Raw genomic sequence first — 56,528 nt, forward strand, 5'->3', positions numbered from 1 at the left:
GGAGCTCGACCTGTCCCCGGCCGGGCTGTTCGACGTGGTCGGGCTGACCGGCTGGCTGGACCTCGACGCGCGGATCGCCCGCGCTGCCCACTGACGCTGATTGGAGATCCGATGACGTACCTCCCGACCGTGCCGCGAACGACCGCCGGTCCGTTGTTCGCCGACACCGGCCTCAAACTCGGGGTCTTCGGCCTGAACGTCACCTCGGCCGGAGCCGTCACCGCCTCGCCCGAACGGCACGAGATCGACTGGGACCAGAACGTCCGGCTGGTCCAGATGGCCGAGGAAGCAGGTTTCGAGGCTGCCATTCCCTTCTCCCGCTGGCGCGGGTTCGAAGGTCGCACCGATCCGTGGGGGCGCAGCTTCGACCCCTACACCTGGGCTGCCGCCCTGGCGGCACTGACCAGCAGGATCACCCTGTTCGCCACCTCGCATTGCCTGACCGTGTCCCCGGTCATGGCCGCGAAGCAGATCGCCACGATCGACGCCATCTCCAGCGGCCGGGTCGGGCTCAACGTCGTCGCCGGCTGGTTCGCCAAGGAACTGCGGATGTTCGGGGTCGAGACGCTCGACCACGAGGCCCGGTACGGATACTCCGAGGAGTGGCTCCAGGTCGTCCTGCGCCTGTGGGAGGGCGGCGAGGACTTCGATTTCCAGGGGCAGTGGCTGACCGTCGAGAACGGCATCAGCCGGCCCGGGCCCGTTCAGCGGCCGCATCCACCGATCATGAACGCCGCCTTCTCCGCGCGCGGGCACCAGCTCGCCGCCCGGTACGCCGACCTGTCGTTCGTCTCCGCGCTCGACGCAGCCGCCGCCGGCGCGAAGGTCCGGGAGATCCGGGAGGTGGCCGCCGGGTTCGGCCGCGAACAGTCGGTCTGGATCGCCGCGAGCGTGGTCTGTGCCGAGACCGACCGCGAGGCCAGGGCTCTCGTCGAACGCTGGTCGGAGATCGACCTCGACGACGTCGCGGTGCGCAACGCGATCGAGTGGACCATGGGCGGGGCGCGGATGCCGCAGGAGCAGCACCGGCAGCTCACCAAGGCCGTCGCGTCGACCATGGCCGGCTACCCGCTGGTCGGCACCCCGGCGAGGATCGCCGAACAGCTGGCCGAATTGCACGCGGCCGGGATCGACGGGGTGGCACTGACCTGGATGAACTACGAGGCGGGGATCCCCCGGTTCATCGACGAGGTCCTGCCGATCCTGGAACGCGAGGGTGTCCGCCGGTCGGTAGCGGCGGCGAGCGCCCGATGAGCGGACGCTTCCTGGGCAAGGCCGCGGTGGTCACCGGAGCGTCCGGCGATCTCGGGCGGCTGCTCTGCGAGGCCCTTCTCGACGAGGGCTGCTCGGTCGTCGGGATCGACGTCGACGCCGCGGGGGGCGAGCTGATGCAGGCACAGGCCCGCGAAGCGGGTCGCGATCTCACCTTCCGGCAGGTCGACGTCGCGGAAGCGGATGCCGTTGCGGCCTTCGGGCGCGACAGCGGTCCCGTCGACATCGTGGTGAACGCGGCGGGAGTGATCTCCTACGCCCGTATCGGGGAAACCACCGCCGAGGAGTGGGACCGGGTCATGGGGGTGAACGTGCGCGGGGCGTTCCTCGTCACGAAGGCCCTCGAGCCGGTCCTCCGCGACGGCGGCTCGGTGATCAACATCGCGTCGTCGGCGGCGCTGCGGGCCGGAGCCGGCTGGTCGGCCTACAGCGTGTCCAAGGCAGGCCTGGTCGCGTTCACCAAGGTCGCTGCCGCCGAGCTCGCCCCCCGGGCACGTGTCAACGTGGTGTGCCCCGGCGCCCTGGACACCCGGATGCCGCACCGGCTGCTCGACGGGCACCCGGCCAAGGACGCGGTACTGGAGCAGATGGCCCAGGCCTCGATGCTGGGCCGGCTCGGCGAGGCGCGGGAAGTCGTGCCGCTCTGCCTGTTCCTGGCCGGCGCCGAGGCCGGTCTCGTCACCGGTGCGACGATCGCCGTCGACGGCGGCATGACGGCCTGGTGACCTGTGGCCCTCACCGCCCTCATCTCGATCGCAGTTCTCGCGCTCATCATCGTCGTCGCGACGGTCAGCCCGGTGAACCTGGGCGCCCTCGCCTTCGTCGCGGCCTTCGTCGTCGGCGGGATCCTGGATGGGGAATCCACGCGGGACGTGCTCGGTGAATTTCCCGCGGACATGTTCGTCGTGCTGGTCGGGATCACCTACCTGTTCGGGATCGCCAGGAGCAACGGGACCGTGGACCGGGTGATCGAGCGGACCTTCCGCGCGGTGCGCGGACGGGCTGCTGCTCTCCCGTGGGTCTTCTTCGGGCTGTCCACCGTGCTCTGCGGCATCGGCGGGAACCCCGGCGCCGTCGCCGTGATCCTCCTGCCCGTCGGCATGGCCATCGCGTCGGCGCACGGTGTGCGGCCGCTGGTCGTGGCGATCACCATCGGTATGGGGGCGACGGCGGGCACGTTCTCCCCGTTGGGTGTTCTCGGTATCACCATTCGAGGTATCCAGGCCGGCAACGGGCTGGCCTTCGACCCGATCCTCCTGTTCGTCGCGACCCTGGTCGCGGGGGTCGTGGCGGCCGGCGCGGCGACGGTGCTCATCGGATCGGGCCGGCCGGTGGCCGTTGCGACCGACCCGGTCGCGGTCCGGCCCGGCGGGGGAGCGGCAACCGGACCGGCCTCGGACCCGGGACCGCGCGCCGGTCTCGGCGTCGAGTGCACCGTCACACTCGCCGCCTTCGTCGTGCTGGTGGCCGGCGCGCTCCTGTTCGCCATCGACATCGGCTTCCTCTCGCTGAGCATCGCGGTCCTGCTCGCACTCGCCTACCCGGCGTCGGGGCGAGCGGCCGTCCGGGACATCAGCTGGGGCGTCGTGCTGCTGCTGACCGGCGTCGTCACCTACGTCGGCGTCCTCGAGCGCAACGGCACGATCGCCTGGGCCGGCGACGCCGTGGCCTCGATCGAGCCCGCCCTGCTCGCCGCCCTGCTGGTCTGCCTGATCGGCGCGGTCGTCTCGGCATTCGCATCGACGATGGGCATGGTGGTGGCGCTGGTGCCGATGACGGCGCCGCTCGTGCTGACCGGACAGGTGAGCCCGGTCGGCCTGGTCGTCGCGCTCGGCATCTCCTCGTCCCTGGTGGACGTCTCCCCGTTCTCCACCTGCGGCGCACTCGCGATGGCGAACGCGTCCGAACACGAACGTCGTGGTGTCTACCGGGGCCTTCTCGCGTTCTCCGCGTCGGTCGCCGTCATCGGTCCGCTCGCGAGCTGGGCGGTGCTGGTGGCGACGGGGTGGTTCTGAGCCGGTCCCGGCGCGAGATCCTCCGCCCGGGCCCGCGCTTCCGACCGCCGTCCCGACCGCGCGCGACGAACCTCAGCGGACGTGGCGGCCCGCGGTTCGAGCAGCCTCGACGAAGGCGTCGACCGCCGGTGAGACGCCGTCAGGGTGGTGTGCCACGCCGAGCGCGAGGTGCGGTCCCGGCCCCCGGATCGGGCGGTAGATCACTCCCGGCCGGTTGAGCCGCTGCATCTCACCGGCGATGAAGCCGAGCCCGACGCCGGAGCCCACCAGGGCGATGATCGACTGCGCCGGGTAGGCCTGCATGGCGATCCGCGGGCTGAAGCCGGCGTCCTGGCACAGCGAGATGATCGTGTCGTAGAGCTGGGGAGCGATCTCGCGCGGGAAGATCACGAACTGCTCGTCGGCGAGATCCGCCAGTGCCGGCGGCTCGCCGTGGGCGAGGCGGTGCCCGTCGGGCAGGGCGAGCTGGAAGGCCGCCCTGGCCACCTCCTCCGTGCGCAGGCCGGCGTCGTCCAGGGGTGGGTGGACGAGGCCGACGTCGATGTCGCCCGCCCGCAGGGCCTTCTCCTGCTCCGCGGTCGTGAGTTCGCGGACGATCACGCCCACGCGGGGGAGCGCCTCGCGGAACAGTCGGGCTGCTTCCGGGAAGAGGACGAAGAGGGCCGGCGAGGTGACGCCGACCGTGAGCTGCCCGATCTCGCCCCGGTCGGTGCGCTGGGCCAGGGAGACGGCGATGTCCATCTGCCTGAGGGTCCTGCGCACTTCGCGCAGGAACACCTCGCCGGCCGGCGTCAGGATGACCGTGCGCTTCGTCCGGTGGGCCAGCTGCACGCCGAGCTCGCGTTCGAGGTTGCGGACCTGCTGGCTCATTGCGGGCTGACTGACGTGGCAGCGCTCGGCCGCCCGATGGAAGTGCAGCTCCTCGGCGAGGGCGACGAAGCATTCCAGGCGGAAGCGGTCCACCCGGCGATCCTGCCACGCTCCTCTCCCACTGAGAAGGGATGCTTATCGTTTGATCCTCATTAAGAATTGGACTGGATCAGCCGGTCTCCTTAGCGTTCGGCTCGCCAGCCAACGAAGGAGTGTGCAACCGGATGCTGTCGCCGACGCCGGAGGATCCCGGTGCCATCCGCATCACTGCCGTGGAGACCGTCGTGGTCAACGCGGAGTTGCGGAACTGGATTCTCGTCAAGGTCCGCACCGACCAGGACGGTCTCGTCGGATGGGGTGAAGCGAGCCTCAACTGGAAGACCCGGGCAGTGGTCGGTGCCGTGGAAGACCTCGCGTCGATGATCGTCGGCCGGGACCCGCGGGACATCGAGCAGATCCTGCGGGTCATGACCAAGCACAGCTACTACCGGCTCGGGATCGTCGGAGTGACTGCGATCAGCGGCATCGAGCACGCCCTCTGGGACATCCTGGGCAAGTCGTTGGGACAGCCGGTCTGGCGCCTGCTCGGCGGGCAGGTCCGCGACAAGGTGCGGGTCTACACCCATCTCGGGCTCGGTGACATGCGCTCGGTCTACGACACGGTGGACGAGGGGCAGGTCCGGGAGCGAGCCGCCCAGGTCGTCGAGCAGGGTTACGACGCACTCAAGGTCGTGCTGATCCCCTATGGCGGGCACCTGTCGAGCCCAGCCGATCGCCGGCACGTGGACCGGATGATGTCCGTGCTGCGCTCGACGGTCGGGCCCGACGTCGACATCATGATCGACTTCCATGCCCGGCCTGCGTCGCCGGCCGCGGCGCTGCAGTACATCGACATCCTCGCCGAGTACGACCCGATGTTCTGCGAAGAGCCGGTGGCTCCCGGCGACACCGAGGCGCTGCGCATGGTGGCCGCTCGGTCGCGCGTGCCGATCGCGACCGGGGAGCGCCTGGTCGGCCTGCGCGAGTTCCTGCCGGTGCTCGCCGCGAAGGCCATCGCCGTCGCGCAGCCCGACCTGAACCACACCGGCGGGCTACTCGAAGGGAAGCGGATCGCGGCCGTCGCCGACGCCGAGCTCGTCGGCGTGGCCCCGCACAACCCCAACGGGCCGATCGCCGGAGCTGCCGCGCTGCACTTCGCCGTGAGCACCCCGAACTTCGTGATCCAGGAAGAGATGAGCGGCGCCGTGAGCTGGTACGACGAAGTGGTCGAAGCCCCGATGAAGCGCGTGGGCAGCCACTGGCAGGTGCCGACGGCCCCCGGGCTGGGCGTCGAGGTCGACGAGGTGGCGGCCGCCCGCCATCCGTACCGGCCCGAGGTGCCGCACAGCAGCTCCGCGGTGCTCGCCGACGGAACGGTGGTGGACTGGTGAGCTTGCGAACCTTCGCCCACCCCGGAGGCGGGGTCTACAACGCGACTCCGGACCGGGTCGTGTTCGGCCCCGGCAGTATCGCGATGCTGCCCGACGAGGTGGATCGGCTGGGGATGACACGACCTCTGGTCGTCACGACGCCCGGCCGCGCCGAGATGGGCAAGCGGATCGTGGCCGCACTCGGCGACCGGTGTGCAGGCATCCTGCCCGAGGCAGTCAGCCAGGTGCCGATCGAGCTGGCCCGGCGCGGCCGCGAACGGGCCGCCGAGATGGGCGCCGACTGCCTCATCTCGGTGGGCGGCGGCGCGGCAACCGGACTGTGCAAGGGCATCGCCTTCGAGAGCGGGCTGCCGATCATCGCCGTACCCACGACCTACTCCGGCTCGGAGATGACCGCTTACTGCGGGATGACGATCGACGGCGTCAAACACATGCACGAGAGCCCGGCCATGCTCGCGTCCGTCGTGATCTACGACGCCGAGCTGTCGCGGCAGCTCCCGGTCGCCGTCACGGCCGCCAGCGCGATGAACGCCCTCGCGCACTGCATCGATGCCGCCTACCTGCCGAGCGTCAGCCCGTTGCTGCTACCCGCGGCGATCGAGGGTGCACGGGTCGTCGCCGGTGCGCTCCCGTCCGTGCTGGCCGCCCCGGACGACCTCGCGGCCCGCAACGACCTGTTGTACGGCGCCTACCTCGGCGGTGCCGCGCTGACCGGCGGGTTCGCGCTCCAGCACGCGGTCGCCCACATGCTCGGCGGCAGCTTCGGCGTGGAGCACGGCCTCGCGCACGCCGCCGTCCTGCCCTACGTCACGGCCCACCTGGTCGAACGCGCTCCCGTCGCGCTCGGCCGCGTCGCGCAGGCCATGGGTACCGACGACCTTCCGGGGCTCATCTGGGACGTCGCCGTCGCGGCGAAGCTCCCGGTCCGCCTGTCCGACGTCGGGATCCGCCAGGAGGACCTGGAAGTCGCGATTCGGATTGCGAGCGCGGCGGAGTCCTACGACGTCAACACCTCGCTCGATCCGAGCCTGAGCAACCCGGCCCCGGTCACCGAGGCAGTCGTCCGATCGGTCCTGTCCGCCGCAGCCGCAGGCGATCGTCCGGGTCCGAGCCGATGAGGATCCACCTGGTCGGCGAGGCCGCCGAGCACGAGGCCGACCTGTCGGCGCGCCTGGACACGAATGCCGAGGTCGTCGGGTTGCCCGCGGACGCCGCGCACACCGACCGCTACGACGACAGGATCGACGCGGGCGACGTCGTAGTCTCGCTCCGGTTCGCGCGGCCGGGTTCGGTGGCCCCACGGTTCCGGCTCCTGCACGTGCCCGGAGCCGGTCTCGACGGAGTCGACCTGGACGCGCTCGACCCCGCCACAGCTGTCGCCAACGTGTTCGAGCACGAGATCCCGATCGCAGAGTTCGTCCTCGCCCGCCTGCTCGAGTGGGAGATCAGAGCCGGGGAGATGCAGGCGGGGTTCAGCGCCGACTCCTGGCCGGAGACCTACCGGGGACGCGTCCCACACGGCGAGGTTCATGGCCGCACCCTCGGGATCATCGGATACGGCCGCATCGGGCGCGCGATCGCCACCCGCGCGGCGGCGTTCGGGATGCGGGTGCGCGCCGTGGACGACCGGGCCGACGCCGGTGCGGGTGGCGACGTCGCGGAGCTGCTCCCGGCGGCTCGGCTCGACGAGGTTCTCGAGGCAGCCGACTACCTGGTCGTCGCCTGCCCGCTGACCCCGCACACCACAGGATTGATCGACCGCGCAGCGCTGCACCGGATGCGGCCGCACGCGGTGCTCGTGAACGTGTCCCGCGGTCCCGTCGTCGAGGAGTCCGCGCTCTTCGAGGCTTTGCGGGACAACGTCATCGGCGGCTCCGTCATGGATGTCTGGTACTCCTACCCCCGCTCCGGCGAGGACCGACCCGCTCCCGCTGCACGCCCCTTCTGGGAGCTGCCCAACGCGTGGTGCACGCCTCATGCCAGCGCGTGGACCCGCGAACTGGCGGAGCGGCGTTACCGCGCCATCGCGCTGAACATCGACCGGCTCATGGCCGGTCAGCCGTTGACCAACCTCGTTCGCGCCGGCCGATGACGCCGCCGCGCCAGCATCAGGAGCGCCAATGAACGCCGCCCCGTCGAAAGAGTCCACCTGGGAGGAATCCCGACGTCGCCTGATCCAGGGAACGGTCGTCGGCAGCCTGATCGAGTGGTATGACATCGCGATCTACGGACAGGCCGCCGCGCTCGTCTTCGGCACGCTCTTCTTCCCTGACTTCTCACCGACCGTCGGCCTGATCGCCGCGTTCGCCACGTTCGGCGTCGGGTATTTCGCCCGGCCGATCGGGGCGCTGATCTTCGGCCACATCGGGGACCGGTACGGCCGCCGGACCGCCCTCGTCGGGACTCTCATGCTCATGGGGATCGCGACGGTCGCCATCGGCCTGCTCCCCACGTTCGCGAGCGTCGGACTGGTCGCGCCCATCCTGCTGGTCGTGTGCCGGCTCCTGCAGGGCCTCGGAGTCGGCGCCGAGTACGTCGGCGCCGTCACGATGGTCTCCGAGTTCGCCCCCGTCCACCGTCGCGGCTACTACTCGGCGCTCCCGGCGTGCGGCGTGTTCCTCGGAATCGGACTGGCCGCCGCCGTCAGCGGCGCCGTCGCGACGCTGCCGGCCGATCAGCTGATGAGCTGGGGGTGGCGGGTGCCGTTCCTGCTCAGCCTTGTCGTTGTCGGGATCGGGCTGCTGATCCGGCTGCGTGTGCCCGAGTCGCCCGTGTTCGCCGAGATGCGGGATGCGCGCAAGCGCACCCGGGTGCCGGCACTGACCATGATCAAGGCCATGCCGACGCGGCTCCTGCTGGTCATGGTCGCCAACGGGCCGCTGGCCTTCAACATCTACGTCGTGCAGACCTACGCCCTGAGCTATCTGGCAGGCAACGGGGTCTCCACATCGACTGCGTTGTTCGCGCTGCTCGTGGGCTGCGCCGTCGGAGCTGCCGCCATCCCGCTGGTCGGCAAGCTCTCCGACAGGGCCGGGCGCAAACCGGTGTACATCGCGGTCTCCTTGTTCTGTGCTCTCATCTCCTTCCCGTTCTTCTGGTTGCTCGACACCGGCAACACCGTGCTGATCCTGGTGGCGTTCGCCCTCGCGCTCGGTGGCGGCTGCCTGGCGATGTTCGGGTCGCAGGCGGCCTACTTCGCCGAGCTGTTCCCTGCGGCGTACCGGTTCAGCGGCTTCGGCCTCGGGCGGGAGATCCCCGGCGCTGTGCTCGCCGGACCCGCGCCGGTCATCGCGGTCGCGCTCGTCGCCGCCGCCGGTGGCGAGCCGTGGCTGCTCGCCGTGGCGCTCGTTGTCGTCGCCGTCGCGAGCGCGGTGGCGGTCTTCTTCCTTCCGGAGACGCGCGGCGCCGAACTGGCCCCGATCGTGCCGATCGAGCCACATGCGGGAACAGGGGCGATGCGGACCTCCACGGCCGAGCGCGCCGAGCGGCAGTGACACACAGGTGTGTCGGAGCCCGTGGAGCGGTACGCAGTGTTCTTCCCGTCGGCCCCACGATCGTCGGCAACACCGTCGTCGGCAGGGTGCGACTCAGGTCCTGCAGTTGGACCCACCGTCGTGCGGCACGATCCGGACAGAGCCCCGTTTCCTCACCTCACCGGCGAGGCGGATCGTCGTCGTGGGTCGCGCGTTCGTCTCGCCGATCGTCGCGATCAGCTCGAGGGCGGCTCGCCTGCCCATCTCGGCCAGTGGCGGTGCGAAGGTGGTGATGCCGGGTCGCCAGATCGCGTACCACTCGGGATCACCGAGCCCGGCCAATGAAAGATCGTCGGGGATCCGCAGGCCACACGCCCCCGCCCAGCGCAGGACGCCCATCACCAAGCGGCTGCTCAGGGCGACCACAGCGGTGGGGAGGTCGTGCCCGACCCGCTCCATCGCCTCGGCGCCACCGTCAGCGCTGAACTCGGTGACGACCACCCGGTATCGAGGTGCCGCCGATGCGTTCTCGACCAGGCCGGCAGCGTCCGCAGCCCGTCGGAACCCGGTCGCGCGCTCGTCGCTGGTGGAGAGCCGCGGGGCACCGACGAGCGCGACGAGGTCGGTGTGCCCGGCGTCGATCAGGTGCCGGGTCAGCTCTGCCACCCCGGCGACGTCGTCGCTGACGACGGCGGTGGCCGTCGCCGTGCGGGTGTGCCGGTTGAGCTGGACGACCGGGAGCCCGGGGGGAGGGGCGCCGTCGGGGTCGACCGGGACGTGCACCACGCCGTCGACCTGCCGGTCGAGCATGGTCTCCCACGCGTGCCGCTCGCCGTCGATGCTGTTGCCGGTGCTGGCGACGAGCAGCTGGTAGCCCGCAGCGTCCAGTTCGGACTGCAGGACGGCGGCGCTGGCGGTGTAGAACTCGTTGTGGATGTCCGGGAGCATCAGCCCGACGACGTGGCTGCGTCGCTCGCGCAGGGCGCGGGCGGCGGCGTTGCGGCGGTAGCCGAGCGAAGCCGCGGCCTCGAGCACCCGCAGCCTCGTCTCGACGTCGACGTAGCCGTTCCCGCTGATGGCGCGGGAGGCCGTGCCCACGCCGACCCCGGCCAGGCGGGCGACGTCCGCGAGGGTGCTCACGGGGTCGAACCTACTGGCCGGGATCGTGCTCATCGCGTCACGGGAGCGCGAGTCCGATCATCGAACCGATGCCGACCGTCGCGAGCAGGATCAGCGGGATCGTCGCCAGGTCGGCGACGACGCCGGTGCGGATCATGCGGATCATCGGGACGTAGCCGGAGCCGTAGACGATCGCGTTCGGCGGCGTCGAGACCGGCAGCATCGCGCCCGCATTTCCCCCGAAGATCGCGGCCATCGCCGGGATCAGCGGATCCACCCCGATGGCGATCGCGATCGGGATGATGATCGGTACGGCGATCCCCACCGAGGCCGTGTTGCTGGTGGTCTCCGAGATCACCATGCCGAGGACGATCGCGACCAGGCAGAGCAGGACCGTCGACTGCACGCCGGTGAGGTCCGCGACCGCGGCCCCGATGGTGTCGGCCAGGCCGGTCCCGCTCATCATCCGGCCGATGGTCAGACCGACGCCGACCAGCACCACGGTGCCCCAGTCGATCTTCGCTGCGTCCGGCCAGGTGAGCGTCCGACCCCCCTCGCGTGCAGGGAGGAAGAACAGCAGGCCTGCCGTGGCGACCACGACGGCGCCCTCGTTGAGGCGGTCGACGGCGGTTGCCGGCAGCGTGTCCGGGGTGACCAGGCCGAGAGTCTCCAGCAGCGAGGGCACCACCCAGAGGGTCACGGTGACCACGAAGATCCGCAGCACGTTGCGCTCGCCACCGGTCATCGGCCCGAGCGCGCGGTGGGCGTCGCGGAAGTGCTCCTGCCCGTCGGGGATGCGCCGGGCCTCGGGCTTGTTCAGCAGCACGAGCGCGGTGAACATGGCCGCACCGAGCGCGAGGACGTAAGGCGCGGACATCGCGAGCCAGTCGAACAGCGGGATCTGGTAGCCGGTCATCTCCTCGACGGCGCCGCGTCCGATGACGTTCGCGATACCGGTGATCGGGGTCAGCACCGAGCCGACGCCCGCGCCGTAGGCGATCGCCAGCATGAGCAGGCAGGAGAACCGGGTGCGGTGGCCGGTGATCGTGGGGTCCTGCTCCTGGATGAGGTCGCCGACGGTGCGGACGACGCCGACACCGATCGGCAGCAGCATCGCCGCGGTCGCCGACGCCGACACCAGGGTCGCCAGCAGCATCGCGACGACGCCGAAGGCCAGGGCGGTGCGGTAGGTGCTGTTCCCGACCCCGGGCAGCGACAGCACCCGCAGCGCGAACCGGCGGTCGAGGCCGTGCACCGTCATCGCCCGGGCCAGCAGGAACGCGCCGATCACCAGGAACACCGTCGGCGAGCCGAACGCCCCGAACACCTCGGACGGCGTGCCGACGCCGAGCAGGACCAGCAGCGCGATGCCCATCAGCGCCGTTGCCGCGATCGGGATCGTCTCGCAGATCCACAGCACGATCACGAACGCCAGCACCGCGAGCATCCCCCGCTGCGCGACCGGCATGCCGCCGGGCCAGAACAGGGCCAGGGCCATCAGCGGGAGGACGGCGAAGGCGCCGACCCGTGAGCGGACGCGGTCGAACCGGTTCTGCGGCCCCTCGACGACGACGGCGGATTCGGCCGGGGCGCTCATGTGGCCAGCTCCGACATCGCGGTGTCGACGAGCGGGATCGCCGGGGCGGCGGACCAGCCGCGCACCGCGGCGTCGGCGATCCGGCCCGCCTCGCCGACGTAGTCGTCGGCGGCGACCAGCGGGTCGGGCAGCAGGTCCCGCTTGCCCTTCTCGCCGGCCACCTCGGGCAGCACCTCGGTCAGCGTGCGGCCGGTCGTCCGCGCCCGTGCGGCAGCCTCGTAGACGAGGTCGTGCGCGTGCTCGCGTCCCATCGCCGCGGCGAGGGAGATCATCTGCGCCTCGGCCATGACCAGCCCGCCGTCCTGTTCGAGGTTGGCGCGCATCCGCGCGGCGTCGACGCGCATGCCCTCCACGATGACGAGCGTCTCGGACAACGCGGTCCCGGCCAGCACCGCGAGCTGCGGGACGACCTGCCACTCGATCTGCCACTCGCCGGCGGCCCGCTCGTGGCCTGCCTCCTGCAGCCGGGCGAGCGACGACGCCAGCGCTCCTGCGGTGCCGGCGAGTCCGATGACGACCTCCGAGGAGATCGGATTGACCTTCTGCGGCATCGTGGAGGACGCGCCGCGATGGTTCTCGAACGGCTCGAAGACCTCGCCGATCTCGGTGCGGGACAGGTCGACGACGTTGCGGGCCAGCTTCGCGCAGGTGGCGGTGACCGTCGTGCAGAGCCAGCCGAACTCCGCGACGCCGTCGCGGTCGACGTGCCACGGGACGTCGGTGTGGTGCAGTCCGAGCAGTTCGGCCATCGTCGCGCGCACCTGCGAGGAGCGCGGGCCCAGCGCGGCCGCGGTACCGCCGGCGCCGAACAGCGACACCAGCGTGATCCTCGGCGCGGCCTGTGCGAGGCGCTCGCGCTGCCGGGTGAACTGCGCGAGCAGGGTGGCCAGCGTGGCACCGAGGGTGGTGGGAACGGCCTGCTGGGCGTGGGTGCGGGCGGCCATCACCGTCGCCGCGTGCTCCGCGACCCGCGCGGCGAGGGCATCACCGACCCGGCCCAGTGCGCGGTCGAGGGCGGTCAACGAGCGGGTCATCTGCAGCGCGAGCCCGGTGTCCATGATGTCCTGGGTGGTCGCGCCGTAGTGGACGCGGCCGTCGGGACCGGGTGGGAGCACGGCGCAGACCTCGCGGACCAGGCCGAGGATCGGGTAGCCGACGTTGCGGGCGGTCTTCCAGAGGGTCTCGTCGTCGACGTTGCGCAGCCGGGCGGCGTCGACGATCGCGTCGGCATCCTCCCGGGTGATCACGCGGTGCTCGGCCTGGGCGAGGGCGAGTGCCCGCTCTGCGGCGAGCCAGCTCTCGATCGAGCTCTGCTCGGAGAAGATGCCCAGCTGCTCCTCGTCCCCCGCGAGGTGCATGAGCAGGGAGAAGGGGGACCGACCAGCGGTCGGGGTCATCGTCGAACCTCCATGGCGCGGCATCGCAGCATGCGCCGTCGGTGTGTGGAATGGATTCCAGTATGGAATCCATTCCACACCCGGTCAACCTCGTCCCGCCGTCGCGGTCAGGTGCTACCCCGCGAGCGCGGTGATCATCGCGTCGGCCATGGGCGCGCTCGAGGCCGGGTTCTGGCCGGTGAACAGGTTCCCGTCCTGCACGGTGTAGGGCTGGTACGGCGCTCCACCGGAATGCTTGGCGCCCCTCTCGCGCAGCCGAGTGGCCAGCAGCCACGGGGCGCCCTCGGCGGTGCCGAAGATCTGCTCCTCCTCGTCGGTGAACGCGGCCATCGACCGCCCGGAGAACAGCCACTCGCCCTCGGAGTCCACGGCGGACAGCAGCCCCGCCGGCCCGTGGCAGACGGCGCCGATCGGCTTTCCGGCTGCGTCCGCCGCGGTGAGCAGGCGGCCCAGGGTGGCGTCCTGGTACAGGTCGACGACGGGGCCGTGCCCACCGGGCAGGACCACCGCGACGTAGTCGGCGATGTCGACCTCGCTGAGCGAGAGCAGCGGCCCGAACTCGCGCAGCGCCTCCTCCGCGCGCTCCACCCAGCGAGCGGCCTCCGGTCCCGCGAGCGACGGATCGGCGCTGTGCGCGTCGAGGGGCTGGAGCACCCCGCCCGGGGAAGCGAAGTCGACCGTGTATCCGGCCTTCACGAACTGCTCGTGCGGTGCAGCGAGCTCCTCGGCCCAATACCCGGTCGGATACGCCGAGCCGTCGGTGCGCTCCCAGACGGCTGCGGCGGACATGACGATCAGAACCTTGCCGTTGCTCATGTCGATCCTCTCGCTCCTTCTTCGCCGGTGATCGGCGCGACTCCGAGAGTGGCGTGCGAGGACCCGCCGCGGGGGCTCATCCCGCGCCCTGTGCAACCTGGTCCTGCGCGACCTAGGACGCACAGGACCAGTCATGGACGGGCGAGATCGGGGAGGATGTGCCCCGTGGCAGCGACGAACCGCGCGACGAACCGCGCGACGAACCGCGCGACGAACCGCGAACTCGCCGACTTCCTGCGGCGTGCCCGCAGCCAGGGCGACCCGACGCGGGCGGGCCTGCCGCCCGACGGGCGGGTTCGCCGGGTGCCGGGGCTGCGCCGCGAGGAGGTCGCGTTGCTGGCCGGGGTGTCCTCCGACTACTACGCCCGCCTCGAGCAGGGCAGGCGCATCACGCCTTCCCCAGCCGTGGTCGAGGCGATCGGTCGCGCCCTCGGCCTCGACGCCGCCGGACGTGCGCACCTGGAGGACCTCATCGGGCTGCCCACGGCGGCGGCCCGTCCGCGGGCCCGCGCTGTGCAGCGCGTGCGTCCCGGGCTCTACCAGCTCCTCGACTCCCTCGACGGCGAGCCGGCGTTGATCCTCGGTCGCCGCACCGACGTCCTGGCCGCCAACCCGATGGCCAAGGCGCTGTTCACCGACTTCGACCAGCTGCCGGCCACCCAGCGGAACTACGCCCGCTGGATGTTCCTCGACGAGCACGCCCGATCGCTGTTCGTGGACTGGTCCGACCAGGCCCGGGCCGCGGTCGAGAGCCTGCGCTTCGAGGTCGGCCGCGACCCCGACGACCGGGCCACCGTCGAGCTCGTCGGCGAGCTGCGCGGGCACAGCCGCGAGTTCGACCAGTGGTGGGAGCAGCACCGGGTGCACCAGCGCACCCACGGCGCGAAGCGCCTGCGTCACCCCCTCGTGGGGGACCTGACCGTCGAGTTCGAGACCCTCACCCCGCCCGGCGACCCCGACACGACCCTGTTCGTCTACACCACCGAACCCGCGTCCCCCTCACGGCGGGCCATGGACATCCTCGCCAGCTGGGCCGCATCCGGCCCGGGCGCCGACGCACAGCACCAGGGTCACCGGTAGAACACGACGGACCGCACGCGGTGGCAGGCGGGTGTCACACCGGTCCGGACGTCCGCCGGGGCTGGAGGGACCGTGTCCAGGCGTGCTGGGAAGCCCATAGGCGGAAGCCCTCCGCCGTCGGCTCCAACGGACGACGGGTCGAGACGAGCAACCCGATGTTGCGGTGGTGCCGGGGCACGATCGGTACCTCGACGGAGCCGGCGAGGGATCCGCCGTGGCGGGCGGGCAGGACCGCGACGCCGACGCCCGCCGTGGCGAGACCGCGCACGGTCTCGACCTCCTCGGTCTCGAACCCGTAGCGCGGCCGGACCCTGGCCGCGCCGAACAGCTCGTCGACCTTGCGACGCAGGGCGATACCCACGGAGAGACCGACGAAGGTCTCGTCCCGGCAGTCGTACAGGCGGACCGACTCCCGGCGTGCCAGCCGGTGGTCGGCAGGGACGACGAGGACGAACGGTTCCTTGAACAGCTCGGTCGCGACGATGTCGACGTCGCTGGTCCGCACCGAGCTCATGGCGACGTCGATCGTCCCGTCGTGCAGCTTCTCGATCAGTTCCTCGTGCGCTGCCTGCACCAACGCCAGCCGGACGCGGGGGCGGGTGGCGCGGTAGGCCCGCAGGAGCTCCGGTGCCCGGCTCGCTCCCAGCGTCCGGAGGAACCCGAACACGATCTGCCCCCGACCCGGGTCGGCGGCCTCGTGTGCTCGTGCCACACCCATGGCCAACGTGGTGTGCGCCGAACCCACCGCCTCGGCCAGCGCGACGCCGGCCCGGGTGAGCTCGATCCGCCTGCCGACCCGCTGGGTGAGTGCCACACCGACGGTCCGGCTCAACGCCGTGAGCCAGCGCGTTGCCGTGGGCTGGGGCACGCCGACCGCCTCGGCCGCTGCGCTGAGGTGACCACGCTCTGTCATCGCGTGCAGCAACACCAGCCTCGGCATCAGATCCGACGCGGCGCTCGATGACGGCGAGAGCATCGCGCCATCGTAGTTCGCCGTCGGCGACCCACTCCGCGACTCGGCGGGCAGCGCACGCCGTTGCACGACGAGCGGCAGCGCGACCTCCAGAACTGGATGGGTGATCTCCGATCCTGAATACGAGCAGGCGATGCCGTACGGATCGACGACTCGTCCTGGTCGTGGATGGCCATTCTCCTGCACTGACGGTGACAACGGCATTCCGTCGATGCACAGTTGCGGCCGATCGGGCTGGACGAAGCGAAGAGTGAGGACCTCGAAGCGATGAGCGGCACGTTTTCCGAAGCCGAGGTGCTGGGTGGGATCGAGAAGGGGTTGCTGATCGGGGGCCGATTTCGCGCCGCCGCCGGCGGACGGACCTTCGCGGTCGAGAACCCGGCGACCGGCGAGTCGCTCTGCGAGGTCGCCGACGGCTCGGCGGAGGACGCCCGTGATGCCCTCGCTGCCGCATCGGCGGCGCAGAGCTCCTGGGCGGCAACGGCTCCACGTGAGCGCAGCGAGATCCTGCGACGCGCCTACGACCTCCTCGTCGAGCGCACCGAGGAGATCGCGGCGCTGATCACGCTCGAGATGGGCAAGTCGCTGGCCGAGTCGCGCGCCGAGGTCGCATACGGCGCCGAGTTCTTCCGCTGGTACTCCGAGGAGGCCGTGCGCATCCAGGGTGACTTCGCGGTCGAGCCCGGTGGTTCGGGACGGATCGTGCTGATGCGCCAGCCCGTCGGCCCGAGCCTGCTCATCACACCGTGGAACGTCCCGTTGGCCATGCCGACGCGCAAGATCGGCCCGGCGATCGCGGCCGGCTGCACGATGATCCTGAAGCCTGCCGAGCAGACCCCGCTCACGGCGTTGCTGCTCGCCTCGGTGCTGGGCGAGGCGGGTCTTCCCGACGGGGTGCTCAACGTCGTCACCACCTCCGACCCCGGGGCGGTCGCCGAGCCGCTGATGCACGACGACCGGCTCCGGAAGCTGTCGTTCACCGGATCCACCGATGTCGGCCGGAAACTGATCGCGAGTTCGGCGGACAAGGTGTTGAAGACGTCGATGGAACTGGGCGGGAATGCGCCGTTCATCGTGTGCGCTGATGCCGACATCGACGCCGCGGTGGACGGCGCGATGATCGCGAAGATGCGCAACATCGGTGAGGCGTGCATCGCCGCCAACCGCTTCTACGTGCACGCGGACGTCGCCGAGGAGTTCACGAGCCGGTTGACGGCACGAATGAGCAAGATGGTGGTCGGCCGTGGCATCGACGAGGGGGTCGAGGTCGGCCCGCTGATCGACGCCGACCAGCGGGACAAGGTCGCCACGCTCGTCGACGACGCCGTGGGCCGTGGCGCTCGCGTCCACACCGGAGGCGCTGTGCCGTCCGGGCCGGGCTACTTCTACCCGCCGACCGTGCTGAGCGAGGTCCCGTCCTCCGCGCGCATGGTCGAGGAGGAGATCTTCGGGCCGGTCGCGGCGATCTCGCCGTTCACCGACGAGCAGGAGGTCCTCCGCTCGGCCAATGCCACCCGGGCCGGGCTCGTGAGCTACGTCTTCACCCGTGACACGGGCCGCGCGATCCGGTTCGCCGAGGGGCTCGAGACCGGGATGGTCGGGCTGAACCGCGGGTTCGTCTCGAACCCGGCTGCGCCCTTCGGGGGCATGAAGCAGTCCGGCTTGGGCCGGGAGGGCGGCAGGGCCGGCATCGAGGAGTACCTCGAGCTCAAGTACGTCGCCGTGGACGTCGATCGATGAGTGCCGAACCCGTCGTCGCGCGGTTTCGCGGGTCGCGACAGGAGGTCGACTTCGGCGGTGCCGTGATGGTCCCCGACAGCGCACTGTGGGGAGCCCAGACCCAGCGCGCGGTCGAGACGTTCACCATCAGCGACCTGCGCCTTCCACGCAGCTACACCGCTGCGCTCGGGTCGCTCAAGCGGGCCGCCGCGCGCGCGAACACCGATCTCGGTCTGCTCGCTCCGCCGCTCGCCGAGGCGATCGTGGCCTCGGCGGGCGAAGTGGCCGACGGCCTGCTCGACGACCACTTCCCGGTCGACGTGTTCCAGACCGGCAGCGGCACCAACACGAACATGAACGCCAACGAGGTGATCGCCAACCGGGCCAACCAGCTGCTCGGCATGCCGTTGGGGACCAAGCGCCCGGTCCACCCGAACGACCACGTGAACCTCGGGCAGTCCTCCAACGACGTCACGCCCACCGTTGTCCACCTGACCGCGCAGGCGGCGATCACGCACCGGTTGGTGCCCGCCTTCTCGCACCTCGCGGCATCGCTGCGTGCGCTCGCCGAGGCCACCGACGACGTCGTCAAGCCCGGGCGCACCCACCTGCAGGACGCGGTCCCGATCCGGCTGGGGCAGGAGTTCCTCGGGCATGCCGGCCAGATCGAACGCACCCTCGACCGGTTCCGTTCCGCGCAGAGCGGCCTGGCCGAGGTCGCGCTCGGCGGCACGGCGGTCGGAACGGGCCTCAACACCCATCCCGGGTTCGCCGGCCGGGTCGTCGCGGCCCTGGCCGCCGAGTTCGACGTGGAGCTGCGGGAAACCGAGAACCATTTCCAGGCCCAGAACACCCTCGATGCGGTCGTGTTCGCCTCGGGCGCCCTGCGGACGGCTGCGGTCGGCCTCCTCAAGATCGCTGACGACGTGCGCTGGATGAGCAGCGGACCGCGCGCCGGGTTGGGCGAGATCGAGGTGCCCGGCCTCTCGATGGGCTCGTCGATCATGCCCGGGAAGACCAACCCGGTCGTCGCGGAGGCCGTGTGCCAGGTCGCGGCCAAGGTGACGGGAAACGACGCGACAATCGCGCTGGCGGGCGGCCGCGGCAGCTTCGAGCTCACGGTGATGACCCCGATCGTCGCCTACAGCCTGCTGGAGTCGATCGAGCTCCTGGCCGGCGCGGCCACCGTCTTCGCCGACCGGTGCATCAGCGGGATCCGTGCCACGTCGGCCGGACCGGCAGCGGTCGAGCGGGGTCTGATGATGGTGACCGCGCTGTCTCCCCGCATCGGATACGACGAGGCGGCCGCCATCGCCGCCGAGGCCCGCACCAGCGGACGCACGATCCGCGAGGTCGCCCGCGAGCGCACGGACCTGCGGGAGGACGAGCTCTCCGAGCTGCTCGACCCGCGCCGGATGACCGGATCGCGCTGACCCGTGGTGGATGACGCTCGCGACGAGCCGTCGCGAAGCCCGGAACCCGAGCACACCCGAGTTCACACAGGAGTGGTCATGGAACTGTCGTTCAGGAACAGGGTCGTCGTCGTGACCGGCGCGGCCGGCGGATTCGGCTCCGCGATCGCGCGGACGTTCGCCGCCGCGGGGGCGCACGTGGTCGTCTCCGACATCGATTCGGCGGGGGCGGAGAAGCTCGCCGCCGATCTGCCCTCGGCGATCGCGGTCACCACCGACGTCACCGATGCGGACGCCATGCGCAGCCTGGTCGAGACCGCCGAGTCGGCCTTCGGAGGCATCGACGTGATGGTGAACAACGCCGGTGTGCCGCATCGCACGGCAGCGCTCGTCGATCTGGACGTGGAGACGGTGGACCAGCAGCTCGCGGTGAACGTGCGCAGCGTGTTCCTCGGCTGCAAGTACGCCGTCCCCGCGCTCCGCCGCCGAGGTGGGGGAGTGGTCGTGAACGTCGCCTCCATCGCGGCGAAGCGCCCTCGACCCGGCCTGACGATCTACAACGCGACAAAGGGTGCGGTCATCACCCTGACCCGCGGCCTGGCCGCCGAGGTGGGGCCCGACGTGCGCGTGAACGCCGTCAACCCGGTCATCTCCGAAACGGGGTTCGTCAAGAGCTTCACCGGCGCCGACGACCTCCCCGACGACCTCCGCGAGAGCTGGGTCGCCGGAATCCCGATGGCGCGCACCGCCACCGCCCAGGACGTCGCCCACAGCATCCTCTACCTCGCGTCCGACCAGGCCGGCTTCCTCACCGGGGTCTGCCTGGACGTCGACGGTGGCCGCAGCATCCAGTGAGTTCGTCCGAGATCAGGGAGCCAGGAATGTCGACGACGCGTTCCGCAGCACAGGTCACCACGAAACCATCGGCCGCGAAGGTCGCCGTGGCGGGCTTCATCGGCACGACGATCGAGTGGTACGACTATCTCGTTTTCGGCGCGGCCACCGTTCTGGTGTTCAACCCGCTGTTCTTCCCGACCCTCGACCCGCTCGCGGGCACCCTCGCCGGGTTCGCGACGCTCGCGGTCGCGTTCCTCGCACGTCCCGTCGGCGGGCTCGTGTTCGGGCACTTCGGTGACCGGATCGGGCGCAAGAAGATGCTCGTGCTCTCCGTGGTCATGATGGGGGCCGGCACGTTCGCCGTCGGGCTGCTGCCCACCTACGAGACGATCGGGATCTGGGCTCCGATCCTGCTGGTGGCGCTGCGGTTCGTCCAGGGCTTCGCCGTCGGCGGCGAGTGGGGCGGCGCCGTCGTCATGTCGCTGGAGCACGCGCCACCGAACCGCCGGGCCTTCTACGCCAGCTTCCCCCAGGCCGGGGTGCCCGCGGGAACCTTCCTGTCCAGCAGCGCCTTCTTCCTGGTGACCCTCATGCCCGAGGAGCAACTGCTGAGCTGGGGATGGCGGATCCCCTTCCTGTGTTCGGCGATCCTGATCGTCGTCGGGCTCTACATCCGCATGCGCGTGACGGAATCACCGGAGTTCCTCGCTCTCCGGAGCGGCGGCGATGTCGCGAAGCTGCCGGCGGCCGACGTCTTCGCGTCGCACAAGAGGGCGTTGGTCGTCGGGTCGCTGTGCCTGCTCGCCCCGAACGCGGTCTTCTACCTGGCCAGTACGTTCTTCCTCAGCTACGGCCCGGTCCACCTCGGGCTGAGCCGGGGCCTCGTCCTCACCGCGCTGCTGGTGGCCTCCGCCGTCCAGGTGGTGACCCTGCCGCTGTTCGCGATCATCGCCGACCGGACGGGCACGAAGAACTTCCTGATGGCCGGGAGTGCCGTCGTCGCGGTCGGCGCGTTCCCCGTCTTCCTCCTCTTCGACACCGGCACCGTCGCCGGCGTCGTCGCGGCCTACCTGCTGGCCCTCCCCGTTCTGCATGCCCTGGTCTACGGCGCGGTCGCGGGCTTCATCGCCGAGTTGTTCCCGCCGAAGGCGCGCTACACCGGCTCGTCGGTGGCCTACCACCTCGGGGGCGCGGTCACCGCGGCTCCCGTGCCGATCGTCGCAACCCTGCTGCTGACCGAGTTCGGCACCTCCGCAGCGATCGCCGTCTACCTGATCCTGGCGAGCCTGGTCTGCGGCCTCGTCATCTCGTTGGCCCCCGCGCCCCGGGGGCCGGTCGAGTCCGCACGTCCGCGGTCGGAGGTGGCTGCTCGCCACTCGCCATCAGGCGTGCGTGGCAGCGCCGGGGCTCGCGACCGGCATCCCGAGGTTCGCGCCGGCCAGCAGTAGCCGCCTGTCGTAGGTCACGAACGCGGTGATGCGGGATCCGAGGACTACGTGAGCCGTCGCGAGGTGGATGGCATCCAGCGACCGCAACTCGGTCCCGTCGTATGCCGCCGCGGCAGTGCGGACGGTGCGGTCGATCTCGTGTCGGGCGAGCCGTTCGAGGAGCGGGGGGACCTGGGGGAGCAGTGCCGGGTCGATCCGTCGCAGCGCTCTCGGCAATTCGACCTCGGTCAACGTCGACGTCACGAAGAGTGTGTCCATGCGGTCGTCGAGCCAGTCGGCCAACGCGTCGCTCTCCGGCTCGGGGCGGAGCAGCTTCACCAGCGCGGCCGTGTCGAGGTAGATCATCAGAACCGCTCGTCGTCACGCATCTCCCGCAGCACGGCACCCGCCTCGGAATCGGTGCGCACCGCACCGACCGGACGCGGCACCGGGCCCCGACGGGTGGGTGGGTGCAGTGTGCCGGCGGCGATGAGGTCGGCGAGCGGGTGCGCCTGTGCGGGCACGAGCCGCGCGATGACAACGCCGCGCTCTGTCACGTCGAGCTCCTCGCCGCGCTTCACTCGCGCGAGGACTCCCGCAGTGTCCTGGTTGAGCTCGCGAACGGGTACCTCGCCCATTCCACGCAGGGTACTACGCTGATGTACTACGCGCCGAGCCGTGCTCGGAGACCCAGATGATGATGATTGCGCAGCGATGAGTTCCTGACCGCGCCCGAGTCCCACCGTTCAGCTGGGGGCGGACCGAGGGCCGGACCGACTCCACATCATCGATACGGATCGGACGAGAGGGGGGCACCGGTGAGCGGCATCAGGGTGTTGGTGGCGGGGGCGAGCATCGCGGGGCCCGCGCTGGCCCACTGGCTGCACCGGCGGGGGGCCGAGGTGACCGTGGTGGAGCGGGCCCCCGAGCTGCGTCCCGGCGGGCAGGCGGTGGACGCGCGCGGGGTGGCGAAGGAGGTCATCCGGCGCATGGGGCTGGACGCGGCGGTACGCGCGGCCTGCACCGACACCGCGGGCGCGTACACCGTGGACGCGGACGGGACCGTGCTGGAGACCTTCCGGGCGGACGACCACGGCGGCGACGGGTACATCGCGGAGATCGAGATCCTGCGCGGGGACCTGTCCCGGGTGCTGTACGACGACACCCGCGACGGTGTCGAGTACGTCTTCGGCGACCGGATCGCCGCGCTCACCCAGGACGCGGACGGGGTCGACGTGACCTTCGCGGGCGGCGACCGGCGACGCTTCGACCTGGTGGTCGGCGCGGACGGGCTGCACTCGGCGCTGCGGGAGATGGTGTTCGGGCCGCGGGAGCAGTTCATCCGCCACCTCGGGATGGTGCTGGCCTTCTACAGCGTCCCCAACGAGTTCGGGCTGGACCGCTGGCTGATCGACTACCAGGGGGCCGGGCGCTCGGCCGGCCTGCGGCCCCTCCACGACGCCGCCCGGGCGATGGCCATGTTGTCCTTCACCGCAGCCGACTTCGACGTCGACCACCGCGACGTCGAAGCCCAGAAGCGCCTGCTGCGCGAGCAGATGACCGGCCTCGGCTGGCTGACCCCGCAGATCCTCGCGCACCTGGACGACACCCCGGACTTCTACCTCGACCAGGTCGCCCAGGTGGCGATGGACCGCTGGTCGAGCGGACGGGTGGGGCTGCTCGGGGACGCGGCGTTCAGCCCGTCGCCGATGTCGGGGGGTGGCACCGGGCTGGCCCTGGTTGGCGCCTACCTGCTGGCCGGAGAGCTGGCTGCCGCCGGGTGGGACCCGGAGGCCGGGTTCGCGGGATACGAGGCGCGGATGCGCTCGTTCGTCGAGGCCAACCAGGAGATCGGCCGGATGCACGTGCAGAGCCGCGAGGCCCCCGCGCCGGACACCCAGCCGAGCCCGGAGCCCGACATGGAGGCGCTCATGGAGCTGGTCGAGCGTGCGATCAACGGCGTCGAGCTGCCCGACTACGCCGGGGTGCCGGACTCCGGTGCTCCGGCCGGTTCGGCCTGGACCGGCGTCGACCGGGCACGGGCGTAGCGCCGGCCGCCGTCGGGTGGGACCGATCGACGGGTGCTGACGGCGGCTACAGCGGCAGCACCTCCCGGCAGTGCTCGACCACCTGCTCGACCAGCCCGCTCGCCCGGACCCCACGCGGCAGGGCGGCGACGAGGGAGTTGGTCCCGATGTCCTCGACGATGGGCAGGAACTGCAGTGGCCGGCCCTCGTGGCTGCTCGCCACCTCGGTCATCAGCAGGGCCCAGGCCAGCCCTCGCCCGACAAGTGCGCGCACCGCCAGCACGTCGGTGCTGCGGTAGGCGATGCGCGGGAAGACTCCGAAGCGGGCCAGCAAGGCCTCGTTGAGGAAGCTCGCCGGCTCGACGTTGAGCAGCGCGCCGGGGTGGTCGGCGAGATCGGCGAGACGCACGTCGGGTCGTGCGGCGAGGGGGTGATCGGCGGCGACGGCGACCTTGAACCGGCGCTCGCGCAGCAGGGTCGGCTCCACCTCGGGCTGCAGCTGCATCTCGTAGAGGAAGCAGACATCCACCTGGCCGCGCAGCAGACGCTCCTGCAGCACGGCGGCGGAGCCCTCCACGATCTCCAGCTGCGAGTCCGGGAACCGGTCGCGCAGCAGGCCGGCGACCTCCGGCAGGACCTGCGCCGACACCGAGGGGAAGCACCCCACCGTCAGCCTGCCGGTGTGCGGGTGCCCGGCGAGCTGCCGCACGTCGTGCAGCACTCCGCGGGCCCGGGTTGCCGCCTCCCGGCCTGCCGCGGTCAGGTGGACGCCCTTCGCGGTTCGCCGCACGGCCAGCTGCACCCCGAGCGCGCCTTCGAGCTCCCGCAGGGCCTGGCTGATCGCGGCCTGTGAGACGTGGCAGCGGACCGCGGCCCGGGAGATCGACTCGTCCTGCGCGATCGCGACCAGGTACTCGAGCTGGCGCAGGGTCACATCCTTCACAAGCGGAGCTTATGTTCTGGGACAGCAGAATCAGCTATGCCTGGTTCCGCTGGTGGGCGAGATTGTGTGCCGTAGGTGCGGCTGCCGCACGTCCAGCACGACACGAAGGAGTGTCATGTCCAGCCCTCACGTGGTGACCCTCGGGACCGCGGGTGGCCCGCGGTGGTGGGACCGCCCCGGCGTGGCGGCCGCCCGGAGCGGGATCGCTACCGCGGTCGTCGTCGGCGAGGCGGTGTACCTCGTCGACGCAGGCCAGGGCACCGGCCGTCAGCTGGCCCGCGCGGGGCTGCCGCTCGACCGGGTCCGCGCGCTGTTCCTGACCCACCTGCATTCCGACCACGTCGCAGACCTGGTCCCGTTGCTGCTGTTCGGCCTGTTCGAGCGCCGGGACGCGGCCGCTCCGCCGATCCGGGTGTACGGTCCCGGCCCGCGCGGCGGGCTGCCGCCGCTCTCCCCGCACGCGACCCGGCGGCCGGAGCCGGTGGCGCCGGCCAACCCGACCCCGGGGACCGTCGAGATGGTCGGCCTGCTGTGCGCGGCGCACGCGACCGATCTCAACGATCGGATCTTCGACTCGTTGACGCGGCGACCCGCCGACCAGGTGGCCGTCCACGACATCGCGCTGCCGCCGGGCACGGGATTCGCCCCGGACTCCCGGGTGGCGCCGGCGATGGAGCCGTTCGAGGTCCACCGCGACGACGACGTCGTCGTCACCGCGATCCTGGTCGAGCACCCGCCCACCGCCCCGGCCTTCGCGTTCCGATTCGACACCGCCGAGGGTTCGGTGACGATTTCTGGGGACACGGCACCCTGCGTCAACCTGGTCCGACTCGCGCGGGACACCGATCTGCTGCTGCACGAGGCGATCGACCTGACCGCGATGGGTCGCCGCTACTCCGACAACGCGATGCGGCGCGCGACCATGGCCCACCACGGCCGCGCTCACACCACCGCTCACCAGGCCGGCGAGCTCGCCACCCGGGCTGGTGCCGGGGCGCTGGCGCTGCACCACCTGGTGCCCGGCGACGCCCCGGCGTCCGCGTTCTCCGCGACGGCGGCCGAGACGTTCCGCGGCCCGGTGCTCGTGCCCGACGACCTGGACGTCATCGGGTTCGCGACCGGTCGCCGGACGGAGGTGGCGTGATGCCCGGCACCGACAGCGCGCCGGCCGCCCGGCAGGTCGAAGCGACCCCGAGGGAGATGCGCCGGATCCTCGCCGCCAGCTTCATCGGCACGGCGATCGAGTACTACGACTTCATCCTCTACGCGACGGCCGCGAGCATCGTCTTCGGCACCGTGTTCTTCACCGGCGTCGGCCCCGGGGTCGCGCAGGTCCTCGCGTTCGGCACGCTCGCCGCCGGTTACTTCGCCCGTCCACTCGGTGGCATCGTGTTCGGACACCTGGGCGACCGGCTCGGCCGCAAGTCCATGCTGGTCGTGACCCTGGTGCTGATGGGCCTGGTCAGCACGCTGGTCGGCCTGCTCCCGACCACCGAGCAGATCGGCGTCGCGGCACCGCTGCTGCTGGTGCTCCTGCGGATCCTGCAGGGCATCGCGGTGGGCGGGGAGTGGGGCGGCGCGATGCTGCTCGGCTTCGAACGCGCGAAGAAGGAGTCGCGGGGCTTCGCCGCCTCCTTCGCCTACATGGGCGCCCCCGCCGGCACCATCGTCGGCACCCTGGTGCTCAGCCTCGCCTCGACGCTGCCCCGCGAGGACTTCCTGTCCTGGGGCTGGCGGGTGCCGTTCGTCTTCAGCGCGGTGCTGGCCGGCGTGGGGCTGGTCATCCGGCTCAAGACCGCCGAGTCGGCGGTGTTCCAGGAGGCCGTGGAGGCGGTGGAGGAGAAGCGGGTGCCGGTCGGCGAGGTCCTCACCCGCTATCCACGGCGGCTGCTGCTGGCGATCGGTGCCGGGATCTCGGGGCAGGCCGCGCAGGGGCTGATGGGGGTGTGGGCGCTGGGCTACGCCGTCACCCAGCTCCAGCTCTCGCCCACCAGCGTGCTCAACGTCAAGGCCCTCACCGGGGTCTGCGTGATCGTCGTGGTCGTGATCGCGGCGCGCCTGTCGGACCGGATCGGCCGCAGGCCGGTGATGCTGGGCGGGAACGTCGCGGCCCTGCTCCTCGCCTTTCCGATCATGTTCCTGCTCGACTCCGGCAGCGTGTGGACCGTGTTCCTCGCCCTGGTCCTCGGCCTGGCCGTGATCCAGGGCTTCGTCGCCGGGCCCTACGGCGCCTTCGCGGCCGAGCTCTTCCCGACCCGGATCCGCTACACGGGCACCTCGATGGGCTACCAGATCGCCGCGGCGCTCGGAGCCGGTCTCATGCCGGTGATCGCGTCCTCTCTGGTCCTGGTGGGTGGGGGCTCGCTGTGGCTCGTCGCGCCGGCGTGGATGGGCATGACATCGATCGGTCTGGTCGCCCTCGTCGTGGCGCGCGAAGGCAAGGACGACGACCTGCGCGACATCGGCTGACAGGGTGCCGCTCCTGGCTGAACCGGGCGATCTTCACCTCGCCGTCCAGATGGGCACGATCGAAGCCACGAGGAGCAGGGTGAGAACGACGTTGAGCACCGTCCACTGCCGCTCGGTCCGCAGCACCCGGGCGAGCACGAGTCCGGCGAGGCACCACAGTGTGAGCGATGCCGCGGCAGCCACGCCGAACGCCACGCCGAGCACACCGGCCAGGAGGGTGGGCTGTGAGGCGAGGGAAGCGAAGGAAGCGGCCGCGGCGACCGTCATCGCCCAGCCCTTGGGGTTGTGCCAGAGCATCCACACACCGCTGAGGAAGCCGAGGGGGCGCGAGGCGGCCGAGCCGCTGCCCGGAGAGCCGGCGCGCGCGGTCCGGACCGCCAGCCACAGCAGGTAGACGGTGCCGCCCACCTGGAAGGCGAGCCGCAGCGCCGGAGCGGCCAGGACCAGCCCGCCGAGTCCGGCCGCCGCGGCGGCGGCCATCGTGGCGAGCCCCACCGCGATGCCGGCCATCAGCGGGATCGACCGGCGGAAGCCGAAATGCGCACCCGAGGCGGTGGCCAGGGTGGTGGCGCCGCCCGGGGTGATCGTGGCGACCACCGCGAACACGGCGAGCGCGGTGAGTCCGGCAGCGGTCATGGTCCAGTTGTAGATCACGACGCGGCATCAGGACAACGAATGTTGCTTCTCGTTGTCATTACGGATCATGATGGTGATGTGACAGCCAACCTGGACACGGCGCTGCTGCGCACGTTCGTCGCGGTGTGCGATCACGCCGGCATGACCGCGGCCGGTCACGCGCTGCACCTCACCCAGGGAGCGGTCAGCCAGCAGGTCGGTCGGCTCGAGTCGGCCCTCGGGACGACGCTGTTCGTCCGCAGCCGCCGTGGCGTGCGCCTGACTCCGGCAGGGGAGCGGTTGATCGGACGGGCCCGGGAGATGCTCGCGCTCCACGACGAGCTCTGGGCGGACATGACCGGCCGGGGCGTGGCGGGGCGGGTCACCCTCGGTGTTCCGGACGACCTGGTCGCGGTGCTGGCCCCGGTCGTGAAGGGCTTCGTCGAGGACCATCCCCGGGTGGAGCTGTCCCTGGTCTGTGCGTCCTCGTCGGACCTGTCCGCCGAGGTCGGCCGGGGTGTCGTGGACGTGGCGGTCGTCGAGGAGCTCCACGAGTCCGCGGTGGGCGAGGTCGTGGCGCTCGAACGGCTCGTCTGGGTCGGGGATCGCGACGGCAGGGCGCACCTCGCCCGCCCGCTTCCGGTCTCCGTCGTCTCGCAGTCCTGCGCGTTCCGGCCCGTCGTGCTCGACGCGCTGCGCCGCGACGGTCGCGACTGGCGCACGGTCTTCGAGAACGGCAGCCTCGCGGCCACGCTGGCCACCGTCCGGATGGGGTTGGCCGTCACCGCGCTGCTGGAGTCGACCGCGCCGGTCGACCTCGCCGTGCTCGGACGGTCGGCCGTCCTTCCCGAGCTCCCTCCGTTCGCCCTCACCCTGCGCGTCGGTGCCACCGCGTCGCCACCCGCAGTCGAGCTCGCGGACCGGCTGCGCGCCGGGCTGGCCCGGCGCGGGGAGTGAGAGGCGAGACGGCTTCTCATTGAGCAAAGTTGCACAGTGCGCAAGAATTGCTCTACCGTGGAGGCATGCCTGACGGACTTCGTGAGCGGAAGAAGACGGAGCTGCGCGACCGGCTGAGCCTGACGACGGTGCTCCTCGCGACGGAGCGGGGCCTGGCGAACGTCCGTGTGGAGGACATCGTCGAGCGCGTCGGGGTGTCGCGCCGCACGTTCAGCAACTACTTCGCGAGCAAGGAAGACGCCATCGCGGACCGTCACGTCCAGCGGGCGTGGGAGGCGGCGGAGGCCCTGCGGGCGCGACCGGCCGAGGAGCCGCTCTGGGAGGCGGTCACCGCGGCGATCGTCGTCCCGTACCTGTCGAGGTCCGGTGCGGGAGCGGCGAAGTCGAAGGAAGACCAGGACAGCCTGATCGCCATGCTGAGCGAGCCCGACATGCAGTCGGCCGTCGCCCGGGGGATGCGCGCCGCCACCGACGTGCTCGCCGACGCGATCGCGGAACGGCTCGGCACCGACCCGGCCGTCGACATCCACCCGCGCCTGGTCGCCAACGCCGCCCTCTCGACGCAGCTGCTCACCGTGGAGTTCTGGCTTCGCACCGATCCCCCCGGCGAGCTCCTCCCACTCCTGCGGGACGCGTTCGACCGGCTCGGGGCCGGGTTCGGCGAGTCCGCAGACCGTCATCCGAACCACCACAGCCCGGAAGAGGAGCAGCACTGATGCTCGATGTCGTCATCTCCGGCGGAGGCCCCGTCGGCCTCTTCCTCGCGTGTGAACTCAAGCTCGCGGGGGCGAATCCGGTCGTCCTGGAACGCCTGGCCGGCGTCAACCAGGCGGACAAGGCGCACGGGCTCACCGGTCAGGTCGTTCGGTTGCTGGACAACCGGGGCCTGTTCGAACGCTGCAGCGGGTCCGCGGTGCCGGCGGCCGCGCCGGGCTTCTTCTTCGGTGCGATGACGTTGCCGTTGCACGAGCTCGGCGCCGACAACCCGATGTACCTCCTGCCCATCAACCAGCGCGACTTCGAACGCGTCCTCAACGAGAGGGCGGCGGAGCTGGGCGTCGATGTGCGACGTGGGTACGAGGTGCGCTCGTTCACCCAGCTCGACGAGCACGTCGAGGTCCTGGCGTCCGATGAGGACGGCGGCGAGGCCACGTTCGGCGCGAGGTTCCTCGTCGGCTGCGACGGGGCGCACAGCGTGGTCCGGAAGCAGTCGGGCATCGGGTTCCCCGGGTACACCGACGAGCAGATCGTGGACCGGACGGCGCTCATCGCGCCGTCGGCCCAGTTCCGGCCCGCGCCCGGCGGGCGGGTGTACGTCCAGGGCCTCGGTGAGATCTCCGGGCACGCCCACCGCACGGAGCGCGGCGTCGTCACCGTCGCGCTGCTCGACCCGGAGCGCCCCCTCGTGCACACCGTCGAGTGGGAGGACGAGCCGGCGGGCGCCTTCCCCGGGCCCGGGGCGCCCATGACGTTGACCGAGATGGAAGCGAGCATCGAGCGCGTCCTCGGCGCGCCGGTCTCCCTCGCGTCGCCGCCGGACGGTGCGCCCACGCTCCTTCGTCGTCTGTGCGGCAGGAACACCCGTGTGGCCGACAGGTACCGCGACCGCCGAGTGTTCCTCGCCGGTGATGCCGCGCACGTTCACGCCGCCGCGGGCGGGCCGGGTCTGAACCTGGCGCTCCAGGACGCCGCGAACCTCGCCTGGAAACTGGCCGCCGACCTGCACGGCTGGGCTCCGGAGGATCTGCTCGACACCTACGAGACCGAACGGCACGCGCTCGGACGTCGGGTCTTCATGCAGACGCAGGCCCAGACCGCCCTCATGGCACCCGGCGGTGACGTGACCGCGCTGCGGCAACTGTTCGCGGAGTTCCTCGGCCGTCGCGACAACCTGCAGCTCGTCGCGGACCTCATCGCCGGTGCCGACGTGCGCTACGCCATGGGCGAGGAGGACCCCGCCGCACCGACGGGGTGGTTCGTGCCGTCGCTCGCGGTGGAGACCCAGGATGGGCGGCGGGTCCGGCTCGCCGAACTCCTCCGCGACGCCTCTCCCGTTCTCCTCGACCTCACCGAGGGCGGCGAGCTCACCACGGCCACCGAACCCTGGAGCGATCGTGTGACCGCCGTTGCCGGCCGAGCGGCGAACGCTCCTGCATCCGCGCTGCTCATCCGTCCCGACGGCTACGTCGCGTGGGCCGGTGCGGACCCGGACCGCCTGCGGGACGCGCTCACCCGCTGGTTCGGGCCGGCCCGCTTCCGAAAGGCATCACCGTGCCTCTTGCGCTGACCGGTGATTGGATCCATTATACAGCGAGAAATCCGGAAGATCGGGCCTCGGGATCCGGGTCGACGCGACGGTGTCGCGACGCGATGCGTTCCGCGCGACGTGGTAATGGCTCAGGGGTGTCATTCCTGGGTTGATTGAAAAGCGCATGTGCGACGGGTGCGCTCGAAACCACCTCGGCGAGGTCGGTCACGCCTGCCAGCACGCCGAATCTGCCTGATCGGAGCCTTTGTGAACCGTCGTTCCGGCCCTTCTGCTCGCCACCGCGCTCGCTGGCCTCTCGCCCTGCTCGGAGTTCTCGCACTGGCCCTCACAGCCTGTGGTGGTGGTGAGGCTCCTGCCGCCGCCGGGGGCGAGGCCGGCGCTGCCTCGCCCGCCCAGTTCGACGCCTTCGAACAGGTAGCTCCTGACGCGGCTGCGGCAGAACTGCTTCCCGACGCGATCACGCAGGCCGGCAAGCTGGTGGTGGTGATGAACGTGTCGAGCGCGCCCGGCAAGTTCTACGCCACCGACAACACCACGGTGATCGGCCTGAACGCCGACCTGGCCAGGGCCATCGGCCGTGTGCTGGACATTTCGGTCGAGATCCAGGACGTGCAGTTCGACGGCATCATTCCCGGCCTGAGCGCCGAGCGGTTCGACATGACGATCGCCAGCATGGCGGCCACCGCGCCGCGCCTCGAGGTGCTCGACATGATCCGCTACGGCGAGTGGGGCTCGTCGCTCGCCGTGGCCAAGGGCAACCCGCTCGGGCTGACCGCGGAGACGCTGTGCGGCCACCGGATCGCGGTGCAGCAGGCGTCGATCCAGGCCGACAAGCGACTGCCGGACCTGTCCGCCGCGCACTGCGAGGCGGCGGGCCTGCCGAAGATCGAGGCCGTCGTGCTGCCCAGCCAGAACGACGCCGTGCTCCAGCTGGCCAGCGGCCGCGTCGACGGCGTGTTCGCCGACACCCCCGTGCTCGCCTACGCCACGGTCCAGCAGCCCGACAAGCTCGAGCTGGGAGCGGAGCTGAACCGCAGTCCGGTGTCGATCGGCCTGCCGAAGGACAGCGAGCTGACTCCCGCGGTGCAGGCGGCGATGCAGGTGCTGATGGATTCCCCGACCTACGCCGAGATCTTCGCCAAGTGGGGCCTGGCCGACGCCGTGACGGCGGAGCCCACGCTCGAGGTCCCGACGCCCTGATGACCACCACGAGGCTGCCCGGCGCCGAGGCTGAGGCGGAGCTGCTCACGGTCGTGCCGCGGCGGAGCCCGGTGCAGATCGTCGGCACGCTGGTCGTGCTGGTGCTCGGCGCGATGCTGGTGAACACGCTGATCACCAACGAGCGGTTCGAGTGGGACATCGTCGCGCAGTACCTGACGGTCGAGGCCATCCTGCGCGGCGCGCTGCTCACCGTCGAGCTGACCGTGATCTCGATGGTGCTCGGCGTCGTGCTCGGCGTCGTCCTGGCGGTGATGCGGCTGTCCCGCAGCCGGCTGCTCGCCGGCATCTCGTTCGCCTTCGTGTGGTTCTTCCGGGGAACGCCGCTGCTGATCCAGCTCATCTTCTGGTTCAACCTCTCGGCCCTGTATCCGCAGCTGTCGCTGGGAATCCCGTTCGGCCCGGAGTTCGTGTCCGGGAGCTCCAACGCGTTCATCACGCCGTTCGTGGCCGCGGTGCTGGGACTGACGCTGAACGAGGCGGCCTACATGGCCGAGATCGTCCGCGGCGGGCTCCTGGGCGTCGACCGGGGGCAGACCGCGGCCGCGCAGGCGCTCGGCATGAGCCGGACGCTCACGCTGCGCCGGATCGTGCTGCCGCAGGCGATGCGGATCATCGTGCCGCCGACCGCGAACCAGACGGTCTCGATGCTGAAGAACACCTCGCTGGTGAGCGTGCTCGGCGCCGCGGAGCTGCTGCACAGCGCGCAGATCATCTACTCCCGCACCTACGAGACGATCCCGCTGCTGATCGTGGCCGCCCTCTGGTACCTGGCGATGACCACGGTGCTGAGCGTCGGGCAGTACTACGTCGAGCGGTACTACGGACGCGGCGACATCGGGGCCGGCCGGGCGAAGCGCCGGGGGAGCAAGCCGGCGGCCAGGACACCCACGATCGACCGATCGGAGCTGCCGTCATGACCGCGCCGCCCGGCACCACGCCCCCCGACACCGCGCTGGTGCGCGCCCGAGCACTGCGCAAGTCCTTCGGCCACGTGGAGGTCCTGCGCGGGGTCGATCTCGACGTCGAGGCGGGAGAGGTGTGCTGCATCGTCGGGCCGAGCGGATCGGGCAAGTCGACGCTGCTGCGCTGCATCAACCACCTGGAGAAGCTGGACTCGGGGCAGATCCACGTGGACGGTGAGCTGATCGGCTACCGCCGCGTGGGCCGGAAGCTGCACGAGCTCTCCGAACGTCACGTGGCCCGGCAGCGTTCCGGGATCGGCATGGTCTTCCAGCAGTTCAACCTCTTCCCGCACATGACGGCGCTGGAGAACGTGATCGAGGCGCCGGTGCGGGTGAAGAGGGAACCATCCGGCGAGGTCCGCACCCGGGCGCTGTCGCTGCTCGACCGCGTGGGGCTGGGGGAGAAGGCCGACGCCTACCCCGGGCAGCTGTCCGGCGGGCAGCAGCAGCGTGTGGCGATCGCCCGCGCGCTGGCCATGCGACCCCGGCTGATGCTGTTCGACGAGCCGACGTCGGCGCTGGACCCGGAGCTGGTCGGGGAGGTGCTCGAGACGATGCGGGCGCTCGCCGAGGAGGGGATGACGATGATCGTGGTGACGCACGAGATGGGGTTCGCCCGGGAGGTGGGGGACACCCTGGTCTTCGTCGACGACGGTGTGATCGTGGAGCGGGGCGCGCCCGCCGAGGTCCTCACCGATCCGAAGCACGAGCGGACCCGCTCGTTCCTGTCGAGGGTCTTGTGAACGCGGTGAACAGCCGGCTGGACGCCGAGGTCGGGGTCGTCGGGGTCGGCACCGTGGGCAGCATGCTGATGTGGCAGCTGGCCCGGCGCGGGGTGCGGGCGCTCGGGTTCGAGCGGCACGCCCCCGGCCACGACCGCGGTGCGGTGGGCGGGGAGACCCGGCTGTTCCGGATGGCCTACGCCGAGGGTGCCCGCTACACCGGTCTGCTGCGCAGCGCGCTCGCCGGATGGCGGGAGCTCGAGGCCGAGGCGGACGCGTCGCTGCTGGTGCAGTGCGGCGGGCTGGCCATCGGCGACCGTGACGGCGACTACGTCGGCGGGCTGCTGGCGAGCGCCCGCGAATCGGGCACCCCGGTCGAGGTGCTGGACCGGGATGCCGCGCGCGAGCGGTACCCCCAGCACCGGCTGCGGGGCGGGGAGGTCGCGGTTCTCGACACCCAGGCCGGGTTCCTCCGTTGCGAACCGGCGGTGATCGCGGCCACCACGCTCGCCGAGCAGGGCGGGGCGACGGTGCTGCGGTACACCGATGTGGACGGCGTCGCCGAGCGCGACGACCACGTCGAGATCCGGGCGGGTGCGGACGTGTGGCGGGTCCGCGACGTCGTGCTGTGCGCCGGTTCGTGGACCGGCCGGTTGCTCCCGGCGGAGTGGGAGCGGCTGCTCGAACCGCGCCGCGTGCGGTTGAACTGGTTCGCCGCCCGCCGGCCCGAGCAGTTCCTCCCCGACCGGTTCCCGATCTTCATCCGGTCGACCGGCGACATGCACCTCTACGGGGCGCCGTCGGTGGACGGTGTGAGTGTCAAGGTGGCCGGGATGGCGCTGTCGCAGCCCGTGGACCCCGACCGGTTCGACCGCCGGCACAGCCCGGACGAGATCGCCGGGGCCGCCGCCGTGGTGCGGGACCTGCTGCCCGGCCTGCACCCCGATCCGGTGAGGTCCGACGCCTTCACCGACCTGTTCACCACCGACGGCACCCCGCTCGTGGGGCGGATCGGCCGCACCGGCCGGCTGACGGTCGCCTCCGGCTTCTCCGGGCGCGGGTTCAAGTATTCTCCGGCTCTCGCGTCCGTCGTCGCGGACGCCGTGGTGCGCGGCACCGAGGGAGCGCTCGAGTTCATGTCACCGCAGCGACTGGCACGCGAGGGCGGTCCGGCGTCGACGTGAAGAGCTCGCGTCCCCCGACCGTGCAGGAGTTCGTACTGGCGGAGCTGCGCCGAGCCGTGATCGCCGGCGAGCTCGAGCCCGGGCAGCCGATCCGGCAGGAGGCGATCGCCGAGGGCCTCGGGGTGAGCCGCGTCCCGGTGCGCGAGGCGCTGAAAATCCTGGAGGGTGAGGGGCAGGTGGTCCACCAGCCGCATCGCGGGTACGTGCTCGCGGCGCTGTCGCTGCCCGAACTGCGGGAGGTCTACCGCATCCGCGAGATCCTGGAGGCCGAGGCCGCCCGCATCGCCGTCCACGAGCTCACGGCCGCGGACCTCGACGGCATCGTCGCCGCGCAGCACGACGTGGAGGCGGCCTCGGCGCGGGGCGACCTGCAGGCGATGACGCTCGCCAACCGGCGGTTCCACTTCGCCATCATCGAGGGGTGCGGGATGGCGCGGCTCGTCCGCATCATCGCGAACCTCTGGAACTCCACCGACGCCTACCGCTCCGTGTACTACAACGCGCAGCACAATCGCGAGCGCGTCGAGCGGGAGCACCGCGAGATCGTAGAGGCGGTCCTCGACCGGGATGCGGACCGCCTGATCCGGGCGATGGCCGAGCACCGGACCCACGCCGTCGAGGCGCTCAGCGCGATCATCGGACCGGCTCCGGAGGTGTGAGCAGGAGTGGTCAGGAGCGGTCAGCCGCTGAACCCGCTGCACCTGCGGACGCTCGTGGAGGTGGTCCGCACCGGATCGTTCGCCGAGGCGGCGCGCCGGCTGGGCTACACGCCCTCCGCCGTCTCCCAGCAGATGTCCGGGCTGGAGCGGGCGGTCGCGCTGGCGCTGTTCGAGCGGGAGGCGCACAGCGTGCGGGCCACGCCCGCGGCCGAGCTGATCGCGCAACGGTCGCAGGAGGTGCTCGCCTCGTTCGGCGCGCTGGACCACGAGATCGAGACCATCGCCGCGGGCGGGCAGGGCCGGTTGCGGCTAGGCAGTTTTCCCACCGCCAGCGCGCGGGTGCTGCCGCACGGGCTCGCGGCGTTCGTGGAACGTCATCCCGCCGTCGAGATCCAGCTCGACGAGGGGGAGCCGGACGAACTGCTCCCGCTGCTCCAGGGCGGCGAGCTGGATCTCGCACTCGTCTACCGCTACGACCTCGTGCCGCGCCGCTGGCCCGAGCGGCTCGTGGAGACCGAGATCCTGCACGAGAACCTGCTCCTGCTCCTGCCTGCCGGCCACCGGCTGGCGTCCCGGCAGGCGATCGGGCCTGCCGACCTGTGCGACGAGACGTGGATCGCGAGCCGGGAGGGCACGGCAGGCGCGACGTGCCTGATCCGCGCGTGCGCGCAGGCCGGATTCACCCCACGCGTCGCCTACCGGAGCAACGACTACGACGTCGTCCAGGGTCTCGTCGCCGCCGGACTGGGGCCGGCGATGGTGCCCGCGCTGGGGCACGATGCCTCGGTCCCCGGCCTCCACGCGCGGGCGGTCACGGGCATGGCGCTGCAGCGGCACGTGTCAGCCCTGCACCGGGTGACCGGCGTCAGCACGCCCGTGCAGGGCGTGCTGAGCGCCTTCCGGTACGCCGCCGGTCTCGTGGCGTCCGAACAGGTGCGGGCCGGGCCCGCCCCGGTCACGCCGTGAACGTCACGCCCTGGGCGAGCGGCAGCTCCCCGGAGTAGTTGACGGTGTTGGTGGCGCGCCGCATGTAGCTGCGCCAGGCGTCCGAGCCCGACTCGCGGCCACCCCCGGTCTCCTTCTCCCCGCCGAAGGCGCCGCCGATCTCGGCACCCGAGGTCCCGATGTTGACGTTGACGATCCCGCAGTCGGAGCCGTCGGCGGCGAGGAAGCGCTCGGCCTCCTGCTGGTCGCCGGTGAAGATGCTGGAGGACAGGCCCTGCGGCACCGCGTTGTGCAGGGCGATCGCCTCGTCGAGGTCGTCGTAGGCCATCACGTAGAGCACCGGGGCGAAGGTCTCCTCGCGCACGACGTCGCTCTGCCCGGGCATCCGCACGAGTGCCGGCTCGACGTAGAACGCGTCGGGCGCGGCGTCGGCGAGGCGCCGTCCACCACCGGCCAGCACGCTGCCGCCCTGCGCGGCGGCGTCGGCCAGCGCCCGCTCCATGACCTGGTGCGCGCGCTCGTTGATCAGCGGTCCGACGAGGGTGGACCCGTCCATCGGGTTGCCGATGGCCAGGGTCTGGTAGGCCTTGCCCACCCGCTCCGCGAGCTCGTCCGCCACGCTCGTGTGGGCGAGCACCCTGCGCATCGTGGTGCACCGCTGACCGGCCGTTCCGGCGGCGGAGAAGACGATGCCGCGGGTCGCAAGGTCCAGGTCCGCGGACGGGGCGACGATCGCGGCGTTGTTGCCGCCCAGCTCGAGCAGGCTCCGGCCGAAGCGGGCCGCGACCCGGGGCCCGACGGCACGGCCCATCCGGGTGGAACCGGTGGCGGACAGCAGCGCGACGCCGGGGTTGTCGACCAGTCGCTCGCCGACGTCGGCGCCGCCGAGCACGACCTGGCTCAGGTGGGCGGGGGCCCCGACGTCGGCGGCGGCGCGGTCCAGGATCGCGGCCGACGCCAGCGCCGTGAGCGGGGCGAGGTCGGAGGGCTTCCACACCACCGGGTCGCCGCACACGAGGGCGACGGCGGTGTTCCACGACCACACCGCGGCCGGGAAGTTGAACGCGGAGATCACGCCCACCACGCCGAGCGGGTGCCAGGTCTCCATCAGCCGGTGCCCCGGGCGCTCCGAAGGCATCGTGCGGCCGTAGAGCTGGCGGGAGAGGCCGACGGCGAAATCGCAGATGTCGATCATCTCCTGGACCTCACCGAGGGCCTCGGAGGTGATCTTGCCGACCTCCAGGGAGATCAGTGTCGCGACGTCGGCCTTGTGCGCGGTGAGCAGCTCGCCGAACCGCTTGACGAGGGCGCCCCGCGCCGGCGCGGGGGTGGTGCGCCAGACGCGGAACGCGTCCTGCGCGCGGTCGACGGCGTCGTCGACACCCGCCGCGTCGGTCCAGGTGACCGGATGCAGCGACCGGCCCGTGATCGGCGTCCGCGACGTGGCGCCGCCGCGCAGCGCGCCCGGTTCGACGCCGCACCGCGTCAGGGTGCGCAGCGCCATCTCCTGCAACATCTCGGTGGCCGGCAGTGCAGGTGAGGCGTTCATGCGGGTGCTCCTCGGAGTGCTGGGTGGTGTTCGGTGCCGGCCTCGTCCGGGGCGGGATGGCCGCGCAGTTCCATCGCCGTGCGGACCCTGGCCTGGGCCATGGCCAGCGCCGCAGCGTGCGTCGTGGTGCCGCGGCGGCGGCTGTCCTCCAGCACGGTCACGGTGTTGGCGCGCAGCTTCTCCGAGATCATGGCGAAGATCAGGCCCGGGTCCGGGGTGAACGGCGAGTTGCGGGCGGTCATGGAGTGGGCCGCGGCCACGACCCCGCCGGCGTTGGCGATGAAGTCGGGCACCACGGCGATCCCGCGGGCGAAGAGCAGCTCTCTGGCGGCGGGTGTGGTCGGCATGTTGGCGCCCTCGACGACGAGCCGGGCGGTGGTACCCCGGGCGACGTCCTCGTCGATGACGTCCTCCCGCGCCGCCGGCACCAGGACGTCGGCGTCGAGGTGGAGCAGTCCGTCGGCGGGCCGGACGCCGCCGTACTCGTGCACGCAGGCGTCACCGGCCTCGGCGTGCAGCTTCAGCAGGGCCGCGACGTCGAGGCCGTCGCGGTCGTACACGCAGCCCTGCGCCGTCGAGATCCCGACGACGACCGCGCCCAGCGCGTCGAACCTGCGTACCGCGGCGGTGCCGACCGCGCCGAAGCCCTGGACCACGACGCGGGCTCCCGCGAGGCCGGTGCCGATGTTCCCGGCCGCCGCGTCCGCCGCCTCGGCCACCCCGTAGCCCGTGACGCCCAGCTCGTCGTAGGGCAGGCCGCCCAGTGCCCGCGGGAGGCCGACCGCGGCGCCCCGGTCCCCGAGCTCGTCGGCCATGATCGCGGCGTCGCGCTCCGACAGGCCCATGTCGAGGCCGAAGACGTACTCGCGGGGGACCTCGTTCGCCAGTGCGCGGGCGAAGGCCCGCAGCACCGCCTCCTTGTCCTCGCCGTGGGGGTCGCCGAGGATCCCGGCCTTCGCGCCGCCGTGGAACAGGTCCACGGCCGCCCATTTCCAGGTCATGGTGCGGGCGAGGCGCGCCACCTCGATGACGGTGAGTGTGGGGCTCATCCGGGTGCCGCCCTTGCCCATGCCGCGGGCGGTGTTGTCCAGGACCAGCACACCCTTCATGCCGGTCCGCCGGTCCGACACGCAGACCACCTTCTCCGGACCCCAGCCGTCCATCAGCGAGAACACATCGCCATCCCGCACCCGGGCTCCTCCCGATCGGCAACAGTCGACGCCAGCATCATCGTCGACGGCGCGCGGGCCAAGGGGGTCAGCACGCGAGGTCCGAAGCCCCAGCAGCAGCGATCATGGCCCTCGCCGCGGTCGAGCCGTTGCCGGTGTCGGGGAAGGTGCAGCGGCGAGTCGCTCCGTCAGTGCACCAACCCGCCGTCGACGGCGAGGACCTGGCCGGAGACGTACGAGGCCAGCTCGCTGAGCAGGAACACGACAGGATCCGCGATCTCGGAGGGATCGGGCAGTCTGCCGAGCGCGATGCCGTCGACCACCCGCTCGACCGGGCGCCCCGCCCAGACCCGGCGCAGCCGCTCGGTCAGGACGGGCCCGGGGGCCAGTGCGTTGACCCGGATCCCACGTGGGCCGAGAGTGCGGGCGAGATAGCGGGTGTACATGTGGACGGCGGCCTTGGCGACGCCGTAGTGGCTGTAGCCGCCGTCGGGGGTCGGGGCACGGCCGTTCAGCGAACCCAACGTGACGATCGCGGGCGACGTCGCGCGGGCGAGGCCGGGCAGCGCGGCGTTCACCGTGTGCAGCGCGCTGAACAGGTTCCCGTCGAGCACCTCCTGCAGAGTGGCGGGCGAGAGGCCCGCTGCGGTGTTCTCCTCGGGTGCGCCGGTGCCGCCACCCGCGCAGCAGACGAGGCCGTCGAGCCGTGGATGGCGGTCGAGGATCCGGGCGAACGCCGCCGTCGTGGCCGCCTCGTCGGTCAGATCGCAGATCAACGTCCACGCCTCGCCCTGCGGCGCGTGGGCGGGCGCCGCGCGGTCCAGGACGACCGGGGTCCCGCCGTGGGCCGTCACCGCGGAACAGATCGCGCCGCCCAGCCCTCCCGCCCCGCCGGTGACCACGACGACGCGGCCCTCGAGCAGCCTCATCGGTCCGTCCCCACCGGGCCGTCGACGATCGCGGCGGCGAGCAGCTCCAGCGCCCGATCGGCTTCCTCGGCGGTGACGGTCATCGGCGGGGTGATCCGCAGGACGTTCCCGTAGAGCCCGCCGCGCCCGATCAGCAGCCCGAGCGATCGTGCCCGCTCCACCGCCGCGAGCGCTCTTGCCGCGGACGCGGTGGTGCCGCCGGGCTCGACCAGCTCGATGCCGATCATGAGACCGGAGCCGCGCACCTCGCCGATCGAGCGGCGGTCCGCGGCGAGCCGTGCCAGCCCGGCCTGCAGCCGACAGCCGATCTCGTCGGCGTTGCGCATCAGGTCGTGGTCGCGGATGTGGTCGAGCGTGGCGTTGGCGGCGGCGGTGGCGATCGGGTTGCCGCCCGCTGTGGAGATCGACTGCGCTGGCAGGCTGTGCACCAGCTCGGCCTCCGCGACGACGCCGCCGATGGCCAGCCCGTTCGCCAGCCCCTTCGCGAAGGTGATCGCCTCGGGGAGCACGCCGTGTGCGTGCATCCCGAAGAACGCCTTGCCCGTCCGGCCCCAACCGGACTGCACCTCGTCCGAGACCAGCGGGATGCCGTACTCGTCGAGGACCTGCTTGGTCCGGGCGAAGAAGCCGGGCGGCGGCTCGGCGAAGCCGCCTGCGCCCTGGATCGGCTCGGCGAGCAGGCAGGCGACGGGCCCGCTCGTGCTCGTCTCGATGATCGCGCGGGTCTCCTCGACGCAGGCGTCGACGAACGCGGCCTCGCCGAGGTCGCGGAAGGGGCTGCGGTAGCGGTAGCCGCTGTGCAGGTAGCTGACCTGCACCGGGCTGAACCCGGTGGCCGACCACGACCGGATGCCGGTGGTCGCGACCGTGCCGAAGGTCCGGCCGTGGTAGCCGCCGCGCAGGGCGAGCACCTGGTTGCTGCGTGCCTTCGCCGTGGTGAACAGCAGCGCGGCCTCCACCGCCTCGCTGCCCGAGTTCACGAAGAACACCCTGGGGTCGCGCATCCGGCTGGCCTCGGCGATCCGCTCCGCCAGCCGGATCTGCCCGGAAAGCAGGTAGAGCGTCGACGAGTGCAGGATGCGGCCCGCCTGTTCCCGGATCGCCTCGACGATCTCCGGGATGCCGTGCCCGACCATGGTGGCGAGCAGCCCGCCGAAGAAGTCCAGGTACTCGACCCCGTCGCTGCTCACGACCGTCCGGCCGGAGCCCGACACCAGCTCCAGCGGCTCGTCGTAGTAGAGCCCCATCCACTCGGGCATCACCGCGCGGTGGCGGTCCAGCAGGGCTCGGGGCGCAGCGGCGAGTTCGGTCATGCCGCGGACGGTAGGAGGGGACGAGCCACCGGCCCGCCGCGTGCTACGAAGATTTCGGATAGTCGAAAACCGAGTTCGGATTGCCGAACGGCCGGCCGGCGGGCGTGCACTGTTGCCCGGCCGGACAGCCCGGCGACCGCGACCCGAGCAGAAGGACCCGAGCAGAAGGAGCGCAGGCGATGGAGCCCACAGCGACGACGAGCACGGCAGCGGCCGCGGTCGACGCGGCGGTGCAGGCCATGGCGGATGAGCTGGCCGAGTCGGTCGCCGCGATGGTGCGCATCCCGAGCGTGTCGGGGCACGAGGACGACGTCGCCGGATGGTGCGCGGCGTGGATGGCCGAGCACGGCTGGGACGTCGACGAGCAACCCCTCTCCGGCACCGATCTCGCCGCGGGCGAGGAACGCGTCGGGATGCGCCGCAACGTGATCGGTTACCCGCTCGGCAGGCCGGCGCCGGGTGATCCCGTGCTCGCCCTGAACGGCCACATCGACGTCGTCCCGCCGGGCGACGACGAGGACTGGGAATTCCCGCCTTTCGCGGGGGCACGCAGGGACGGGGTCGTGCACGGCCGCGGCAGCACGGACATGAAGGGTGGCATCGGAGCCGGTCTGATCGCGGCGGAGGCGGTGCGCGCCACGGGGATCCGGCCCACGCACACCCCGGTCGTCCACCTGGTGCTCGGCGAGGAGACCACGGGGGTCGGCACCCGGCTCGCGCTGCGCGAGCTCGGCGCGCCCACCGCGGTGATCGTGCTGGAACCGACGGGCAACCAGATCGTCCCGGTGTCGACGGGCCTGCAGTTCTTCGAGGTGCAGGTACCGGGCCGGGCCGCGCACACCTCGGCGCCGTGGCGCGGGGTCGACGCGCTCGCCAGGATCCTCCCGCTGCGCGAAGCCCTGCTGCGGCTCGCCGACGGGCGCTCCGCCGGCTACCGCCACCCACTGTTCGCCCACGTGCCGACCGCGATCCCGTTCGCGATCGGCCGGCTGCACGCCGGTGAGTACCAGGCCTCCGTCCCGGCGAAGGCGACGATGGCGGGACGCATCGGGCTGCGGCCGGGCGAGGCCGTCGAGGACGTCCGCGCCGCGGTGCACGCGGCGCTCGCGGCCGCGGCAGCGAGCGACCCGGACGAGGTCGAGCTGCCGCACCGGCTGCGCTGGCTCGGCGACGCCTACCCCGGCTGGGAGACGCCCGCCGACGCGCCACTGGTGACCGCCCTGCACGACGCCGCCGTCGCCGTCGACGGGCACGCCGTCCACATCGGGTTCACGGCGGGCACGGACACCGGCCAGTACGCCGCGCTCGGCGCGGCAGCCGCGATCTTCGGGCCGGGTGACGCGACGCTGGCCCACACCAGTGCGGAGCACGTCGCCGAGGCCGACCTGGTGCGGGCCGCGCGGACGTTGGCCGCGGCGATGGTCGGGCTCTGATGGGGCGCCCCGAACCCGAGGACACCGACGTCCTGCTCACCCTCCAACGGGGCATGCGGGTGTTCGAGCATCTCGTCCAGGCCGGTCCGCAGACGGCGAAGCAGCTGGCCAGTGCGCTCGGCCTGCGGCTCGGGTCGTGCTACCACGTCCTGCGCACGCTCGTCGCCGACGGTTACGCCGAGCGCGACGCCGAAGGTCGCTACCGGATCGGCGCGCGGACGTTCGCGCTCGGGCGGCACCTGCAGCAGCGCAACGCCGTGGCCCCCGAGCTGTCGGTGATCCTCACCCGGCTGCACAACGCCAGCGGCGAGACGTCCTACATCTCGCAGTGGCGGGACGGCGCCGTGGTGCTCTCGCAGTTCCTCACCGGCAACCGTCCGATCCGCGTCGGCAACCTGGAGATCGGCTACTGCGGTGACATGCACGCCAGGGCCTCCTGCAAGGCCGTGCTCGCATCCCTGCCCGTCGAGCAGGTCGACACGATCTTCGCCGGGCTGACGCTGCGCCGGCTCACCCCGGGCACCGTCACCGACTACGACGAGCTGACCGTCGAGCTGGCCGCCATCCGGCGGCAGGGCTACGCGGTCGACAGGGAGGAGTTCGCCGTCGACGTCTGCTGCGTCGCGGCGCCCTTCTTCGGCGCGGACGGCGCCCCGCGCGGCTCGTTCACCGTCTCCGTCCCCCATGAGCGGTTCGGCCGGGACCGGGACCGGCTGCTGTACCGGGTGCGGGAGGCCGCCGACATGGCGACCTCGCTGCTGCGGTCCGGCCGGCTCGTGGTCCCCGACGATCCCACGCACGAGCAGAAAGCGACCGTCCGATGACGACACGGAGTACGAAGGAGCTGGTCGATCACCTGCGGGTGATGTACCGGATCAGGTTCACCGAGGAGACGATCGCCGCCTTGCGCGCCGCGGGCGACGTCGTCGGCTCGGTACACCTGTGCAACGGCCAGGAAGCCGTCTACACCGGGGCCGTCGCGGCTCTGGACCTGGCCGTGGACGCCGTGTTCCCGACCTACCGCGGGCACGGCTGGGCGATCGCCTGCGGGGTACCCCCGCGCGCTGTGCTCGCCGAGCTGCTCGGCAGGGCGGGTGGGATCAACGGCGGGCGCGGCGGGTCGGCTTACTTCACCGCCCCCGACCACGGCATGTTCGGCGAGAACTCGATCGTCGGCGCGGGTGCCCCGATCGCCTGCGGCGCGGCGCTGTCGGCGACGTTCGACGGCTCCGGCCGGGTCGCGCTCGCCGCGTTCGGTGAGGGTGCGATGAACCAGGGCGCCGTGCACGAGGCGATGAACTTCGCCGCGGCCCGGTCGCTCCCGGTGATCTTCCTGGTCGAGAACAACGCCTACTCGGAGCTGACGCCGACCGACACGATGGTGCGCAACGACCAGCTGTTCCGGCGCGCCGCCGGCTACGGCATGCCGGGGGCTCGCGTCGACGGCAACGATCCCGTCGCCGTCGCCGACGCGGTCGGCAAGGTCCTCGAGCGGGCCCGCGCCGGGCGCGGTCCGGCGCTGCTGGAGGCGATGACCCAGCGGATCGTCGGGCACTACATCGGCGACGCCCAGCACTACCGGCCCGCGGGCGAGCTGGATGCCGCGCTCGAGGCCGAGCCGATCGGGCGCGCCGAGCGGGCCCTGCGCGCCACCGGCGTTGCGGCGGCGGAACTCGACGCGGTGCGCGCCGCCGTTCGCACGGAGCTCGAGGTCGCCGCCGCGGAGGCGCTCGCCGAGCCACTTGCCGACCCCACCACCGTCCTGGAGCACCTGCATGCCTGACGAGCAGCGACTCACCTACGCCGGCGCCGTGAACGCCGCCCTCGACCGCGCGCTGGCGCAGCGACCGGAGACCCTGCTGTACGGCGAGGACGTCGGCATTCCCGGCGGGGTCTTCGGCGTCACGAAGGGCCTGCACAAGCGGTTCGGCGACCGGGTCTTCGACACCCCGATCTCCGAGTCGGCGATCCTCGGCAGCGCTGTCGGCGCGGCCATGTTCGGCAGGCGCCCGATCGTCGAGATCATGTGGGCGGACTTCGCGCTCGTGGCGTTCGACCAGATCGTCAACCAGGCCGCGAACGTCCGCTACGTGTCCCGCGGCCGGCTGTCCGCGCCACTGACGATCCGTACCCAGCAGGGCAACGCGCCCGGTGCGTGCGCCCAGCACTCCCAGTGCCTCGAGGCGCTGTTCGCGCACGTCCCGGGCATCACCGTCGCGATGCCCGCCACCCACCAGGACGCCCACGACCTCCTGCTCGCGGCGATCTGGCACGACGACCCGACCGTGGTGATCGAGAACCGCACGCTCTACCACGGCGAGAAGCGCGCCGTCCGGCTCGGCGGGCCCGTGCCCGGGATCGGCGGCGCCGCGATCCGCCGCCCCGGCACCGACGTCACGGTCGTGACATGGGGCGCCATCCAGCACGCGGTGCTCGACGCCGCGCGGCAGGCCGCGACGGAAGGCATCGACGCCGAGGTGATCGATCTGCGGTGGATCCGACCGATCGACCTGCCGACGGTGCTCGCCAGCCTGCGCCGGACGGGGCGGCTGCTCGTCGTGCACGAGGCGCACACGGTCGGCGGAGTCGGCGGGGAGATCGTCGCCGCGGTCGCCGAGGCGGGGGTCCGGCTCGCGACGCCGCCCGTGCGGCTCGGCGCACCCCCGGCGCGGATCCCGGCGGCGCCGCACCTCGCCGCCGCGGTGTTGCCCGGCACGGCAGGTGTGCTCGGCGCGCTGCGCGGTCTCGCCGGCGACGGGGTGCACGGTGCCGTCGCCTGAACGGCCGGTGCACACCGGGGTGCGTGCCGCGGCGATGCCGGTGTTCGCCCCGCTGTTCCAACCCGGCACCGAGGAGGTGACGGTCCGCTGGCTCACCGTCCACGTGCCGGTCGCGGCGGAGGTGAGCGACGCCGTCCTCCCGCAGGGACTGACGTCGGCGGCCGAGCCGACCGTCGGGCTCTGGATCGCCGAGTTCATCGGAGCCGAGTTCCACTCGGTGTCCGGGGTGGAGCGGCGGCCGAGCTACCTGCAGGGCGGGCTGTCGCTGCGCTGCCGCCGGGACGGCGGTGCCGACGGCGCATACGCCCTGCTCACCTACGTCGCCGGGCTCAACCACGGCATCCTCGGCCGCGAGCTGTTCGGCCTGCCGAAGAAGCAGCTCCGGTCGGTCACGCTCGACGAGGAAGCGGGCAGGCTGCGGTTCGCCATGACGTCGGCGCTCGGAGAGCCCCTGGTGGCGGGGGAGGCCGAGCTCGGCCCGACCGCCCATGCGGCACCGGCGCCGGACTGGTTCCGCCGGCACTTCACCGTCAAGGCCATCCCCAGCGCCGAGGGACCAGGCACGGACGGCCCCGCGTTCGACGTCTGCAAGCTCGTGGAGATCCCGTGGCGGATGACCGACGCCGCCCCCGTCAGGGGCGGGGCGGCGAGCCTCGTCTGGGGCGGCGGATCGAGCGACCCGCTGCACCTCTTCGCACCCACGCAGCCGCCGAGCGCCCGGTACGGCACCGCCCGCCTCGGCATCGACTACGGGAAGTACCTGGCGGACGTCGAGCCGCCCCACGCCTTCGGGCGGCCCTCGTGGGGCTAGCGGCCCCACTCCGTCATCACGGGAGCACACATGAGCAACGACGCCATCGCTTCACCACCGGACACCACGGGGGGCCTGACCCCCGGCCAGCTGCGCACCATCGTCGCGGCCTGCATCGGCAACTTCCTCGAGTGGTACGAGTTCGTCCTCTACGGCTATTTCGCCGCCGTCTTCGCGACGCTGTACTTCCCCCAGGAGGACCAGAGCGTCGGTTTGATGGCCGCGTTCCTGGTGTTCGGGATCAGCTTCGTGATCCGCCCGATCGGCGGGTTGTTCTTCGGCTACGTCGGTGACCGGTTCGGACGCAAGGTGGCGCTGTCGACGATCATCCTGATGATCTCGTTCGCGACCGCCCTGATGGGTCTGGTGCCGCCCTACGCGGCGATCGGCGTGGCGGCCCCGGTCCTCATCTTCCTGCTCCGGCTCGTGCAGGGGGTGTCCGCGGGCGGGGAGTGGATGGGTGCCGTCGCCTACATCATCGAGACCTCGCCCGCGCGGCGGCGGGCCTGGTACGGCAGCTTCCAGACGATCACGATCGTGGTCGGGATGCTCGTCGCGGCCGTCGTGTCGCTGCTCGTCACGTCCGGACTGGACGAGGAGCAGGTGCTGGCGTGGGGCTGGCGGATCCCGTTCCTCGTCGCACTACCGCTCGGCCTGATCGGGCTGTACATGCGGATGAAGCTCGCCGAGCCCGAGGAGTTCGTGCAGGCGTCCGGGGAAGCCACCGCGACGCGCTCCCCGCTGATCGCCGTGCTGCGCCACCACTGGCGCTCCGTCCTGCTCGTCGCCGGCCTCGTGTGCTCGCCGACCATGTGCACGTACGTGCTGCTCGTGTGGGGCCCGACGTTCTTCGCCACGGAACTCGGCTACGCCGACGGGGCGGCACGCACCATCGGCCTGGTCGGGATGGTCGTCCTGATCGGTCTCGTCCCGCTGCTCGCGCGCTCGTGCGACCGGCTGGGTCGCCGTCCGTTCGTGCTCTTCGGATCGCTCGCCGTCATCGTCACGACGCCGATCGGGTTCCTGCTGGTGCACACCGGGAACACGGTCGTCGCCGTGCTCGGCATCGCGCTGATCCTGCTGGGCGACGCGATGATGCTCGCCGCCCAGCCCGCGCTGTTCGCCGAACTGTTCCCGACCGCGCAGCGCTACAGCGGTCTGGCGATCGGCTACAACCTCGGCGTCGTGCTGTTCGGCGGCCTCGGCCCGCTGGTGGCGCAGGCGCTGGTGGCGTGGAGCGGCTCGTCGTGGTCGCCCGCCTGGTACCTGATGGGTGGGGCCGTGATCTCGCTGATCGCCGCGGTCCTGACGCCCGAGACGCTCGGGGTGCGGCTGCGCTCCGGTGTGGTGGCCGAGCATGCCTGAGCCGCCGGCGTCCGGGCTGCCGGCCACGATGCGGGCACTGGTCCACGCCGGAGCACCCGCGCATCCTCGGCAGCGCGGCGCCCGGCACGTTCGCCGAGTACGTCGCGGTCCCGGTCGACTGCCTCGCCGCGGTACCCGCGCACCTGACCCCGGCGGACGCGGGCGCGCTCGACCTCGCGGCGGTCACCGCCTACCGCGCTGTTCACCGTGGGTGAGCATCCGCGGCACGTCGATGGGTAGTGCGCAGGAGTTCGCCGCCATGGTGGACCTCGTCGCGGCGCGGGATCCGGCCGGTCGTCGGGAGTGTGCGACCGCCGGCGGACGGGCCCGCGGTGTTCGCGGAGAGCGTCGCGGCGACGGGATTCGGGAAGACGGTGCTCGCCGTCGGAACGCGATCACACGAGGAGACGGGATGACGGTGCGGAAGTGGAACCCGGAGGGCATGGCTCCGCCGGTCGGTGCGTACAGCCACGTGAGCGTCCCGCCGCCGGGCACGCGGCTCGCGTTCGTGTCGGGACAGGTCGGGGCTGCGCCGGACGGGACGATCCTCGCGGGTTGTGCCGCGCAGACCACGCAGACCTTCGCCAACATCGAACGCATCCTCGACGAGTTGGGTGCAACACCCGCCGACGTCGTCAAGCTGTTCACGATGCTGGTGGGGGAGGGTGCGTTCGCCGAGTTCGCGGTCGCGCGCACCGAGGTGTTCGACCGCTGGTACCCCGACGGGCGCTTCCCCGCGCACTCGGCCGCGATCGTGGCGGGCCTGGCGACACGGGAGATCCTGGTCGAGATCGAGGCGGTCGTGGCGGTGCGCGAGTGACGAGCGGGGTCGGGCGGGGAGGCCTCACGTCGGCCGCGTTCCGCGCCCGCTTCCCGGCGCTGGCGAGGCTGCACTGGTTGGACACGCCCGGTGCGCCGCCGGGGGAGCGCTCGGTGCTGGCCGCGGTTCGCGCGGAGCTGGACGCGGTCGAGCGGGGTGAGTCGGACTGGGAGCAGCTCGACCGGGCGCCCGACCTGGCCAGAACGGCGTTCGCCGAGCTGCTCGGTGTCGCGGCCGTCGACGTCGCGGTCGTCGGGTCGCTGGCGGAGGCTGCGGCCACCGTCGCGCGGCACCGCCCGCCTGGTGTCGCGCTGCTGGCCGCCGACGAGTTCCAGAGCCTGCTGTTCCCGTTCCTCGCCGAACGGTCGCCCGAGCGGGCGGTCACGCTGGCCGTCGCGCGTCCCGGGCAGTCACGGGCGGAGGCGCTGCTCGCGGCGATGACGCCCGACGTCCGGCTCGTCGCCGTCAGCGAGACGACGACGCTGGACGGTGAGCGGATGCCGATCGGTGCGCTGCGCGAGCGGGCCGACGAGATCGGCGCCGAGCTCTTCGTCAACGCCACCCAGAGCCTCGGTGTGCTCGACCCCGCGATCGCGACCCACCGCCCCGACTACCTGGCCGTTCACGGCTACAAGTGGCTGCTCGCCCCTCGCGGTGCCGCATGGCTGTACGCCGCGCCGCACGCGGGGAGCAGGCTGCGCTCGATCGCGCCCGGCTGGAAGACGCCCGCGGAGCCGGGTGCGCTCACCGGGGGACGGCCGGCCACCGACGGCCCGCTCGGGCGCTGCGACACCGGGCGCGCCTGGCTGCCGTGGGTGGGGGCGGAGGCTGCACTGCGCGTCATCGCCGCACTCGACCCGCCGACCGTCGAGGCGCACTGCCTCGGGCTGGCGGAGGCGTTCGAGGCCGGGGCCGTGGAGCAGGGCGCGGTGCCACTGCGCCGCGGCCCCGGCTCGCACATCAGGGTCGTGCGCGTGCCCGACCCCTCCCGAGTGGCCGCGGCACTGGAGGCACGCCGCGTGCGGGCCAGGATCACCGTGGACCGGCTGCGGATCGGCGTGCACTACTTCACGGACGAGTCGGATGTCGAGGCCGCGCTGGACGCCCTTCGCGACTGACGCCTCAGCACCCGCCGGGACTTCCTCCTGCTGGGGCGTCAGGCGGTCTGCTGTCCCGAACCTGGATCGTCGCCGACGTCGGCGATGTCCAGGGTCACCGTCGACAGCGGGCAGCCCACGCAGGTCAGGACGTAGCCGTCGGCCTCCTGCTGCGGCGTCAGGCAGTTCGGCCCGTTCATCGCGACCTTCCCGCCGCGCAGCGTCACCATGCAGTCCCCGCAGTTGCCGACCGTGCAGGAGTACGGCATCGGCAGCCCCGCCGCGAGCCCGGCGTCGAGGAGCGTCTGGCCGGGCTCGACCACCACCGAGCCGACCTCGTGCGCCCCGTCCTCGACGATCATCTCCTGCGGCCCGGCGGTGGTGGCGGTGGTGTCCGCCCCGCTGGTGTAGCGCTCCTGGTGCACGCGGTCGTCCGGCACGCCGCGGTCGGTCAGGACGCCCCGGACCGTGTCCATCAGCGCCTCGGGGCCGCACAGGTAGTACCGGGCGTCCTCGGCCGGCGCCTGCTCCGCGAGCCAGTCGTGCACCCCCGCAGCGTCGAGCCGTCCACGCTCCTGCGTCAGGACGTGCGTGACCGACAGCCGTTCCGGGTGCTCGTCCTCCAGCCGGAGGAGCTCGTCGGCGAAGATGATCTCCCCGGCGCTGCGGCTGCTGTGGTGCAGCGCGATCCGGCCGGCCCCCGGGCCCGCGAGGATGGTGCGGATCATGCTCATCATCGGCGTGACACCACTGCCCGCGGAGACCAGGACGAGGTCGTGCGCCGCCGCCGGATCGGCGTGGAAAGCCCCGGACGGACCGCGCAGCGACAGCCGGTCCCCGGCGCGCAGCTTCCGGTGGACGTGGGTCGAGAACCGGCCGTCGCCGACGTGCTTGACCGTGACCTCCAGCCGCGGTGCCCCGGGCGCCGACGACGCGGAGTAGGCGCGCCGCACCGGTCGGCCGTCGATGTCCGCGACCAGGGTGAAGAACTGCCCGGCCCGGAAGTCGAAGGAGCCGGGATGCGCGGCGTCTTCCAACACGAGGGTGACCGCGCTCGGTGTCTCCCGGCGCACCTCGGCGATCCGCACCTCCCGCAACGGGTTCTCCACCGCGGGACCGCTCATCCGCCCTCGACGCAGCGCGTCGACCTCGACGTCGTCGTAGCCCTCCTTCTGCAGCCCGGACCGGTAGGCGCGGTTCACCGCCAGCCGCATCATCCGGCTGATCCCGGGGATCCCCGCGACGAACTCGACCACGCGAGCGAGCAGGCCTCCCCGGGCGCCGGCCTGGTTCGCTGCCAGGTTCGCGGCGAGGTGCTCGGTGGCCAGGGCCATCAGGTCCGGCGCGGTGCCGCGCCCGAGATGCGTGGTCGGGCTCCACACCCGCGAGCGCATCACGGCGTCGTTGGCGCTCACCTCGGCGTGTTCGACGTCGATGAGCAGCGCCGCGTGCGGGGACGTCCCGCGCAGCGCCATCGTCTCCAGCAGCGCGGGATCGTCGGTGATCGAGCCCCGTCCTCTGACGTGCAGCACGCCGGACCGTCCCGGGACGAGAGCGGCGAACGAGAGCCGGTCGTCCTGGAGGAGGTTGTGGAGGCTGTCCGCGCGTTTGTTGCCCTTGCGATCCGGGATGGCCAGCGTCCGGCCGTCGAGGATCCGAACCACGGTATGCCGGTCGCCGCGCGGGCTGGTGTCGCTGCCGCCCGACCCGTCCCATGTGGACAGGGCGAGGAACGGGGCGGCGGCGAGGAACTCGGCGACGCCGGGTCCGCGCAGCGGCCCCGCGCCCTCGACCTCGGTCGCAGGCGCGGCGGCAGCGGCGGGATTCCACAGTCCTGAGCGGATGACGGCCTGCGCGCAGTGCACGTACGCCTCGTCGACGTCCACGAACGTCTGCGCACCCTTCCGGTCGGCCACGGATCCGTTGACGCGCAACGTCTCCCCGACGCCCGGCAGGAGGAAGACGAACGACACCGGGCCGTGCGCCTCGCCGTCGGGCACGGTGAACGAGATGCGCGTGGGGGAGTGGACGCGCACGAATCCCGGTGTGCCGCCGATGAACGTCGTGCGGCTGACGCCGTCGGCGTCGCGGTGGCCGAAGCCGGCGAGCGGGCTGTTCGCCAGGATGGTCCGGCAGCCCTCGTCGAGGGCGCTGATCTGCTTCAGCAGGATCATCGAGGGCGGCCGCCCCAGGGCGGCCTCGACCTCGTCGGCCGTCGTCATGCGGTGGAGGGTGCTCACCTGCATCGGTCTCCTCATCCCGGTGCCGACCAGCCGTGCCGCCAGTACCCCGCGAACGAGATGTCCGGCTTCGGCACGCCGCGGTCGTCGACGAGGTGTCGCCGCACCGACGTGGCCAGCCGGGACTCGCCCGCGACCCACGCGTAGACGCGGCCGGGCGGCATCGCCGCGCGACGGACCGCGGCCAGCACGACGGCTCCCGGTCGGTCGTCGGCCGCGTCGTCGCGGCTGAACCAGTGGATCCGCACCCCGGGCGGCGACACCACATCACGCACGTCGGCCCGGGTCGCCACTTCCAGGTAGACCTCTGCGGTCAGCGACGGCGGCGCCTGGTCGAGGATCGCCAGGACGGCCGGCAGCGCGGTCTCGTCGCCGACGAGCAGTTGCCACTGCGCCTGCTCCGGCGGCCGGTACGTGGTGCCCATGTCGAAGATGCCTGCCCGGTCCCCGGGCCGCACCCGGCGCACCCACGACGACATGGGGGAGTCACCGTGCAGGGCGAACTCGATGTCGACCTCGTCCTCGGCGGGGCGGGCGCGGCGGATCGTCATGTTCCGCACGTACGGGCGGACCGACTTCGGCATCAGCAGCACCTGGGCCATCCACGCCTCGTTCGACGCGGTGGGCATCCGCAGCGCGGTCTGGCCCTCGCGCGGGAAGAACAGCCGGACCGTCTGATCGCCGCCGGCCACGACCAGATCCTGCAGCGCCGGGCCGGCGAGGGTGAGGCTCGCGAAGCCCGGCGTCAGCGACTCGCGGCGGCGCACCTCCAGCGTGATCATCTTGCGCGCCTTGGGCAGGCTGACCTTCGGGATCACGAGACGCCACCCGGCGTATTGTCTTCGCAGCTCATAGCACTATTGTGAGTAATAGCTCAGGTATTTGCTACTCGCTTTCGCCGCCCTCGAGGAGGACCAGGATGCCGTCGGTCGACCGACGCTTGGAGCCACGTCGCAAGCCCCGTCAGGTGCGCGCCGAGCTCACGCGCGAGCGCATCCTCACCGCGGCTGCTCACGTTTTCGCCGAGCACGGCTACGCCGCCGGCACCACCAACCGCATCGCCGAGCGCGCCCGCATCTCCATCGGCTCGCTGTACCAGTACTTCCCGAACAAGGACGCCATCCTCGCCGAGCTCCTGGTCCAGCACCTCGACCGCGGCACCTGGACGGGCGCCGACGAGCTCGACCTCTCACCCGGGACGCTGGAGGCGACGGTCCGGGCGCTCATCCGCGACGCGATCGACAACCACAGCGACGATCCGCGGCTGCTCCGGGTGATGATCGAGGAGGCACCGGTCTCCCAGGAGTTGCTCGACACGATCGACCGGCACGCGAAGCTGCGCACGGCCCAGGTCCGCGACGTCGTCGTCGGGCACCCCGACGTCCGCGTCGGCGACCCCGACGTCGCCGCGGAGCTCATCCTGTTCACCGTGGAGACGAACACGCACAAGTTCATGGCCGCTCCACGCAGCACCTCCGTCGAGACGTTCGAGAGCGAGCTGGTCGCCATGGTGACCCGCTACCTGCGCGGAGACCTGTAGCCGCGGAACGCCGGCCCGGAGTCGTCATACAAGTCAGCCGGTGTCTCCAATCGGGTAAGGAGGAGCGAGTCCATGGACGACGCCTCGCGACCGTGACGAGTGCCGGACCGATGACCGAAAAGAAGGCCCGCGACGAGACATCCAGATGTGTGATCATGTAGCCTCTGGAGGGCCTACTGACACAGAGAGTGAGTGCGTCAACGACATGAGCAGCGAGTTCTCTAGCTCGGGCACGGGGCCGGCAGTCGACGAGTCCGTTCCGCACTCGGCGCGGATCTGGAACTACTGGCAGGGCGGCAAGGACTACTACGCCGTCGACAAAGAGGCCGGTGACCAGTACATCGCGACGTTCCCCGGAATCGTCGACATCGCGAAGAGCATGCGCTACTTCCTGGTGCGGAGCGTCCGCTTCCTGGCCGGGGAGGCCGGAGTCTCGCAGTTCCTGGACATCGGCACCGGGCTGCCGACGAACGACAACACCCACCAGATCGCCCAGCAGGTGAATCCGGCGGCCCGCATCGTCTACGTCGACAACGACCCCACCGTGCTGGCGCACGCCCGCGCCTTGCTGACCAGTACCCCCGAGGGGGTCACCACCTACATCGACACCAACATGAGCGACACGGCGGTGGTCCTGTCCGAGGCCGCGAAGACGCTGGACCTCTCCCAGCCCGTCGCAGTCACCATCAACGGCGTCGTCGGCCACACCAACGATTACGATGTGGCTCTGGGGATCGTGCGGGGCGTATTGGACGGACTTGCCCCGGGCAGCTATCTGGCTTTTTCCGACTCCACCACCGAGGACGAGGCGTTCAAGCAGGCCCAGGCGGGTTATGACGACACCGGTGCGGTCCCGTACAAGCTGTGGACGCCGGAGGAGATGGCCGGCTTCTTCGAGGGCCTGGAGTTGGTGGAGCCCGGTCTGGTGAGCATCCCGCTGTGGCGTCCCGAGCCCGGCGACGTCCCCAAGGACCTGCCCACGCTCGCGGGCGTGGGTCGCAAGCCCTAGCGCACACACGTACGGGGCGGCGCCTTGCGAGGCGCCGCCCCGTACGTGTGTTCAGCCCACCGGCAACGTTCGTGGTCCCCGTGCCGGTGGGTTCAGATCGGTGGCCGACGCCTCAGAGCGCGTCGCGTGCGGACGTGATCAGCTCGGTGGAGCGCTGGGGCGTCAGGGCTCCGGCCGCCAGCCGGTTCATGATCTGCAGATAGCTCTTCACCTCGACGTCCCTGTTCAGGTACAGGGCGCTGTTGAGCTGCTCGAGGTAGACGATGTCGGGGAGATCGGGTTCCGCGAACCGCAGCAGGGTGAACGGGCCGCCGACCGCCGCGACATCGCTGCGGTCGAAGGGCACGACCTGCACGGTGACGTGCTGCCGCCTGCCGGCCTCGAGGATGTGGTCGAGCTGCTCGCGCATCACCTGCCGACCACCCAGCTTCCGGAGCAGTACCGCCTCATCGATCACCGCCCAGTAGTCGGGGGGCTCCGGCATGTGGAGCAACTGCTGGCGGTGCATCCTCAGCTCGACGCGCTTGCCGACCTCACCGGGGCGGACGGTCTCACCCATGTTGACCACCGCGTTGGCGTAGGCCTCCGTCTGCAGCAGGCCCGGTACGTACTGGGCCTCGTAGGTGCGGATGATCGTGGCGGCCTGTTCCAACCCGACGTAGGTGGAGAACCAGTCCGGCATGGTGTCGTTGTAATGGTGCCACCAGCCCGGTTCGTTGGCCTGTTCGGCCAGGTTCAGGAGCAGGTCCCGGGCCGATCCCTCGGCGAGGCCGTACATGGACAGGAGGTCGGCGACGTCCCGCGGCTTGAAACCGACCCGGCCCGACTCGATGCGGCTCATCTTCGCTTCGGAACCGCGGATTGTGTAGGCGGCCGTCTCGCGGGTGATGCCGCTCGCTTCACGAAGCCGACGAAGCTGGGCGCCGACCAGGATGCGCAAAACCGTGGGACCGCCCCGAGCTTCGGCGAACCCACCGCCAGGCGGATCGTCCTCCTGGTCGTCGGCCATCATCACCCCCCGAGAAGACCGCGGATCCCGCGTATCAGACCACACCGTACCGCGGGCTTTGCGCCGGCCCGCGAGCCGCTACAGCCTACGACGCCCGGCGTGTGCAGAGCGAATTCGTGGCCCGCGGACCCGGACGGCGTCCAACACCTCTGGTGCCGATTCGACGGGCGGTACGGGCCCGATCCGCGTCACCGAAGACTTGCGCCATTGCCGTCGGCCAAGTCGTCGAACTCGCCGTGCTTGGCGCCGAGCAGGAACGACCGGAGCTCCTCGGCGTTGTGGACCAGGAAATTTCCGTCCGGGTGGCGTGAGTTGCGCATCGCGACGCGGCCGTCCGCCATCGGCGCGAGCTCGACGCACGAGCCGTTCGGGTTGCTGTACCCGCTCTTGCGCCAGTGGAGCGAGGCGGTAGCCACCGACGGCGTCGTCGGCTCGACCGACGGTCCAACGAAGTCCTGCATGTTCTGGTCACCCTCCGCGTGTGCGCTTGTCCGATCCCGGCGACCGCGAGCGGGCCGCAATTGCAGATGAAACTGCATCCGACCTTGCATCTGCAACCGAGGGGATCAGGACGGGCGTCACATGGCTCAGGTCTTCGTGGTGGAGGTCGGGCGGGACGGCGCGTCCTGATCGGTCGCGGCGAGGCTGCCCAGCAGAGCGAGCGCCTGTTCCGATGGGCTGCCCGGTTCGGCGTGGTAGACGACCAGCTGCTGGCCCGGTGCGCTGTTGACGGTCAGCGCCTCGTAGGTGAGGGTGAGCTCCCCGACCACGGGGTGGTGGAACCGCTTGACCTCGTGGGACTTCTGCCGGACGTCGTGGCGGGCCCACAACCTGCGGAACGGCTCGCTCTTCACGGAGAGCTCGCCGACGAGCTCGATCAGCGCCGGGTCGTCCCGGTCGAGGCCGACGGCGGCCCGTAGCCCGGCGACGGTGTTCGCGGCGGCCCGCTCCCACTCGGGGTAGAAGCTGCGGGCGTCGGGATCGAGGAAGATCAGGCGGACCAGGTCGTCGCTGTGGGTGTGGCCGGCGAGCAGGGCCCGGCCCAGGTCGTTCG

The 56,528-nt window shown here is 71.7% G+C and carries 54 protein-coding genes (2 of these 54 running past the window's edge); 35 read left to right on the top strand and 19 right to left on the bottom strand.

The genetic code is table 11. From position 1 onward, the window contains the following. The 4 genes in view from CFP66_RS19055 to CFP66_RS19070 are tightly spaced (at most 17 nt apart) and all read left to right on the top strand, a layout consistent with a single transcriptional unit that may run on beyond the window. Window positions 1-94, top strand: the 3' end of a protein-coding gene (locus CFP66_RS19055; protein ID WP_094926048.1) for an oxaloacetate decarboxylase. Its footprint begins 779 nt before the window's first position; 94 of the gene's 873 nt are visible here — the last part of the coding sequence; the start codon falls outside the window, past its left edge; the stop codon is at window positions 92-94. 17 nt (window positions 95-111) lie between these two features. Next, window positions 112-1,254, top strand: a complete 1,143-nt coding sequence (locus tag CFP66_RS19060) for an LLM class flavin-dependent oxidoreductase (RefSeq protein ID WP_094926051.1) — start codon at window positions 112-114, stop codon at window positions 1,252-1,254. After that, window positions 1,251-1,997, top strand: a complete 747-nt coding sequence (locus CFP66_RS19065; protein WP_094926054.1) for an SDR family NAD(P)-dependent oxidoreductase — start codon at window positions 1,251-1,253, stop codon at window positions 1,995-1,997. Before CFP66_RS19060 ends, CFP66_RS19065 begins: the two co-directional genes overlap by 4 nt. A gap of 3 nt (window positions 1,998-2,000) precedes the next feature. Next, window positions 2,001-3,287 (top strand): SLC13 family permease, encoded by a 1,287-nt coding sequence (locus CFP66_RS19070; protein ID WP_094926057.1) that lies wholly within the window; start codon window positions 2,001-2,003, stop codon window positions 3,285-3,287. Window positions 3,288-3,359: 72 nt separating this feature from the next. On the opposite strand, the gene CFP66_RS19075 is transcribed toward CFP66_RS19070, so the two are convergent. Next, a complete protein-coding gene (locus tag CFP66_RS19075) occupies window positions 3,360-4,250 on the bottom strand; it encodes a LysR family transcriptional regulator (protein WP_094926060.1) in 891 nt (296 codons plus the stop codon). Between the two features lie 131 nt (window positions 4,251-4,381). Here CFP66_RS19075 and CFP66_RS19080 point away from each other — a divergent pair, with 131 nt between their 5' ends. Genes CFP66_RS19080 through CFP66_RS19095 form a run of 4 tightly spaced genes read left to right on the top strand, consistent with a single transcriptional unit; the run spans window position 4,382 to window position 9,081 of the window. Further along, window positions 4,382-5,587, top strand: a complete 1,206-nt coding sequence (locus CFP66_RS19080; protein ID WP_198961546.1) for an enolase C-terminal domain-like protein — start codon at window positions 4,382-4,384, stop codon at window positions 5,585-5,587. Beyond that, complete coding sequence (locus CFP66_RS19085; protein ID WP_094926063.1) at window positions 5,584-6,705, top strand: maleylacetate reductase; 1,122 nt, start codon at window positions 5,584-5,586, stop codon at window positions 6,703-6,705. The genes CFP66_RS19080 and CFP66_RS19085 overlap by 4 nt, the downstream gene beginning before the upstream one ends. Then, the gene (locus CFP66_RS19090) at window positions 6,702-7,679 is read left to right on the top strand and encodes a 2-hydroxyacid dehydrogenase (protein WP_094926066.1); all 978 of its coding nucleotides are present in this window, start codon (window positions 6,702-6,704) and stop codon (window positions 7,677-7,679) included. Before CFP66_RS19085 ends, CFP66_RS19090 begins: the two co-directional genes overlap by 4 nt. A 28-nt stretch (window positions 7,680-7,707) precedes the next feature. Continuing rightward, entirely contained in the window at window positions 7,708-9,081 is a 1,374-nt protein-coding gene (locus tag CFP66_RS19095; RefSeq protein ID WP_094926069.1) for an MFS transporter, read from the top strand. Window positions 9,082-9,174: 93 nt separating this feature from the next. Here the strand turns inward: CFP66_RS19095 and CFP66_RS19100 are convergent, their stop codons facing one another. The 4 genes from CFP66_RS19100 to CFP66_RS19115 all read right to left on the bottom strand — a co-directional run bounded on the left by CFP66_RS19100 (window position 9,175) and on the right by CFP66_RS19115 (window position 13,989). Continuing rightward, on the bottom strand, window positions 9,175-10,200 hold the full coding sequence (locus CFP66_RS19100) for a LacI family DNA-binding transcriptional regulator (protein ID WP_233159543.1): 1,026 nt from the start codon (window positions 10,198-10,200) through the stop codon (window positions 9,175-9,177). Between the two features lie 37 nt (window positions 10,201-10,237). Then, entirely contained in the window at window positions 10,238-11,776 is a 1,539-nt protein-coding gene (locus CFP66_RS19105; RefSeq protein WP_094926075.1) for a DASS family sodium-coupled anion symporter, read from the bottom strand. After that, complete coding sequence (locus CFP66_RS19110) at window positions 11,773-13,173, bottom strand: lyase family protein (RefSeq protein ID WP_094926078.1); 1,401 nt, start codon at window positions 13,171-13,173, stop codon at window positions 11,773-11,775. The genes CFP66_RS19105 and CFP66_RS19110 overlap by 4 nt, the downstream gene beginning before the upstream one ends. A gap of 114 nt (window positions 13,174-13,287) precedes the next feature. After that, window positions 13,288-13,989 (bottom strand): type 1 glutamine amidotransferase domain-containing protein, encoded by a 702-nt coding sequence (locus tag CFP66_RS19115; protein WP_094926081.1) that lies wholly within the window; start codon window positions 13,987-13,989, stop codon window positions 13,288-13,290. Between the two features lie 165 nt (window positions 13,990-14,154). On the opposite strand from CFP66_RS19115, the gene CFP66_RS19120 reads away from it, so the two are divergent. Continuing rightward, complete coding sequence (locus tag CFP66_RS19120) at window positions 14,155-15,069, top strand: helix-turn-helix transcriptional regulator (RefSeq protein WP_233159544.1); 915 nt, start codon at window positions 14,155-14,157, stop codon at window positions 15,067-15,069. Between the two features lie 34 nt (window positions 15,070-15,103). Here the strand turns inward: CFP66_RS19120 and CFP66_RS19125 are convergent, their stop codons facing one another. Further along, the gene (locus tag CFP66_RS19125) at window positions 15,104-16,045 is read right to left on the bottom strand and encodes a LysR family transcriptional regulator (protein WP_158228149.1); all 942 of its coding nucleotides are present in this window, start codon (window positions 16,043-16,045) and stop codon (window positions 15,104-15,106) included. A 264-nt stretch (window positions 16,046-16,309) separates the two neighbouring features. Between CFP66_RS19125 and CFP66_RS19130 the strand changes: the two genes are divergently transcribed. From CFP66_RS19130 to CFP66_RS19145, 4 genes are all read left to right on the top strand, one after another. Then, on the top strand, window positions 16,310-17,782 hold the full coding sequence (locus tag CFP66_RS19130) for an NAD-dependent succinate-semialdehyde dehydrogenase (protein WP_094926288.1): 1,473 nt from the start codon (window positions 16,310-16,312) through the stop codon (window positions 17,780-17,782). After that, window positions 17,779-19,194 (top strand): lyase family protein, encoded by a 1,416-nt coding sequence (locus CFP66_RS19135; protein ID WP_094926090.1) that lies wholly within the window; start codon window positions 17,779-17,781, stop codon window positions 19,192-19,194. Before CFP66_RS19130 ends, CFP66_RS19135 begins: the two co-directional genes overlap by 4 nt. A gap of 78 nt (window positions 19,195-19,272) precedes the next feature. Continuing rightward, the gene (locus tag CFP66_RS19140; RefSeq protein ID WP_094926093.1) at window positions 19,273-20,028 is read left to right on the top strand and encodes an SDR family oxidoreductase; all 756 of its coding nucleotides are present in this window, start codon (window positions 19,273-19,275) and stop codon (window positions 20,026-20,028) included. Between the two features lie 26 nt (window positions 20,029-20,054). After that, the gene (locus CFP66_RS19145; RefSeq protein WP_094926096.1) at window positions 20,055-21,458 is read left to right on the top strand and encodes an MFS transporter; all 1,404 of its coding nucleotides are present in this window, start codon (window positions 20,055-20,057) and stop codon (window positions 21,456-21,458) included. Here the strand turns inward: CFP66_RS19145 and CFP66_RS19150 are convergent. Next, entirely contained in the window at window positions 21,393-21,803 is a 411-nt protein-coding gene (locus CFP66_RS19150) for a type II toxin-antitoxin system VapC family toxin (RefSeq protein ID WP_094926099.1), read from the bottom strand. The two genes, CFP66_RS19145 and CFP66_RS19150, sit on opposite strands and share 66 nt — an antisense overlap. Then, complete coding sequence (locus tag CFP66_RS19155) at window positions 21,803-22,075, bottom strand: type II toxin-antitoxin system Phd/YefM family antitoxin (protein ID WP_094926102.1); 273 nt, start codon at window positions 22,073-22,075, stop codon at window positions 21,803-21,805. The genes CFP66_RS19150 and CFP66_RS19155 overlap by 1 nt, the downstream gene beginning before the upstream one ends. A 180-nt stretch (window positions 22,076-22,255) precedes the next feature. Between CFP66_RS19155 and CFP66_RS19160 the strand changes: the two genes are divergently transcribed. Continuing rightward, window positions 22,256-23,485: an FAD-dependent monooxygenase gene (locus tag CFP66_RS19160; RefSeq protein ID WP_094926105.1), complete on the top strand. Its 1,230-nt coding sequence runs from the start codon at window positions 22,256-22,258 to the stop codon at window positions 23,483-23,485. A 46-nt stretch (window positions 23,486-23,531) separates the two neighbouring features. On the opposite strand, the gene CFP66_RS19165 is transcribed toward CFP66_RS19160, so the two are convergent. Continuing rightward, a complete protein-coding gene (locus CFP66_RS19165; RefSeq protein WP_094926107.1) occupies window positions 23,532-24,407 on the bottom strand; it encodes a LysR family transcriptional regulator in 876 nt (291 codons plus the stop codon). Between the two features lie 115 nt (window positions 24,408-24,522). Here CFP66_RS19165 and CFP66_RS19170 point away from each other — a divergent pair, with 115 nt between their 5' ends. Both CFP66_RS19170 and CFP66_RS19175 read left to right on the top strand, forming a co-directional pair. Next, window positions 24,523-25,551 (top strand): MBL fold metallo-hydrolase, encoded by a 1,029-nt coding sequence (locus CFP66_RS19170; RefSeq protein WP_094926109.1) that lies wholly within the window; start codon window positions 24,523-24,525, stop codon window positions 25,549-25,551. Next, on the top strand, window positions 25,551-26,876 hold the full coding sequence (locus CFP66_RS19175; protein WP_094926111.1) for an MFS transporter: 1,326 nt from the start codon (window positions 25,551-25,553) through the stop codon (window positions 26,874-26,876). The genes CFP66_RS19170 and CFP66_RS19175 overlap by 1 nt, the downstream gene beginning before the upstream one ends. Before the next feature lie 33 nt (window positions 26,877-26,909). Here the strand turns inward: CFP66_RS19175 and CFP66_RS19180 are convergent, their stop codons facing one another. Then, window positions 26,910-27,512, bottom strand: a complete 603-nt coding sequence (locus tag CFP66_RS19180; protein ID WP_094926290.1) for a LysE family translocator — start codon at window positions 27,510-27,512, stop codon at window positions 26,910-26,912. 78 nt (window positions 27,513-27,590) lie between these two features. On the opposite strand from CFP66_RS19180, the gene CFP66_RS19185 reads away from it, so the two are divergent. The 9 genes from CFP66_RS19185 (at window position 27,591) to CFP66_RS19225 (ending at window position 36,431) form a co-directional block, all read left to right on the top strand. After that, window positions 27,591-28,448, top strand: a complete 858-nt coding sequence (locus tag CFP66_RS19185; RefSeq protein WP_198961547.1) for a LysR family transcriptional regulator — start codon at window positions 27,591-27,593, stop codon at window positions 28,446-28,448. Window positions 28,449-28,513: 65 nt separating this feature from the next. Further along, a complete protein-coding gene (locus tag CFP66_RS19190) occupies window positions 28,514-29,164 on the top strand; it encodes a TetR family transcriptional regulator (RefSeq protein WP_094926115.1) in 651 nt (216 codons plus the stop codon). Beyond that, the gene (locus CFP66_RS19195) at window positions 29,164-30,735 is read left to right on the top strand and encodes an FAD-dependent monooxygenase (protein WP_094926116.1); all 1,572 of its coding nucleotides are present in this window, start codon (window positions 29,164-29,166) and stop codon (window positions 30,733-30,735) included. Before CFP66_RS19190 ends, CFP66_RS19195 begins: the two co-directional genes overlap by 1 nt. 228 nt (window positions 30,736-30,963) lie before the next feature. After that, the gene (locus CFP66_RS19200) at window positions 30,964-31,917 is read left to right on the top strand and encodes an ABC transporter substrate-binding protein (protein ID WP_143517302.1); all 954 of its coding nucleotides are present in this window, start codon (window positions 30,964-30,966) and stop codon (window positions 31,915-31,917) included. Then, complete coding sequence (locus CFP66_RS19205; RefSeq protein ID WP_094926118.1) at window positions 31,917-32,855, top strand: amino acid ABC transporter permease; 939 nt, start codon at window positions 31,917-31,919, stop codon at window positions 32,853-32,855. The genes CFP66_RS19200 and CFP66_RS19205 overlap by 1 nt, the downstream gene beginning before the upstream one ends. Beyond that, window positions 32,852-33,643, top strand: a complete 792-nt coding sequence (locus CFP66_RS19210; protein WP_094926119.1) for an amino acid ABC transporter ATP-binding protein — start codon at window positions 32,852-32,854, stop codon at window positions 33,641-33,643. The genes CFP66_RS19205 and CFP66_RS19210 overlap by 4 nt, the downstream gene beginning before the upstream one ends. 5 nt (window positions 33,644-33,648) lie before the next feature. After that, entirely contained in the window at window positions 33,649-34,806 is a 1,158-nt protein-coding gene (solA, locus tag CFP66_RS19215) for an N-methyl-L-tryptophan oxidase (protein ID WP_143517303.1), read from the top strand. After that, window positions 34,803-35,465, top strand: coding sequence for a GntR family transcriptional regulator (locus CFP66_RS19220; RefSeq protein WP_094926121.1), 663 nt, complete (start codon window positions 34,803-34,805; stop codon window positions 35,463-35,465). Before solA ends, CFP66_RS19220 begins: the two co-directional genes overlap by 4 nt. 6 nt (window positions 35,466-35,471) lie before the next feature. Continuing rightward, a complete protein-coding gene (locus tag CFP66_RS19225) occupies window positions 35,472-36,431 on the top strand; it encodes a LysR family transcriptional regulator (RefSeq protein ID WP_233159545.1) in 960 nt (319 codons plus the stop codon). Here CFP66_RS19225 and CFP66_RS19230 read toward each other — a convergent pair. The 4 genes from CFP66_RS19230 to CFP66_RS19245 all read right to left on the bottom strand — a co-directional run bounded on the left by CFP66_RS19230 (window position 36,421) and on the right by CFP66_RS19245 (window position 41,370). After that, window positions 36,421-37,959, bottom strand: a complete 1,539-nt coding sequence (locus tag CFP66_RS19230; RefSeq protein WP_094926122.1) for an aldehyde dehydrogenase family protein — start codon at window positions 37,957-37,959, stop codon at window positions 36,421-36,423. The genes CFP66_RS19225 and CFP66_RS19230 overlap by 11 nt on opposite strands. After that, on the bottom strand, window positions 37,956-39,149 hold the full coding sequence (locus tag CFP66_RS19235; RefSeq protein WP_233159546.1) for a Glu/Leu/Phe/Val dehydrogenase: 1,194 nt from the start codon (window positions 39,147-39,149) through the stop codon (window positions 37,956-37,958). Before CFP66_RS19235 ends, CFP66_RS19230 begins: the two co-directional genes overlap by 4 nt. A gap of 167 nt (window positions 39,150-39,316) precedes the next feature. Then, window positions 39,317-40,057: an SDR family NAD(P)-dependent oxidoreductase gene (locus CFP66_RS19240; protein WP_094926123.1), complete on the bottom strand. Its 741-nt coding sequence runs from the start codon at window positions 40,055-40,057 to the stop codon at window positions 39,317-39,319. Further along, window positions 40,054-41,370 carry an aspartate aminotransferase family protein gene (locus tag CFP66_RS19245; RefSeq protein ID WP_094926124.1) on the bottom strand — a complete coding sequence of 439 codons (1,317 nt, stop codon included), beginning with the start codon at window positions 41,368-41,370 and terminating at the stop codon, window positions 40,054-40,056. Before CFP66_RS19245 ends, CFP66_RS19240 begins: the two co-directional genes overlap by 4 nt. 179 nt (window positions 41,371-41,549) lie before the next feature. Between CFP66_RS19245 and CFP66_RS19250 the strand changes: the two genes are divergently transcribed. The 8 genes from CFP66_RS19250 to CFP66_RS19285 all read left to right on the top strand — a co-directional run bounded on the left by CFP66_RS19250 (window position 41,550) and on the right by CFP66_RS19285 (window position 49,697). Beyond that, window positions 41,550-42,803, top strand: coding sequence for a M20 family metallopeptidase (locus CFP66_RS19250; RefSeq protein ID WP_094926125.1), 1,254 nt, complete (start codon window positions 41,550-41,552; stop codon window positions 42,801-42,803). Then, entirely contained in the window at window positions 42,803-43,627 is an 825-nt protein-coding gene (locus CFP66_RS19255; protein ID WP_094926126.1) for an IclR family transcriptional regulator, read from the top strand. Before CFP66_RS19250 ends, CFP66_RS19255 begins: the two co-directional genes overlap by 1 nt. Beyond that, complete coding sequence (locus CFP66_RS19260; RefSeq protein WP_094926127.1) at window positions 43,624-44,586, top strand: thiamine pyrophosphate-dependent dehydrogenase E1 component subunit alpha; 963 nt, start codon at window positions 43,624-43,626, stop codon at window positions 44,584-44,586. The genes CFP66_RS19255 and CFP66_RS19260 overlap by 4 nt, the downstream gene beginning before the upstream one ends. Then, the gene (locus CFP66_RS19265; RefSeq protein ID WP_094926128.1) at window positions 44,579-45,583 is read left to right on the top strand and encodes an alpha-ketoacid dehydrogenase subunit beta; all 1,005 of its coding nucleotides are present in this window, start codon (window positions 44,579-44,581) and stop codon (window positions 45,581-45,583) included. The genes CFP66_RS19260 and CFP66_RS19265 overlap by 8 nt, the downstream gene beginning before the upstream one ends. Further along, window positions 45,570-46,394, top strand: a complete 825-nt coding sequence (locus CFP66_RS19270) for an acetoacetate decarboxylase family protein (RefSeq protein WP_198961548.1) — start codon at window positions 45,570-45,572, stop codon at window positions 46,392-46,394. The genes CFP66_RS19265 and CFP66_RS19270 overlap by 14 nt, the downstream gene beginning before the upstream one ends. Before the next feature lie 30 nt (window positions 46,395-46,424). Then, window positions 46,425-47,759, top strand: coding sequence for an MFS transporter (locus CFP66_RS19275; protein ID WP_094926129.1), 1,335 nt, complete (start codon window positions 46,425-46,427; stop codon window positions 47,757-47,759). 412 nt (window positions 47,760-48,171) lie between these two features. Further along, entirely contained in the window at window positions 48,172-48,579 is a 408-nt protein-coding gene (locus CFP66_RS19280; protein WP_094926131.1) for a RidA family protein, read from the top strand. Beyond that, window positions 48,576-49,697: an aminotransferase class V-fold PLP-dependent enzyme gene (locus CFP66_RS19285; RefSeq protein WP_094926134.1), complete on the top strand. Its 1,122-nt coding sequence runs from the start codon at window positions 48,576-48,578 to the stop codon at window positions 49,695-49,697. Before CFP66_RS19280 ends, CFP66_RS19285 begins: the two co-directional genes overlap by 4 nt. Window positions 49,698-49,735: 38 nt before the next feature. Here CFP66_RS19285 and CFP66_RS19290 read toward each other — a convergent pair whose 3' ends face one another. After that, window positions 49,736-51,898, bottom strand: a complete 2,163-nt coding sequence (locus tag CFP66_RS19290) for a 2Fe-2S iron-sulfur cluster-binding protein (RefSeq protein WP_233159547.1) — start codon at window positions 51,896-51,898, stop codon at window positions 49,736-49,738. Between the two features lie 32 nt (window positions 51,899-51,930). Continuing rightward, window positions 51,931-52,734, bottom strand: coding sequence for a siderophore-interacting protein (locus CFP66_RS19295; RefSeq protein WP_094926140.1), 804 nt, complete (start codon window positions 52,732-52,734; stop codon window positions 51,931-51,933). 101 nt (window positions 52,735-52,835) lie between these two features. Between CFP66_RS19295 and CFP66_RS19300 the strand changes: the two genes are divergently transcribed. Then, window positions 52,836-53,456: a TetR/AcrR family transcriptional regulator gene (locus CFP66_RS19300; protein ID WP_094926143.1), complete on the top strand. Its 621-nt coding sequence runs from the start codon at window positions 52,836-52,838 to the stop codon at window positions 53,454-53,456. A 205-nt stretch (window positions 53,457-53,661) separates the two neighbouring features. After that, a complete protein-coding gene (locus tag CFP66_RS19305; protein WP_094926146.1) occupies window positions 53,662-54,465 on the top strand; it encodes an SAM-dependent methyltransferase in 804 nt (267 codons plus the stop codon). A 112-nt stretch (window positions 54,466-54,577) separates the two neighbouring features. On the opposite strand, the gene CFP66_RS19310 is transcribed toward CFP66_RS19305, so the two are convergent. The 3 genes from CFP66_RS19310 to CFP66_RS19320 all read right to left on the bottom strand — a co-directional run. Then, a complete protein-coding gene (locus tag CFP66_RS19310) occupies window positions 54,578-55,477 on the bottom strand; it encodes a helix-turn-helix domain-containing protein (protein WP_369805104.1) in 900 nt (299 codons plus the stop codon). 185 nt (window positions 55,478-55,662) lie between these two features. Next, window positions 55,663-55,935 (bottom strand): DUF397 domain-containing protein, encoded by a 273-nt coding sequence (locus CFP66_RS19315; RefSeq protein WP_094926151.1) that lies wholly within the window; start codon window positions 55,933-55,935, stop codon window positions 55,663-55,665. Window positions 55,936-56,061: 126 nt separating this feature from the next. Then, window positions 56,062-56,528, bottom strand: partial view of a helix-turn-helix domain-containing protein gene (locus tag CFP66_RS19320; protein WP_094926154.1) — the 3' portion only. The gene runs 397 nt beyond the window's last position; only the last 467 of its 864 coding nucleotides appear in the window; its start codon lies beyond the right edge, outside the window; it ends in the stop codon at window positions 56,062-56,064.

The organism is Pseudonocardia sp. MH-G8 (assembly GCF_002262885.1).
Classification (GTDB): domain Bacteria; phylum Actinomycetota; class Actinomycetes; order Mycobacteriales; family Pseudonocardiaceae; genus Pseudonocardia.

Coding starts and splice junctions, on each gene's coding strand:
- CFP66_RS19060 (WP_094926051.1), top strand. CDS start 112: ATGACGTACCTCCCGACCGTGCCGCGAACGACCGCCGGTCCGTTGTTC.
- CFP66_RS19065 (WP_094926054.1), top strand. CDS start 1,251: ATGAGCGGACGCTTCCTGGGCAAGGCCGCGGTGGTCACCGGAGCGTCC.
- CFP66_RS19080 (WP_198961546.1), top strand. CDS start 4,382: ATGCTGTCGCCGACGCCGGAGGATCCCGGTGCCATCCGCATCACTGCC.
- CFP66_RS19090 (WP_094926066.1), top strand. CDS start 6,702: ATGAGGATCCACCTGGTCGGCGAGGCCGCCGAGCACGAGGCCGACCTG.
- CFP66_RS19095 (WP_094926069.1), top strand. CDS start 7,708: ATGAACGCCGCCCCGTCGAAAGAGTCCACCTGGGAGGAATCCCGACGT.
- CFP66_RS19105 (WP_094926075.1), bottom strand. CDS start 11,776: ATGAGCGCCCCGGCCGAATCCGCCGTCGTCGTCGAGGGGCCGCAGAAC.
- CFP66_RS19110 (WP_094926078.1), bottom strand. CDS start 13,173: ATGACCCCGACCGCTGGTCGGTCCCCCTTCTCCCTGCTCATGCACCTC.
- CFP66_RS19115 (WP_094926081.1), bottom strand. CDS start 13,989: ATGAGCAACGGCAAGGTTCTGATCGTCATGTCCGCCGCAGCCGTCTGG.
- CFP66_RS19125 (WP_158228149.1), bottom strand. CDS start 16,045: ATGCTCTCGCCGTCATCGAGCGCCGCGTCGGATCTGATGCCGAGGCTG.
- CFP66_RS19130 (WP_094926288.1), top strand. CDS start 16,310: ATGAGCGGCACGTTTTCCGAAGCCGAGGTGCTGGGTGGGATCGAGAAG.
- CFP66_RS19135 (WP_094926090.1), top strand. CDS start 17,779: ATGAGTGCCGAACCCGTCGTCGCGCGGTTTCGCGGGTCGCGACAGGAG.
- CFP66_RS19140 (WP_094926093.1), top strand. CDS start 19,273: ATGGAACTGTCGTTCAGGAACAGGGTCGTCGTCGTGACCGGCGCGGCC.
- CFP66_RS19145 (WP_094926096.1), top strand. CDS start 20,055: ATGTCGACGACGCGTTCCGCAGCACAGGTCACCACGAAACCATCGGCC.
- CFP66_RS19150 (WP_094926099.1), bottom strand. CDS start 21,803: ATGATCTACCTCGACACGGCCGCGCTGGTGAAGCTGCTCCGCCCCGAG.
- CFP66_RS19155 (WP_094926102.1), bottom strand. CDS start 22,075: ATGGGCGAGGTACCCGTTCGCGAGCTCAACCAGGACACTGCGGGAGTC.
- CFP66_RS19170 (WP_094926109.1), top strand. CDS start 24,523: ATGTCCAGCCCTCACGTGGTGACCCTCGGGACCGCGGGTGGCCCGCGG.
- CFP66_RS19175 (WP_094926111.1), top strand. CDS start 25,551: ATGCCCGGCACCGACAGCGCGCCGGCCGCCCGGCAGGTCGAAGCGACC.
- CFP66_RS19180 (WP_094926290.1), bottom strand. CDS start 27,512: ATGACCGCTGCCGGACTCACCGCGCTCGCCGTGTTCGCGGTGGTCGCC.
- CFP66_RS19190 (WP_094926115.1), top strand. CDS start 28,514: ATGCCTGACGGACTTCGTGAGCGGAAGAAGACGGAGCTGCGCGACCGG.
- CFP66_RS19195 (WP_094926116.1), top strand. CDS start 29,164: ATGCTCGATGTCGTCATCTCCGGCGGAGGCCCCGTCGGCCTCTTCCTC.
- CFP66_RS19205 (WP_094926118.1), top strand. CDS start 31,917: ATGACCACCACGAGGCTGCCCGGCGCCGAGGCTGAGGCGGAGCTGCTC.
- CFP66_RS19210 (WP_094926119.1), top strand. CDS start 32,852: ATGACCGCGCCGCCCGGCACCACGCCCCCCGACACCGCGCTGGTGCGC.
- CFP66_RS19230 (WP_094926122.1), bottom strand. CDS start 37,959: ATGAACGCCTCACCTGCACTGCCGGCCACCGAGATGTTGCAGGAGATG.
- CFP66_RS19240 (WP_094926123.1), bottom strand. CDS start 40,057: ATGAGGCTGCTCGAGGGCCGCGTCGTCGTGGTCACCGGCGGGGCGGGA.
- CFP66_RS19245 (WP_094926124.1), bottom strand. CDS start 41,370: ATGACCGAACTCGCCGCTGCGCCCCGAGCCCTGCTGGACCGCCACCGC.
- CFP66_RS19250 (WP_094926125.1), top strand. CDS start 41,550: ATGGAGCCCACAGCGACGACGAGCACGGCAGCGGCCGCGGTCGACGCG.
- CFP66_RS19255 (WP_094926126.1), top strand. CDS start 42,803: ATGGGGCGCCCCGAACCCGAGGACACCGACGTCCTGCTCACCCTCCAA.
- CFP66_RS19260 (WP_094926127.1), top strand. CDS start 43,624: ATGACGACACGGAGTACGAAGGAGCTGGTCGATCACCTGCGGGTGATG.
- CFP66_RS19265 (WP_094926128.1), top strand. CDS start 44,579: ATGCCTGACGAGCAGCGACTCACCTACGCCGGCGCCGTGAACGCCGCC.
- CFP66_RS19275 (WP_094926129.1), top strand. CDS start 46,425: ATGAGCAACGACGCCATCGCTTCACCACCGGACACCACGGGGGGCCTG.
- CFP66_RS19280 (WP_094926131.1), top strand. CDS start 48,172: ATGACGGTGCGGAAGTGGAACCCGGAGGGCATGGCTCCGCCGGTCGGT.
- CFP66_RS19290 (WP_233159547.1), bottom strand. CDS start 51,898: ATGACGACGGCCGACGAGGTCGAGGCCGCCCTGGGGCGGCCGCCCTCG.
- CFP66_RS19300 (WP_094926143.1), top strand. CDS start 52,836: ATGCCGTCGGTCGACCGACGCTTGGAGCCACGTCGCAAGCCCCGTCAG.
- CFP66_RS19305 (WP_094926146.1), top strand. CDS start 53,662: ATGAGCAGCGAGTTCTCTAGCTCGGGCACGGGGCCGGCAGTCGACGAG.
- CFP66_RS19310 (WP_369805104.1), bottom strand. CDS start 55,477: ATGATGGCCGACGACCAGGAGGACGATCCGCCTGGCGGTGGGTTCGCC.
- CFP66_RS19315 (WP_094926151.1), bottom strand. CDS start 55,935: ATGCAGGACTTCGTTGGACCGTCGGTCGAGCCGACGACGCCGTCGGTG.